The sequence below is a fragment of the Streptomyces sp. NPDC001513 genome (assembly GCF_042894695.1).
Lineage (GTDB): Bacteria > Actinomycetota > Actinomycetes > Streptomycetales > Streptomycetaceae > Streptomyces.
This window is the reverse complement of sequence record NZ_JBIAVU010000001.1, coordinates 729,266-786,936: the sequence shown is the minus strand read 5'-3', so window position 1 is coordinate 786,936 and position 57,671 is coordinate 729,266. Positions and strand designations below refer to the sequence as shown.

Genomic DNA, 57,671 nt, shown 5'->3' with positions numbered 1-57,671 from the left:
TCCACCGGTCCTGCCCGGACGGGATCCGCCCCGCGCTCTCGTCGATCTCCTCGGGGTTCCCGGTGTTCCCGGCGCCGTCGGCGAGCAGGCGGGCGGCGGGCAGTCCCACGATCTCGGCGGGCGCGTAGCCGAGCAGCCGATGGGCGTCCTCGCTCCACTCGGTCACGATGCCCTGCTCGCTGAGGGTGGCCGTGGCCGTGTAGGTCGATCCGTCGGAGGCGTTCGTCTCCGCCGGCCGCTCACCAGGAGAGGTGGGAAGTTGCTCCATCGCCGCTCATCTCGCCCTCGCTAGTTCCCTCGCCGTGCTTCCACGGCAACCCGCACGGCCAGGGGCTCCACTGACAAGCATCATCCGGCGGGCCAAGGAGCACCAACGCAGTGCTGCCAAGGGGGTGCGCTCAGCCCGCCGGACCCGGGGAGGGCGCGAGGACGAGGGCGAGGACCGCGTTCCCCTCCCGCCACACCCTCGCGCGGCGCCGTCCGCTGAGCACGGGCGGCCGGAGACCGAGGATTTCGACGCGGCGCGGGGCGGCGCCGAAGATGCTGCTCCGGTCGGCCTTGACCGCGGCCTCCTTGAGCGCCCAGGCGCCGGCCAGGTCATCGGGCCGGTCCGTCCCGATGCGGGAGAGCTCCCCGGGGGAGAAGACGTGGTCCGCGACACGGCGTACGGCGGCGGCCGAGGCGGTCTCGCACAGGTCCACGCCGACCGCTTCGGGTGCGAGGGCCGCGGCGACGTGGCGGGCGGTGTGGCTGAGGGAGACGTGCACGGCCGGCATCGGGCTGCCGTGGACGACGACGTACGGGCTGCAGTCGTCCCGGGGGAGGATCTCCACCTCGTCGGCCGGTGCGCCGAGGGCATCGCCGACCAGGCGCTTGGCGAGCAGCCGGCCGGCCGTCCACTCGGCCTGCCGGCGGGCCGGCAGCGCGTGGACCACCCGCCGCTCGGCCGGGGACAGGAACGGGGTCTCGTCGAGGTCGGCGAAGCGGGCCACGAGGAGGCGCGCTCCGCCCCATCGGTGGATGCGGCCCGGTGCGATCGGCCGGAAGGCGGTGTCCACGACGGAGTCCAAGGCGGTCAGGTTCATGGCCGCGGGGTCAGGCCGCGCGGGCCGTGGTCAGGTGCTGCAGCTCGTGCTCCAGCGAGGTCACCGCGTGCCGTATCTGGTCGGGCGTGTGCTCACAGGTGATGAAGAAGCGCAGCCGGGCCAGTTCCTCCGGCACGGCCGGATAGAGGATCGGGTTGACGCTGATGCCCTGCTGGAACAGGGCCTCCGCGAGCCGCAGGGCCTTCAGCGAGTCCCCGACGATGCACGGGACGACCGGCGTGTCGTGGCTGTCCCCGACGTCGATCCCCGCATCGCGGGCGAGGCTGACGAACAGCGCGGCGTTCTCCGCGAGGCGTGCCACGCGCTGCGGCTCGGCGCGCAGCAGGCGCAGTGCGGTCAGGGACGCGGCGGTGTCGGCCGGGGTCATACCGGCGCTGAAGACGAAGCCCGGCACGGTGTAGCGCAGGTACTCGACGACCGAGCGCTTCCCGGCGACGTAGCCGCCACAGCTCGCCAGCGCCTTGGACAGCGTGCCCGACCACAGTTCGACCGCCGAGCGGTCGATGTCGAAGTACTCGCCGATGCCGCGTCCCGTCGCGCCGATCGTCCCTATGCTGTGCGCCTCGTCGATCATCAGCAGCGCGCCGTGCCGGCGCTTGACCTCGACGAGGGCGGGCAGGTCGGCGATGTCGCCGTCCATGCTGTAGACGCCCTCGATGACGACGAGGACCCGCCGGTACTGGTGGCGGACCTGGGTGAGGATCGCGTCCAGGGCGGCCGCGTCGTTGTGCGGGAAGGGCCGCCGGGTCGCGCCGGAGAGCTTGCACCCCTGCAGGATGCTGTCGTGGGCCAGGGCGTCGTGGATGACGAGGTCCCCGGGGCCGACGAGGTGACCGATCACGGTGACGTTGGTGGCGTGCCCGTTGGCCAGGGTGACCGCGGCCTCGCACGAGAGCCGGCCGGCGAGCTCCGCCTCGAGTTCCAGGTGGAGCGGACGGCTGCCGGACAGCAGCCGGCTGGCCGACACCGAGGTGCCGCAGCGCTCGATCGCGTCCCGGGCAGCCTCGTTCACCTGGGGGTGTGTCGCCATGCCCAGGTAGTTGTAGCTGGAGAAGGAGAGGAGTTCCCGGCCGTCGACGACGGTCGTGTCCGTCATACCGCGTTCGTGGACGAGGAAGTACGGATTGGGCACCCCCAGCCCGGTGAGTGCGGAGATGCGCTCGCCGTGGGCGGTGACCTCCGGGAAGCACTCGATCCGCGTGTGCTCCTCGGGCAGCGGCGCGGTGGGCGGGTCGGCCGCCGGCGTCGGCGGGCTCTCCTCGCCGTGACCGGCCCGCTGTACGGGGAAGCCCTCGGGTGCGGTGGCGGGTGTGGCGGCGGGTGCGGGTGCGGGTGTGGCCGCCGGTGTGGCCGCCGGTGTCGCGTCCGCGCCGCAGCCGTTCGCGATCGACGCCGCGATCCTTCCGGCGGTCGGCCGGTCGGCGGCGCTCTCGTCAAACGTCCACTGCGGCCACTGCCGGGTGAGGGCGGTGAACAGGTCGGTCAGCATCAGCGAGTCGAAACCGAGCTCGTCGATCAGCAGCTGGTCGACGCGCAGGTGACTCACCGGGAAGGCACTGATCCGGGCCACGTGCGCGAGCACGCCCTCGGTGAACTCGTCGATGTCGCCGGCCGGTGAGGGCTCCTCCGCGGCCGGCGGGCGGGAAACCGGCGGGTCGGCCGGTGTGGCGGGGGCGACGGGCACCGGCGCCGGTCCGACCGGCTCGGCGGCCTCCGCGGCCCGGTTCCGTACGGGAAGTGCCTCGGTGAGCCCGGCGAGCAGCGTCACCTGCTGCCGGACCAGCCGGAGCAGCTCACCCATCGGGTCGTTCGCCGGGGCGGCCACGGGGGTGTCGATCGGGGTGTCGATCGGGGCGTTCATCGAGGTCTCCTCGGGGGATACGGGCCGGGGCGGCTGCGCGGTGGCGCCGGCGTCCGCCTTCTTGGCGGGGCGTCCGCGCGGCACCCAGTAGGACTGCGTGTCGAGCTTCGCCACCGGCAGGTCCAGCAGGCGGCGCTCCTCCTCGGGCACCAGGGCGCGCGGGTCGACCGGGACGCCCAGGACCGCGAGCCGGGCGAGGGCGCGTACGAAGCCGCGCCCGCCGTCCGGCGTCACCTCGCCGGCGGGTACGACGTGCACGTCGCCGTGGCCGGTGAGGTTGCGGCGGACCGAGGCGAGGAGCGAGCTCCCGCCGGTCACCTGGAGGAAGACCCGCGCCCCCTGCTCGTAGGCGGTCCGGACGGCGTCGCCGAAGTGGACCGGGGCGGATGCGTGCCGGGCCCACAGTTCGCGCAGCTCATCGGGGTCGGCGCAGACCTCGGCGTGCACGGACGAGACCAACGGCAGCACCGGGCCGGCGATGCGGAGGGCGGCGAGGTCCGCGCGCACGCTCTCCTCGGCGGAGGCCAGCCGCGGCGAGTGGAAGGCGTTGGACACGTCCAGCGCCACCGTGACCACCCCGGCCTCGGCGCAGGCCTGCCGCACCGCGGCGAGACCCTCCGGCGTACCGCTGACCACGACCTGTCGCGGCTGGTTGAAGCAGGCGAGCCACACGTCGTCGATGCCGGTCATGAGCCGGCGGCAGCTGTCCTTGTCGGTCTGTACGGCGAGCATCCCGCCCCCGAGGCCCGTCTCGGCCTCGCGGAGGGCCGCGCCCCGGTGGACCAGCAGCCGGACGGTGTCCTCGTCGGTGAGCGCGCCGGCCGCCGCGGCGGCCGCGAACTCCCCGACGCTGTGGCCGAGCGCGAGGTCGGGCGCGACGCCGCAGTGGGCGAGCAGCCGGGTCGCGGCGATCTGTACGGTGCCGAGCAGCGGCTGGCACACCTCGGTGCCGGCGAGCCGCCGACCGAGCTCCTCGTGGTCGCCGTGGGCGGTCGGGGCCTCGCCGTACAGCAGGTCCGCGAGATCGAAGCCGGCGTCGCGGCGGGCGACGGCGCTGAGGACGTTGACGTCCGTGCGGAAGCCCGAGAACCGTTCGTAGAGGTCCCGCATCATGTCCGGCCGCTGGCTGCCCTGGCCGGGGAAGAGGAACGCGATGCGGCGCGCGGCCTCCGGCAGGGGCGCGTCGGCGGCGTAGGCGCCGTCGCCGAGGTCGCCGCGGGAGCCTTCGGCGAGCTGCCCGCGGGCGTGGCGCAGCCGCCGGGTGAACTCCTCCGTGTCGGCGGCCACGATCGCGAGCCGCGTCCTGAGCGGCTCGCGCGCGCCCAGGGTGTGGGCCAGCGCGGCGATCGGCACGGGGGCAGTCTGCTCCAGCATGTCGAGCACCTCGTCGATGTGCCGTTCCAGCAGCTCGGGGCTGCCGGCCGACAGGAGGAGCAGCTGGGGCCGGGGGCCTTCGGCGCGTACCGGGACGTCGCCGCGGTCGGGGGCCGACTGCTCCTCGAGCACCACGTGCACGTTCGTGCCGCCGAAACCGAAGGAGCTGACGGCGGCCCGCCGCGGGGTGCCCGCGGCCGGCCAGGGCCGTGCGGTGTCGGCGAAGCGCAGGCCCGCGGCGGAGACACCCAGGTCGGGATGGGGCCTGGTGACCGGCTGCGGCACGATCGTGCGGTGGTGGACGACCAGGGCCGTCTTGATCAGCCCGGCGATGCCCGCCGCGGACAGGGCGTGCCCGATGAGGGCCTTGCCGGAGCCGAGGTAGCACAGCGAGGGGTCGTCGTCGGGGTACTCCGTGCGCAGCCGGCGCAGCGCCTCCACCTCGGCACGGTCGCCCGTGGTGGTGCCGGTGCCGTGGGCCTCGATGAAGCCCACGGAGGACGGGGCGACCCCGGCGTCGTCGTAGGCCCGGCGCATGGCGCGCAGCTGGCCTTCGGAGGTGGGGACCAGCGGGCCGGGGGACGCTCCGTCGTTGGCCGAGCCGATGCCCCTGATCACCGCGTAGACGCGGTCGCCGGCGGCGAGGGCGTCGGCGAGCGGCCGTACGACGACGGCGCCGGCGCCCTCGCCGAGGACGAAGCCGTCGGCCGCCTCGTCGAACGGACGGCACACCCCGGTGGCCGACAGCGCGCGGAGCCTGGAGAAGCCGACCAGGCTGTCCGGGGTGAGGTTGAGGTACACGCCGCCGACGACGGCGATCCGGCAACTGCCCTGGCGGAGCTGGGCGATCGCCTGGTCGAGGGCGACCAGCGAACCGGAGCAGGCGGCGTCGACGGCGAAGCTGGGGCCGCCGAGGCCGAAGTGCCGGCTGACGGTACCGGCCGCCATGTTGAGCAGGCTCCCGGGCAGGGTGAAGGAGTGGATGGTGCCGAGCTCGGCTGCCTGCTCCCGGATGGCGTCGACGCCGCCGGGGCGGTCCGCCGCCTGCGACTCCTCGGCCAGGGAGATGGCCCGCAGGGGAGCGGCCATGAGGTCCTTGTAGTCGGACACCGACACTCCGAAGAAGACCCCGGTGTTCTCGCGGTCGAAGTCGCCACGGCCCATCCCCGCGTCGTCGAGGGCCTCGCGGGCGATGTCGAGCATCAGCCGGTGCTGGGGGTCCATGGACCGGGCGCGTGCGGGCGGGACCCCGTAGTGCAGGGCGTCGAAGCGGTCCACGTCGTCCAGGAACGCGACCTGGTCGGTGTACGCGGCGTTGGGGGCCGACCGGTCGCCGGGCCGGTGGAAGGTCTCGTGGTTCCAGCGCTCGGCCGGGACGGCGGAGAACTGGCGTTCCCCGCTCAGCAGGAGCTTCCAGTAGGCGCGGATGTCGGGGGCGCCGGGGAAGCGGCAGCCGAGTCCGGTGATGGCGATGTCGGTCATGACGGGTCTTCCTTGTCGTGATCCCCCGGGCGGGGGTGGGGTGTGTCGGAACGGGGTGCGGGGGGTGCGGGACCGGGGTGTACGGGGACGAGGCCTGTGCCCCGGTCGGTCAGCGGCCCGCGGGTGCGCGCGCGTGGGGGCGGGCGGGCGTACGGGCCGCGGCGCGGCCGTGTGGGGGACACCGGCCCGGCGGGCACCTCCGGGGCGGGGGAGGAGCGGCCACCGGGCGCGGCGCCTTGGGTCTGAGCAGCCGTGGTGCCCACCAGTTCAGGCCGCCCGCCAGACGCATGAGCGCCGGTACGAGGACTCCGCGGACGAGCGTGGCGTCGAGCAGCACGCCGAGGCCCGCGCCGATCCCGAAGAACTGCAGGAGGGACACCTGGGAGGTGCCGAAGCTCAGCAGGGTGAAGGCGAGCAGGGCGCCGGCGGTCGTGACGATCCCGCCCGTGCGGGCGATGCCGGAGACGATCGCCGTGCGGTCGTCCTGCCCGGCGTCGTGCGCCTCCTTGATGCGTGCGAGGACGAACACCTCGTAGTCCACGGACAGGCCGAAGACGATGCAGAACAGCAGCACCGGCATGGTCGTGCTGAGCGGTCCGGGCGTGAAACCGAGCAGGTGGTGCAGATGGCCCGACTGGAAGATCCACACCATGGCACCGAGGACGGCCGCGAGGCTGAGGGCGTTCAGCGCGATCGCCTTGATCGGCAGGAGCAGACTGCGCGTGAAGCCGAACAGCAGCGCGAAGGTGGTCAGGGTGATCAAGGAGAGCGCCAGCGGGATCCGGTCCCCGACGGTGGCCTTGGCGTCGACCAGGACCGCGCTCGGTCCGCCGACGAGGACCTCGGCGCCCGCCGGGACGGGAGCGGAGCGGATGTCGCGCACGAGCTGCTGGGCCGCGCGCGACTGGGGGTCGGCCAGCGGCACCACGGTGAGCCGCGCCGGGCCTTCGCCGGCGGACCCGGCCGCGGTACCGGGGGACCCGGCCGCCGAGTCGGGCACCGCCGCCTTCTCGCCGTGCCGGAAGCTGCCCTCGGCACCCACGACCTGGGCGACCTGAGGGAGCGCGGACAGCCGGCGGGCGTAGTCCGCCCGCGCCGACGGGGACGCCGTACCCGTGACGACGACCGTGAGCGCGCTGGAGCCCTTCATGTCGAACGAGCCGCGCACCAGGTCCCCGGTCTGCCGGCTGGACGCGCTCACCGGCAGCGCCCGGTCGTCGGGAGTGGCGAAACCGGCGTGCGCGAACGGCGCCGCGAGCACCAGCAGCAGGCCGATCACCGGCAGCGCCGCGACCAGCGGGCGGCGTACGACGATCCGCGCCAGCCCCTCCCAGAGGCGGGACCGCGAGCCGCCGTGGACCCGGCGGCGCCACGGCACGGCCCAGGCGTTCACCCGCTTTCCGAGCAGCGCGAGCAGGGCCGGCAGTACGGTCAGGGCGCTCACCGCCGCGATCACCACCACGGCGATGCCCGCGTAGGCGAAGGAGCGCAGGAAGTACGGCGGGAACACCAGCAGCGTCGCGAGCGCGGCGGAGACCGTGGCGGCACTGAAGACGATGGTGTGGCCCGCGGTGCGCACGGTCCGGATGGCGGCGTTGCGCGGCCGGTATCCGTCGGCGAGCTCCTCACGGAAGCGGGAGACGATCAGCAGCCCGTAGTCGATGCCCAGCCCCAGGCCGAGCGCCGTGGTGAGGTTCAGCGCGAACACGGACACGTCGGTGACGGAGCCGAGGACGCTCAGGACCAGCAGCGTCCCGGCGATCGCCAGAACGCCGATCAGCAGCGGCAGCGCGGCGGCCACGACACTGCCGAAGACCAGGACCAGCAGGATCAGGGTTCCCGGCAGGACGACGGCCTCGGCCCGCTTGAGGTCGGATTCCGAGAGGTCCTGGAGCTCGGCGTCGACGAGCGCCGTCCCTCCCACGTGCAGGGTCAGGGCCGTCTCGGGGGCGCCCGGGCCGGTCAGTTCCCGCTTCAGCTCCTTGACCCGGGCTCCGAGCTCCTCCCCCTCGCCGTCGACGTGCGCGACCAGCATGGCCGCGTCGCCGTCGCGGCCGCGCAGCTCGGCCGCGCCGCCCGTCCAGTACGAGCTCACGGCGCTGACGTGCGGGAGGGAGGCGAGGCGGCTGGTCAGGGCCTCGCCCTCGCGCCGGGCCGCGGCGTCGTCGACGGACCCGCCGCGGGACTGCGCGACGACGACCAGGTTCGGAGACGCCCCCAGGCCCTCGGCCGCCACGTGGGCGGCGCGGCTGGACTCGGAGCGCGGGTCGTCGTACCCCTGCGACTTCAGCCGGCCGGTCGCCTCCGCGCCGAAAACGGCGGACAGGACGAGGAACACGAGCGCGGCGAAGAGCACGAGCCGGGGGCGACGGGTCACGAAGACCCCTGCGCGACGGGACACGGAAGGCTCCGATCCGGGTGGTGAATCGGTCCTGCACTGGCGCAGGACGGTCGATTTCCACCGTGCCCGGAGGAGGAGCGGGGGCGTAGCCCCGGTTGTTCGTACCTTGACAGGAGCCGACGGGCCCGCTCTCGCGGCCGACGGAGGCCGTCACCGCGGGCGGCCGCTCAGCCGGCGGCCGGCTCGGTGCCCGGCTCGGTGTCCGCGGGGAGGGGGGACCTACGGTTCGAAGCGGTAGCCCATGCCGGGTTCGGTGATCAGGTACCGGGGGTGCGAGGGGTCCGCCTCCAGCTTGCGGCGCAGCTGGGCCATGTAGACGCGCAGGTAGTCGGTGTGTTCCGAGTAGGTCGGTCCCCAGACCTCCAGCAGGAGCCTGCTCTGGGTGATCAGTCTGCCGGGGTTGGTGATGAGGATCTCCAGCAGGTGCCATTCGGTCGGGGTCAGCCGTACGGTGCGCTCGCCCCGCGTGACCTTCCGCGCCACCAGGTCCACGGAGAACTCGTCCGTCGTGATCAGCGTGACCTCCGAGGCGGCCTCGGACCCCGCCGGAACCTCCTGCCGGCGGGTCGCCGCCCGCAGGCGGGCCAGGAGCTCGTCCATGCCGAACGGCTTCGTCACGTAGTCGTCCGCGCCGGCGTCCAGGGCCCGGATCTTCTCCTCGGAGGTGTGCCGGGCGGAGAGGACCAGGATGGGGGTCCGGCTCCAGCCGCGGACCGCCTTGATCACGTCGATGCCGTCCATGTCCGGGAGGCGGAGGTCCAGCAGGATGACGTCCGGTTTGCGGGCCGCGGCGAGCCGCAGCGCCGAACCGCCGTCGGACGCCTCCTCGACTTCGAACCTGCGCGCCTGGAGGTCACGGCGTTAATGCGCTTTGGCGGGCTCCATACGGAGGCGCGGGATCTCTTGACGCCTCCCTGACGCGGTGGCCGGTGAAGCCGTCCCAGCCCTGGTGGGAGGCCTGCGGCGGCCAGGGCGGCGCCCCGCCCGGGCGGCCGGCGCGACGGCCGCCCGCCCGTCGCCGGGCCGACCGGTTGTCCACAGGTTCCGGTGAGCGGAGCAGGGGTGTCGGTGGGTGCCGCTAGGCTTCTCGAATGGCCGCTCCGGACACCTCCCACGAAATCTCCGATGCTCTGCAGGTGCTGCACCGCGTCTTCGGCTACAGCTCCTTCCGCGGCGAGCAGCAGGAGATCATCGACCAGGTCGTCGGTGGCGGTGACGCCCTCGTCCTGATGCCCACCGGCGGCGGCAAATCGCTCTGCTACCAGATCCCGGCGCTCGTCAGAGACGGCACGGGCATCGTGATCTCGCCGCTCATCGCGCTGATGCAGGACCAGGTGAACGCGCTCACCGCCCTCGGGGTGCGGGCCGGGTTCCTCAATTCCACGCAGGACCCCTACGAGCGGCAGGCCGTCGAGCAGGCCTTCCTCGCCGACGAGCTGGACCTCCTCTACCTGGCCCCCGAGCGGCTGCGCAACGAGGGCACCCAGCGGCTGCTCGACCGCGGCAAGGTGTCGCTCTTCGCGATCGACGAGGCGCACTGCGTCGCCCAGTGGGGCCACGACTTCCGGCCCGACTACCTCGCGCTGTCCATGCTGCACGAGCGCTGGCCGAAGGTGCCGCGGATCGCGCTGACCGCGACGGCTACCGAGGCCACCCACGCCGAGATCGTCGCCCGGCTCGGTCTGGAGGACGCCCGGCACTTCGTCGCGAGCTTCGACCGGCCGAACATCCAGTACCGGATCGTCCCGAAGAGCAACCCGCAGCGGCAGCTCCTGGACCTGATCCGTGCCGAGCACGACGGGGACGCCGGAGTCGTCTACTGCCTCTCGCGGGCCTCGGTGGAGAAGACCGCGGCCTTCCTGGCGGAGCAGGGCATCGACGCCGTGGCGTACCACGCCGGGATGGACGCCCGGACACGTGCGGCCAACCAGGCGCGCTTCCTGCGGGAGGACGGGGTCGTGGTCGTGGCCACGATCGCCTTCGGCATGGGCATCGACAAGCCGGACGTGCGCTTCGTCGCGCACCTGGACCTGCCGAAGTCGGTCGAGGGCTACTACCAGGAGACCGGCCGCGCCGGCCGTGACGGAGAGCCGGCCACGGCGTGGCTGGCCTACGGTCTGCAGGACGTGGTCCAGCAGCGCAAGCTCATCGAGGGCTCCGAGGGCGACGAGGCCCACCGCCGGTCCCTCGGCATGCACCTGGACGCCATGCTGGCGCTCTGCGAGACGGTCGACTGCCGCCGGACGCGGCTGCTGGAGTACTTCGGGCAGTCGGGCGAGCAGTGCGGCAACTGCGACACCTGCCTGACGCCGGCCGAGTCCTGGGACGGGACGGTCCCGGCGCAGAAACTGCTGTCCACCGTGTGGCGGCTCGCGCGGGAGCGGCGCCAGAAGTTCGGCGCCGGCCAGATCATCGACATCCTGCAGGGCAAGAAGACCGCCAAGGTCATCCAGTTCGACCACGACGCGCTGTCCGTGTTCGGCATCGGAGCCGATCTGAGCACCGCGGAGTGGCGCGGTGTCGTGCGCCAGCTGCTGGCGTCGCGGCTGCTGGCGGTGGAGGGCGACTACGGGACGCTCGTGCTGACGGACGACAGCGGCGAGGTGCTGGGCGGGCGCCGCAGCGTCCCGATGCGCAAGGAGAAGGCGCCGGCCGGTCCGGCGAAGAAGGAGTCCGGGTCGCGCTCCGGGAAGGGCGCCCGCGTCCCCGTCGACCTGCCGGCCGGAGCCGAGCCGTTCTTCCTGGCGCTGCGCGCCTGGCGGGCCGCGACGGCACGCGAGCAGGGCGTACCGGCGTACGTCGTCTTCCACGACGCGACGCTGCGGGAGATCGCCACGCGACTTCCCGCCACCGAGGCGGAGTTGGGCACCATCGGCGGAGTCGGCGAGGCCAAGCTCGCCAAGTACGCCCAGGGCGTCCTCGACACCCTGGCGGAGTGCAACGCCACCACCCCTGCCCCCGCTGCCGCCGCCGGGCCCGGGCCCGCCGCCGCAGTGCCGCCGGCCGGATCGGCCCGGCCGGCCCCCGACGGCCCGGCCGACGAAGAGCCGCCCTACGACCTGGACGAAGAACCGCCGTGGGAGGACTGGCAGTAGCCGGTCCCCGGCGCCCGGCCCGGGAGCCCGGCAGGCACGCCGCCTGCCGGGCTCCCGCGGTCAGGACCCGATCGGGTGGCGGGCCAGGAAGCGGGCCAGCTCTTCGGCGACGGGCCGGGACCGCTCGATGTGCAGCAGATGGCCCACCCCGTCGATGACGCACTCCTCGATGTCGGGCACGTTCGAGCGGAGGAACGCCGCCACCTCCACCCACAGAGGCCGGGTGGCGCTTCCCCGTACGGACAGCACCGGCCGGCGGATCGCCGCCGCGTCGTCCGGCCCGAACCGCCATGCGCCCAGGGCGGGCAGCTCGATCCCGAAGAACGTGTCGGCGTCCTTGACCGCCTGCTCGACGCTGCCCGGCACACGCGCGTCGAGCAGGGCTCGGCATTGTTCCGGTTCCATGCCGCTGACCAGGGTCAGGAACAGTCCGAGGGCGCGTTCGGCGTCCCCGTCGGCGTACGCCCGGAACGCCGGCGCAGCCTGGGCGAAGAACGCCTCGCCCGCGGGCACCGACAGCAGCGAGAGCTCCAGCAGGGTGACCGTGGCGATGCGGTCGGGGCGGTCCTGGGCGAGCTGCGCGGCGACCGCCGCGCCGCTGGAGTGTCCGGCCACGTGGACCCGCTCGATGCCGAGGTGGTCGAGCAGCGCGAGGGCGTCGGTGGCGTGATCGGCGACGGAGACCGGCCCGGGGGTGTGGGTGCTGCCGCTCCAGCCCCGCTTGTGATAGCGGATGAGCCGGTGGCTCCCGGCCAGTGCCGGTTCCGCGACGAGCGGGGCGAATCCGTCGGCGAGGACCGGGCTGATCAGCAGGACCGGCTCCCCGGTTCCGTGGATCTCGTGTTCCAGCCGGATGCCGTTCACCGTGATGGTGTCCATGATGTCCTCCACTGAGGTTGTGGCTCACCATGGAGGCGTAAGCGGGCCCGTTACCGCCGTAACCCGCCCGCCCCCCGGGACCACCGGCACGGCGAAGGAAGACCTCGATGACTCATGCCTCCGGCGACGGGACCGCGCTGGAGCGGGCACGGAACGCCGCCGCCGGCGGCGCGTGGGCGGAGGCGTACGAGGGCTATCTGGCAGCCCGGGAGGAGGCGGGCGGGCTGGGCCCCGCGGAGCTCGCCGAGTTCGCGGGCGTCGCCTACGCGGCAGGACACCTCGACGTGACGATCGAGACCTGGGAGCGGCTCCACGCGCAGCTGGCCGGCCTCGGCGAGGACAACGGGGCGGCCGGAGCCGCCGTACGGGTGGCCATGCACCTCCTGTTCGACACCGCGCTCATGGCACCGGTACGGGGGTGGCTGCGGCGTGCGGAACGCCTCCTCGACCCTGCCGCGGAGACCCCCGCCCACGCGTGGTTCGCGGTGGTGCGCACCTTCGAGCGTTTCCTCAGCGGCGACCTCGACGCGGCCCGGGACTGGGCCGGGCGGGCGATTGGCACCGGCTCGCGCACCGATCCGGCCGCAGCCGCGCTCGGGCGTGTGGCGCAGGCCCGGCTGGTGATCCTCGACGGAGACGTCGAGCGGGGCCTGGGGCTCCTCGACGACGCCGGGACGGCGGCGATGTCCGGGGACCTCGACGCGCTGTCGACCGGAGTCGTCTACTGCGAGGTGGTGTGCGCCCTGCAGGGCCTGGCCCAGTACGACCTGGCCGAGCAGTGGACCGAGGCGATGGAGCGCTGGGCGCGCACGAACGCGATCGGCAGCCTGCACGGCCGGTGCCGGGTGCACCGGGCCGAGATCCTTCGCCTGCGCGGCCAGTGCGCCGGCGCCGAGCAGCAGGTGCTGCTGGCCTGCGACGAGCTGCGCCCCTACCTGCGCCGCGAGCTGGGCTGGCCGCTGACCGAGCTGGGCCGGATCAGGCTGCGGCGCGGTGACCTGAGCGGGGCCGAGGAGGCGCTCCTCGCCGCGCACCGCCTCGGATGGGATCCCGAACCCGGGCTCTCGCTCGTCCGGCTCGCGGGCGGCGACATCGACACGGCGGCCGCCGCGATCCGGGAGGCGCTGGTCCGTCCGCTGCCGGTGCCGTCGAAGGAGCTGCCGCCCACCACCGGGCTGCGGCGGGCACCGCTGCTGGACGCCCAGGTGAGGATCGCCCTGGCCCGCGCCGACGTGGAGACGGCACGGGACGCGGCCCGCGAGCTCGCGGAGGTCGCCGTCCGCTTCGAAAGCAGCGCGCTCGCCGCCGCGGCCGTGCGGGCGCGGGGCGAAGTCCTGCTCGCCGAGGGCGACGCGAGCGGCGCGGCGGCGCTGTTCGCCGATGCCGTCCGCGCTTGGAGCGCGCTCGGCGCCCCCTACGAGACGGCCGAGTGCCGGCTGCGGCTCGCGGACGCCCACGGAGTCATGGGAAACCTCCCGGCCGAGACGCTGGAGCGGGAGACGGCACGTACCGAGCTGGACCGGATCGCCCGCGCGCCGGCACCCGACGAGCCGCCTCCGGCCCCGCCCGAGCCGAACACCTTCGTCCGGGAGGGCGACTACTGGAAGGTCGTCCTCGACGACCGGCGCGTGAGCGTCCGCGACAGCAAGGGCATGCACCACCTGGCCCGACTGCTCGCCGCACCGGGCCGCGAGTTCCACGTCCTCGACCTCGCGGCCGCCGACAGCGACGATCCCGAAGCGGCCGCCAGGCTCTCCCGGGCCGGCGACCTCGGCCCTCTCCTGGACGACCGGGCCAAGGACATGTACCGCCGAAGGCTCGCCGAGATCGAGGAGGACATCGAGGAGGCCCGCGCCGACCACGACATCGCCCGGCGCGAACAGACCGAACTCGAACGCGCCTTCCTGATCGACGAGCTCGCCCGCGCCGTCGGCCTCGGCGGACGCGACCGCCGCGCCGGCGCCGCCTCCGAACGGGCCCGGGCCGCCGTCACCCAGGCCGTGCGCAAGGCCATCGGCCACCTCCGCGAAGCCGCTCCGGAGCTCGCCGACCACCTCGACCGCACGATCCGCACGGGAACCTACTGCGCCTACGTCCCCGACCCGCGCGTTCCCTCTCCTTGGTCCGTCTGACCAGGGGCGGCGCCGGCGGGGTCACCGCAGGTTACCGCCCGGTCAGGTGCGGCGCGGGGCCAGGACGCAGAACTCGTTGCCCTCCGGATCGGCGAGCACGACCCACGTCACCTCGGATCCCTGCCCGACGTCGGCCGGGCGCGCGCCGTGCGCCAGCAGACGCCGTACCTCCGCCTCCTGGTCGTCGGGGCGGAAGTCGAGGTGGAGGCGGTTCTTCACCGTCTTGGTGTCCGGCACCGGCACGAACACCAGCCCCGGCAGCCGCTCGGGGGCCGGGCGGATCTCGTACTCGTCCGGATCGTCGTTCACGACGACCCATCCCAGGGCCTGCGCCCACCAGTGCCCCAGGGCGGCCGGGTCCCCGGCGTCGACGACCAGCTGCTCCCACTCCAGTGCCATGCGCCGAGCCTAGCCCCGTGACCGAGCCCGGCCCGGGCGCCACGCACCCGGTCGGATCGTGTGGTCCCGGCCGGCCGGTGAGGGGCCGGCCGGGACAGCGGGCTCAGCGGGCTCAGGCGAGGTCGAACCGGTCGAGGTTCATCACCTTGTCCCAGGCCGCCACGAAATCACGTACGAACTTCTCTCCCGCGTCCTTGGCCCCGTAGACCTCCGAGAGGGCCCGGAGCTGGGAGTGCGAACCGAACACGAGGTCGACGGCGGTCGCGGTCCACTTGGCCTTGCCCGTGGCGGCGTCCTGGCCTTCGAACACGTTCTCCGCCGTGGCCGACGCCTTCCACTCCGTACCCATGTCGAGCAGGTTGACGAAGAAGTCGTTGGTCAAGGTCTCCGGCCGCTGGGTGAGGACGCCGTGGGACGATCCCCCGAAGCCGGTGTTCAGGGCCCGCATACCGCCGATCAGGACCGTCATCTCGGGCGCGGTCAGCGTCAGCAGGTTGGCGCGGTCCAGCAGCAGGGTCTCCGGCGCGAGCTTCTCTCCCGCCGGGAGGTAATTGCGGAATCCGTCCGCCCGCGGTTCGAGTACGGCGAACGCCTCCACGTCGGTCTGCTCCTGCGAGGCGTCCGTGCGCCCCGGTGCGAACGGGACCGTGACGGCGTGACCGGCCTTCTTCGCGGCCTGCTCCACGGCCGCGCACCCGCCCAGGACGATCAGGTCGGCGAGCGACACCTTCGCCGCCCCGCCCTGCGAGCCGTTGAAGTCCTGCTGGATCCCCTCCAGGGCCCGCAGCGTCTCGGCCACCTCGGGCAGGGCGTTGACCTCCCAGTCCTTCTGCGGAGCGAGCCGGATCCGGGCCCCGTTGGCCCCGCCCCGCTTGTCGGTGCCGCGGAAGCTCGCGGCCGCCGCCCAGGCGGTGGTGACCAGCTGGGGGACCGACCGGCCGGAGGCGAGGATCCGGGCCTTGAGGTCGGCGATCTCCGCGTCCCCGACCAGCGCGTGATCGACCGCGGGAACGGGGTCCTGCCACAGCTGCGGCTCCGGGATCCACGGGCCGAGGTAACGCGAGAGGGGGCCCATGTCGCGGTGCAGCAGCTTGTACCAGGCCTTGCCGAACGCCTCCGCGAGCCGGTCCGGGTTCTCGTGGAAGGCCTTCGCGATCGGCGCGTAGACCGGATCCAGCTTCAGCGAGAGGTCCGTCGTCAGCATCATGGGAGCGTGCCGCTTCGACGGATCGTGGGCGTCGGGCACCGTGCCCTGGGCCGAGGGATCCTTCGGGGTCCACTGGTGCGCACCGGCCGGGCTCGTCGTCAGCTCCCAGTCGTAGCGGAACAGGTTGTCCAGGTACCCGTTGTCCCACTTCGTCGGCTCGGAGGTCCATGCCCCCTCCAGCCCGCTGGTGACCGAGTCGACGCCGCTGCCGCTGCCGTACGAGTTCTTCCAGCCGAGGCCCTGCTGCTCGATCGGGCAGGCCTCGGGTTCCGGACCGATGTACTCGGCCCCGACCGCGCCGTGGCACTTGCCGAACGTGTGGCCGCCGATGATGAGCGCGACCGTCTCCTCGTCGTTCATCGCCATGCGCGCGAACGTCTCGCGGATGTCCCTGGCGGCGGCGATCGGATCCGGATTGCCGTTCGGCCCCTCGGGATTGACGTAGATCAGTCCCATCTGCACGGCGCCGAAAGGACCGGAGAGTTCCCGGTCGCCGCTGTAGCGCTCGTCCCCGAGCCAGGTGTCCTCGGGCCCCCAGAAGATCTCGTCGGGTTCCCAGATGTCCTCTCGTCCGAATCCGAAACCGAACGTCTTGAACCCCATGGATTCCATCGCGCAATTACCGGCGAATACCAGAAGATCGGCCCACGAGATCGTCCGTCCGTACTTCTGCTTCACCGGCCAGAGCAGCCGGCGCGCCTTGTCGAGGCTCGCATTGTCCGGCCAGCTGTTGAGGGGGGCGAAGCGCTGGGCGCCGGAGCCGCCGCCACCCCGGCCGTCCTCGATGCGGTAGGTGCCCGCGGCATGCCAGCTCATCCGGATGAAGAGCGGCCCGTAGTGGCCGTAGTCGGCGGGCCACCAGTCCTGCGAGGCCGTCATCACCTCGAAGACGTCCCGCTTCAGCGCGTCGAGGTCCAGGGAGGCGAATGCTTCCGCGTAGGTGAATCCCTCGTCCATCGGATTGGAAAGGGGCGAGTGCTGGTGGAGAACCTGAAGGTCCAGCTGATTCGGCCACCAGTCCCGGTTCGCCCGGGGGCGGGTCGACGCGGGGGCCGGGGCGGGGATGACTGGGTTCTCGCTTTCGCTGCCGGACACGTCAGTCCTTCTTCCTGTCTCGGTGTTTCCCTCTGCTCACGAACGGCGCCGATAATCGAGCGCGTATCGGCGTCCGTATGGTCGCGCACCGCAGACCGCGCAGCCACGAGAACACGCAGAGGGTGACGGAAGCGGAAGCGGTGCACGCCCGCGCGGCGGAGCGGCTGCCGGCCGGTCCTGCGCCTCAGGTCCGCCGCACGCGTGAGCTCAGAGTCCGGCGACCTTGGAGCTCGCCGAAAGCTCGTAGACCAGGGTGACCGTGCGCCGGCCGCCGGGCGGGAGGGCGACGTCCCAGCGGGCGATCCCGTCGGCGTCGACCACCTCGGGCGGCGGGGAACAGGCCTCCTTGCGCAGCCGCACCTCCACCGCCGAGACCTCGGAGACCGGGATCCGCTCCCGGAGCACGACCACCCGGTCACCGCGCTCGCCGGGGGCGGAGAACCGGGACAGGTGCAGCCGGACCGTGCGGGTCACCACGGTCCGCTGCATGATCCCGGCGGACTCGCGGGCCTCCTCGGTCTGCCGGACCACCCCGTGGTCGTCGCAGCTGCCGAAGGCCAGCTCGACGGGGGTGCCCGGGGCGGCGAAGTCCAGCGTGCCGCGGCCGCTGAACCCGCTGCCGCGGACCAGGTCCACCGGCCCGGCGAGCAGCGCGTGGCCGGACACGTTGTCGAACCGCACCACCTGGGTGACCAGCGGCGAGACCTCCGGTGAGCAGGCGTACTCGCTGCTCGCGGCCGTGGTGAAGACGGACAGCGGCACCCGGTGGGCGCGACCGTCCCCGGGCACCGAGACCGGCGCGGGGGAGTGCAGTACGCGCGCCTCGCCGCCGTCGTCCACCCCGGGCAGGCCGAGCACCGGGGCCGGGCCGAGGGCCCCGATCTCCTCCTCGCGCAGCTCGACGTCGACCGTCCGGCGCTCCGCCGCGGAGCGGTCCCCCAGCGTCAGCCGGTCCTCGCCGAGCCGCGGCGGGTCGGTGGCCAGCGCCGAGCGCGCCGTCGACAGGGTCAGCCGTACGTCCGACCAGTCCTCCCCGGTGCGCTGCCAGACGACCGCGTCCGTCTCCAGCGTGAGGGCGTCCCCGTCGAGCACGGCCCGGTAGGCGGGCCGCCACAGCGCGCACGGGGTGAGGTGGCTCAGACGCAGCCCCACCGGCCCGGCGACCGCGGTCTCCACCGTCAGCTCGACATGGGCGAGCAGCTCGGCGGGCTCCTCCTCCGAAAGGTCCATGGCGCGCTGAACGGACCCGAGTTCGGCGCCGAGGGCGGTCAGCCGGGCCTCGACGGTGCGCAGTTGCTCGCCGCACGTGTCGCGCTCGGCGTCCAGCCGGTCCAGTTCGCGCGCCCAGCGGGGCCGTTCGGCCTCTCCCGCACCGGCGCCTTCGCCGATGTCCCGCAGCAGGTCGGCGGTGAGACGGCCGAGCAGGTCGAGGCGGGCGCGCAGCCTCTCGTGCCGCTGCCCGGTGGCCAGCCGCTCCGCTTCGAGGGCGTGTGCGCGCCGGCGCAGCGCGGAGTCCTCGTCGGCGGACGGCAGCGGCCCGCGCGGGGTCCAGCCGCGGACGATCCGCACGTCGAGCACGGTCGCCGGGTGTTCGGCGGTCAGCTCGGCATGGAGGGTGCGGTCGACGGCCAGCGCGCTGACCGGGCCGAGCCGCAGCCGCTGGACCCCGGCCTCCAGGTCGAGCACGGCGGTGCGCTCGACATGGGCGCGGTCCTCGAGACAGGTGACGGCGGTGACGGGGAGGGCGATCGGCTTCGGGGCCGTGGACATGGGGTGCGTCAGCTCCTGCGGTTGCCGCCGACCAGGGCCTTGCCGGTCGGGATGCGGATCTCGTAGCCGCCGTCGAGGGCGGCGGTGGCGCCTGCGGGCAGGTCCAGCCGCCAGACACGGGTGCCCGGGGCGTGGTGTTCGGGTCCCACGCCCTCCTCGGGCGCCGTCCAGTCGGCCCGTTCCTCGATGCGGACGTCCGGATCGGAGGTGACCGGAACCCGCTCGCGGACTTCGACGGTGACGGGCCGCGCCAGCCCGTTGGCCAGCTCCACGTGCACGCGGTGGTCGAGGACGGTGTTGTTGTTGCGCAGGCCCGAGGTCGACTCGCGCAGGTTCGTACGGCGGGTGACCCGGATGCCCTCGGCGGACCCGAGACCGACCCGGCGGACCCCGCCGGGGGCGAGCGTGGGCAGCGCGGCGGTCAGCAGGAACTCGTCGTCGACGACGACCTCCACCGGGCCGGCCAGCAGTGCCTGGTCGGTGGCGTTGGAGAGGACCAGCGTGGCGTACACAGTCTGCTCCACGGACGGCACGCAGAGGTACTCGGTGCGCAGGCCGACCGGGACCTCGGCGACGGTGACGGTGTGCCAGGTGCCGTCCGACGGGACGTCGGCGCGCGCGGTGGCGTCGAAGCGGTGGTCGAAGGACCCCGCCGACTCGCGGGGCCGCACGGCCTGTCCGGGCAGCGGCAGCGAGGCCACGGTCTCGGCGCGGCGCCGGCACTCGGCTGCCCCCGGATCTACGGGCGAGCCGGGGAAGAGCCGGCCCCGGCGGCCGCCCTGCTCGTCGGGGCCGCACAGGACGAGGGCGGCGTAGTCGAGTTCGGCGCCGCTCGGCTGCGGCGGACCGGCCACCGGTTCCGGAGGGGGCGGCGGCGCCCCGCCCGGAGCCGCGGGTGCCGGGGGCGCCATGGCGGCGGACGGCATCGCGCCGGGGGCCCCTGCGAAGGACCGGGCGGCGGAACGCGGCCGGGAACCCGGCCGCGAGGCGGCGGGCTGCGCGGGGGCCGGCAGCGCGAAGTCGGGCATCGCGCCGCCGTAGCCCTGCGGTGCGGGCGGCGGCGGGGGAGGCGGCGGTGGCGGAACGGGACCGTACCCGGAGCCGCCCACGGAAGTCACCGAGGTCACCGAAGTCACGTAGGCCGCGGCAGCCATGGGAGCCGAGCCGGCCCCGACAGCCGCGGGGGCGGCGGCCGTGACGGGGCGCGGGCCGGCCGCCTCGTACCCGGCGAACAGGCCGGCGAGCCCCGCCGGCGGCTCGCGCCAGCCGGAGGGCGCGGGCGCGGGCTGACGGCGCCCGATCCGGACCGAGCGGAGCTTCGGCAGGCCGGTGCGGCGCCGGAGATCGGCGGTGGCCAGGGCGATGCGCACCCCGGTCCAGTCCTCGCCGGTCCGCTGGGCGACCGAGGCACGAAGCACGAGGCGGCCGCTGTCGTCACCCTGACGGTGGGTGAGCCGGTAGGCCGGCGCCCAGACGGCGCCCGGCACCCCGTACTCCAGCTCCAGTTCCACTTCGTCCTCACCGGCGCCCACGAGGGTCAGGGCCGCGCAGACCGTGGTCTCCACGTGCGAGGAGGGCGCGTCGGTGGAGGCGCGGGCGAGCCGGTCGGCGGCGACGGAGAACTCGTGCTCGGCGACGCGCAGTTCCTCCTCCAGCTCGACGAGGCGGGTGTGCAGCGTCGCCAGCCGCTCGTCGACGAAGTCGGCCAGTTCCAGCCACGCGTCGACGGGGGTGCGGCGGTGCGGGTCGTCGCGCTTGCGGGGAGGCGGCACCGGGTGGAGGGACCGGGCCTCCTCGATCAGGCCGACCTGCCGGTTCCGGCGTCCCTGCGCCGCCGCGTACGCGTCGCTCAGCCGCTCGGCCTCGCGCCGCAGGGCGTCGGGCGTGCCCGAGCCGAGCGGTTCGGCCTCGACCTCCACCCGGGCCTCGGTGACGCGCACCCCGGGAGCGCCCAGGACACGGGCCCGCAGCGAGCCCGGGTCCAGCGAGCGGGGCAGCCCCGGCACCCGCACCCGGCCGTCGGGCGGCACGCTGCCCCGGGCCAGGCGGCGGCAGAGGGCCCCCTGCGCGTACACCACGACCGAATCGAGGGTCGCCCCCCAGACTCCTGCCGTTCCTGCCGTGTCTGCCGTTTCCGTCGTCATGTGCTCCGCCCCCGCCGTGCCGTTGGGCGAAGCCTACGCCCGAGCCCGCGCGAGCGTGCGGCTCAGGCGATGCCGTAGCGCGCCTCGATGCCCGCGATGAGCAGGCGGACGCCCTCCTCGAACCCCGCGGCGAAGTCCTGGAAGAGTTCGGCTCCCGCGGCTGCCGCCAGCGGGAAGTCCGCCATGCGCGCGGCGCGTTCGTCGACGTCGAAGCCGTCGCGGCGGTCACCGGGCAGGGGTTCGACCCCTTGTTCCTCGGTGACGAAGCCGAGCGTGAAGTAGTAGGCCGTGGTGAGGGCCCGTACGGCCTGGGTGGGCTCGAAGCCGGCTGCGACGAAGGCGCGGAGGTTCTCCTCCAGCTGGACCGCGTGCTCGGTGCCGGTGAAGCGGGAGCCGCTGTAGACCTTGGCGCCGTCGCGGTAGCCGAGCAGGGCGGCCCGCAGCCCCGTGTTGAAGACCATCAGCTGTTCCTGCCAGGTGGCGCCGGAGGGGATCCGCTGCCCGGCGACCATCCGGCGGTACATCTCGGTGGCCATCTCGTCGAGGAGTTCCTGCTTGTTCTTGAAGTGCCAGTAGAGGGCGGGCGCCTGGACGTCCAGCTCCTTGGCGATCGCGCGCAGGGTCAGTCCGTCGAGGCCGACCTCGTTCAACAGCCGCAGCGCGGTGTCGACGGCCTGCTTCTTGTCCAGCTTGGGGGGTTTCCGGGTTGCCACGCTTGACAGCTTAACACCGTTAAATGCATGCTGGTGAGCGCAGCACTTAACAACGTTAAGGAGAATGCCGTGAACACGCACGACCATGCCCATGCACCCGCACCCGCCTCCGCACTGCAGACCGAGGTGCTCATCGTCGGAGCCGGCCCCACCGGGCTCGCGCTGGCCATCGACCTCGCCCGGCGCGGAGTCGGCGCCCTCGTCGTCGAGCGGGCCGGTGCCCTCTTCCCGGGATCGCGCGGCAAGGGGCTGCAGCCCCGCACCCTGGAGGTGCTCGACGACCTCGGCGTGCACGACGCGATCCGCGCGGCCGGAGGCTCGTACCCGGTCGGCGTGATCTGGCAGGACGGAGTCCGCACCGGCGAGCACCGGATGTTCGACGCGGCCGTGCCGACCGAGGGCGCCCCGTACGCCGAGCCCTGGATGGTGCCGCAGTGGCGGACGCAGGAGATCCTCGCCGCGCGGCTCGCGGAACTGGGCGGGGAGATCGCCTTCGGCCGGGAGGTGGCCGGCATCGAGCAGGACCCGGAAGGGGTGACGGCCACCTTCGTCTCCGGGCCGCCCGTCCGGGCGCGGTACGCCGTGGCCGCGGACGGCGGCCGGTCCACCGTGCGGCGGGCGCTGGGCATCGGCATGACCGGCGAGACCGTGGACCCGAGCCCGATGCTGGTCGCCGACGTCCGTGTCGACGGCCTCGACCGCGACCACCTGCACGTCTTCCCGCCGGCCGAGGGCGGGGGCTACCTCGCCATCTGGCCGCTGGCCGGGACCGACGAGTTCCAGGTGGTGGCGGCGTTCCCGGAGGGCGTCGAGCCGGACCTCTCGCTCGACGGGATCCGCAAGGTGGTCGGCGCCCGCTCGCACCTCGCTCCCGGCGATGTGACGGAGGTGCGCTGGGCCTCGGACTTCCGGCCGCGGGCCGCGATGGCCGACCGCTTCCGCGACGACCGGGTGTTCCTCGCCGGAGACAGCGCGCACGTGCACTCGCCCGCCGGCGGACAGGGCCTCAACACCAGCGTCCAGGACGCGTACAACCTGGGCTGGAAGCTGGCCGCCGTGCTGAGCGGGGGAAGCCCGCGCGTCGCTGCTCGACTCCTACGAGGAGGAGCGGCTGCCGGTCGCCGCCGAGATGCTCGGCCTGTCCACCCGCATCCACCGCGGCGAGGCCCGGCGCGGCGAGGCCACCCGGCAGCTCGGCATCGGCTACCGGGCTTCGGCCCTCGCGGTGGAGACCCGCGACGGCCTGGCCGAGGAGGCCCTGCAGGCGGGTGACCGTGCACCGGACGGGGTGCGCGGCGGCCTCCGGCTCTTCGACGCGTTCCGGGGAACGCACTGGACGCTGCTGACGGTCGGTGCCGGGCCCGACGTGCCCCTGGACCCGTCCGCACTCCCCGGGCTCGCGGACGTCCGCACCGTCCGGATCCCCTCGTACGAGGCGTACGGCGACGGGGTGTTCCTGATCCGCCCCGACGGCTACGTCGGCTGGGCCGGGACCACCGCGGAGGGCCTGGCCGCCTACGCGGCCGGAATCGGAGGCCCGGACAGGGCCTAGGGTCGCGATGGGCCCGGGCATCGACAGCCTGTCGGGTCGAGGCCTGCCAGTCGCCGGCGGGCGGTCGTCAGCGGTCGTCGCGCATGTCGTCCAGGTCGCCCTCACGCAGCTCGTGCATCACGTCACGCATCGTCGCGTCCTCGCGGCCGCGCTCGTGCGCAATCTCGTCGGGGCTGCGCGGCCGGCCGCCCGTCTTCATCCGGTCCGGTTCCGGAGACCGCCCGCGGGTCCGCTCCCCGCGGTCCGTGTCCGGCGTCCGGTGCTTGTCTGCGCCCATGACGGTTCACACTCCTCACGGGATTTTCCGGCAACGGGCACCTAACCCGTCAGGCCCCCGCCAAACATGCGCCCCGGGCTTCCGCCGCCGAAACGATCATGTGTTCATTCCGTGAAGGGGTTCGAGGGAACGCGTGTGCGAGGTGGAGGCGGTGCGGAGGGTCTATTAAGAAACCTTGTTGAAGAAGCTCTTACCCCGGGTTCGCCCTTGATTTGCTCCTGTCAATCGGAACAGGGTTCTCCAGAACGTTTGACGCCCCACACGTCAACACGAGGAGAACCATCTACATGGCAACTCACAAGCGATCCAAAGCCCTTCGCAACGCGGGCATAGCGGCGGGCGCAGCAACTGCGTTTGCGGCGGCCCTGTTTGCGAGCCCCCTCGCGGGGGCGGCCACACCGGCCGAAGGCACGGTGCACGGACTCGACGCCCCGGACGCCGTGGACGGCAGCTTCGTCGTCATCCTCGACGCATCCGCGAACAAGGAGGACTTGGCGAAGAAGTACGGCGGCAAGCTGGAGCGCTCCTACGGCTCCCAGGTCAACGGATTCTCCGCGTCCGGCATGACGCCGAAGGAGGCGAAGCGGCTCGCCGCGGACCCCGCCGTCGGCACGGTCGTGCAGAACAAGCGGTTCCGCATCAATGAGACCCAGGAGAAGCCCCCGTCCTGGGGCCTGGACCGGATCGACCAGGCGGCCACGGCCGGCGACCAGAAGTACACGTATCCGGACGGCGGCGGCGAGGGGGTGACGGCGTACGTCATCGACACCGGCGTCAGGATCTCGCACAAGGACTTCGGCGGCCGCGCCGAGCACGGTTTCGACGCGGTCGACAACGACGAGACCGCTGACGACGGCAACGGCCACGGCACGCACGTGGCGGGCACCATCGCCGGTACCTCGCACGGCGTCGCCAAGAAGGCCAAGGTCGTCGCGGTGCGGGTGCTGGACGACAACGGATCCGGTACGACCGAGCAGGTCGTGGCGGGCATCGACTGGGTGACGAAGAACCACTCCGGGCCGTCGGTCGCCAACATGAGCCTCGGCGGCGGCGCCGACGAGGCGCTGGACGCGGCCGTCAAGCGGGCCGTCGCCTCCGGCGTGACCTTCGCGGTGGCGGCCGGCAACGAGTCCTCCGACGCCGGTCAGGGCTCGCCCTCCCGGGTGCCCGAGGCCCTCACGGTGGCGTCGAGCACCGAGGACGACCAGCAGTCGGACTTCTCGAACTTCGGCTCGGTGGTGGACCTGTACGCGCCCGGCTCGGAGATCACGTCGGCCTGGAAGGACAGCGACACGGCCGTCAAGACGATCTCCGGGACGTCGATGGCCTCCCCGCACGTGGCGGGAGCCGCAGCCCTCTACCTGGCGGCCCACCCGTCGGCGACACCCGCCGACACGGCCGCCGCGCTGACCGGGGCCGCGACGAAGGGTGCCATCAAGAACCCGTCCTCCGGCACCGCGAACAAGCTGCTGAAGGTAGCGCCGTAACGCCGCAACGAAGTAATGCGGTAGCGCGGTGACCGGGAGCGGCCCTCCAGATCGTGGAGGGCCGCTTCGGCGTGCGTGCGTGTGTGCGCCGGTCAGGGGCGTGCGTTGAGCTCCGCCACGATCGAGGCGGGGGTGTGGCCGCTGCCGTCCGACAGCCGGTGGAAGTCGACGGAGACGAAGTTCGGATCGCGGCCCCCGGTGGCCGTCCGGCACTGCCCGGCGATGCGGTCCCTGAGTTTGGCGCCGTTGTCCAGGGCCGCCGTCATGACGGTGGGCACGTTGCGGTGGTGGCTCATGGTGAACAGCCTCCGGAATCCCGTCTCCTGACGGTCCAGGGGCACGTCGGACCAGCGGCTGACGCAGCCGAGGTCGTTGCCCAGGTCGCCGAGGCTCCAGTAGTTGCTCACCGTCCAGGACTTGTCGTACATGACGCCCAGGTGCTCGCGGTCGGAGCGGTCGGAGAAGATCAGCAGCCGTTTGTTGGCGGTGACGAGGTCGGCCACCTTCGGCCAGCCGTGCCCGCGCACGTCCCACTGGTCGGCCCGGAACACCATCTCGGGCAGCCCCCTGACCCTGCCGAGGGACTGCGCCAGCTGCTCGGCGCTGACGTAGTCCTCGAGGAAGACGGTCACGACCTCCTGCGGATGGGAGGCGAGGAAGTCCACCACGCTCTGCATCGTGCCGTGGAAGGACTGCCGGGGGAGCGCGTACGTGGCTCCGGCGAAGGTCTTGCAGTCACCGTGGCAGAGGTAGACGTCGCTGGGGTAGCAGTCGCTGCCGAAGCTGATGACGCACAGCCAGGTGCTGCGCTCGTACCAGTGCGTGTCCAGGCTCAGACCGCGTACGCCGTTGTCGAGCTGGGCGCGGACCGACTCGGCCTGGTTCACCGAACTCCACCGGGAGTCCTCGTAGTTGGTGAAGGCGTTGTGGGTGGTCAGGAAGGTGGCCTCGTCCAGGCGCCGGTCGCCCCAGCGGGCGGCCGCGGCAGCGGCCGCGCTCGGGCCCGCCGCAGCGGCGACGGGGGAGGGGGCGCGGGCCGGGGCCGCGGCGGTCGCGGCGCTCGCCGTGCCGAGGAGGGCCAGCAGCAGGAGGCCGACGAAGGCGTGCCGGCCGGTACGCCCTCGTCGGCGCCCGCGCACCCGGAGATTTAACATGCCCATGTCAATCATGGAGCGGAGGGTAGCGCGCCGGCCCCCGAATGCGGAGTACCCGTACGCACCTGGCTCGCGCGGGGCCACGGGAGGGTGGCGCTCACGCCGGGCCCTCCCGTGCGCCCCGGCCGGATCAGGCGGGCGACGTGGTGAGCGCGCCCTTGCGCACGGCCGGTGTGACGAACCGCAGTTCCCGGTCCGGGAGCGGGTGCGGGTGCTCCCGGACGGGCGCGGACGGAGCGGTGCCCGTCAGTAGTTCGATGAGGGAGGTGCGGGCCCGGGCGACGCGGGAGCGGACGGTGCCGATGGGGCAGCCGATGGCTTCGGCCGCGTCGGCGTACGGCAGGCCCAGGAGCTGGGTGAGGACGAAGGCCTCCCGGCGTTCGGACGGGATCGTGGCCAGGAGTTCGGCCAGCGCGACGCCCTCGTCGAAGCCCGGTACGTCGTACGGCTGGGCCTGCTCGGCGGCGGTCTGCCAGTCGTACCGGTCCGAGAGCCTGGGCCGGGCCGCGGCGTGGCGGAGGCTGTCGACGACGGTGCGGCGGGCGATGGACAGCAGCCAGGTGCGCGCCGAGGAGCGGCCCTCGAAGCGGGGAAGGGCGGCGAGGGCCCGCAGGAACACGTCCTGGGTGAGGTCGTCGGCGGCCTGGGTGTCGGCGCTGAGGTAGGCGACGTAGCGCCAGACGTCGCGGTGCAGTGCGCGGACGAAGCGGTCGGCCTTCGCGGGGTCACCGTCGCGGGCGTCCAGGGCCAGTCGGGTCACCGCCGCGTCGGCGGTGTGCCGGTCCGGCTGCTCGACGGCGGGACAGTTCTGGGTGGGCAGGGCAGGAGTCATCGCCACAGGTCCTTCGGTGAAGGGGTGACCGGCGCCGCGCGGGGGCGGGGCCGGTGAAGGGTGTACGGCCTGCCGGAGGCAGGGCCGATGCCCGAGGCGCGGAGGGCGGGCGCGAACGCGGATGCCGACGCGTGCTCGGGGAGCCGGCTGTCAGACGACAGCGGCTCCCGTCGGGGGACCCCGAGAGGTGATGGCGTGGACGAGGAGGAGCCGGCGCAGCGCGTGGCGCCGGCGGGCGCGGTGTACGAGGAGGCGCGGCGGGTGCGCCGTCGCGGCCGGCCGAAGCAGCAGGCGCAGCGGAGTCCAGAGCCATCCGGCGACGGCCCGCAGGATGCGGAAGGCGGCTCGCTCTCCGTAGGCGAGCCACAGGCCGCAGAGCACCGCGGCCACGAGGTGGGCGGCGAGCATCGCCGTCGGCGACATGCCGCCCATGTCGTGGCCCCCGCCCGGCATCGGAGTCCCCGCGGACACCGCGCCGGCCATCTCGTGCACGGCGTGGTGGCCATGGGCGGTGGCATCGGAGAGCACGGTGCCGGGCGGCGGCCGGAAGACCAGCCCGCCGACCCCTGCCTCGTTGACCACCCTCAGCGCCTCGCGCGGGGAGACGGCCGAGGTCGCCCCGTCTCCGCAGGTCAGGTACTCCGCCCACTGGCGGGCGAACGAGGTGCCGGTGGGCAGGGAGGGATGGACCAGGGACTGGGCGAGGGAGAAGCCCGCGTGGAGCCCGGCCTGGACGGTGACGGTCGCGGCGGTGACGGCGAGCAGCCCGCGCTCACGGCCCGCGAAGGCCCAGGCCGCTCCCGCCGTGCCGGCGAACGCGGCGGACAGGGCCCACCAGGGCACCGCCGTACCCGACATGAGGATGTGGCCGGTGGCTGCGAGCAGCACGCAGAGGGCTGCGAACATCGCAGCCCGTACGACTCGTGAACATCGGCCCGGGTTCATGGCGGGGCTCATCCTCGCACCAGCGTCCGGGACTTCGAAGAATGCTGCGCACTTCTGGACAAGTTCTGGTGGCCGACCCGGCCACACCTTGAGCGCCCGCCCCATGTGACCCGGACCACACAACCCGCGGGGAACCGGAAGCCCTTGCCGGCCGACTGACTGGCCGGTCGGAACGATGTGCGCGCAGCGTGGGGAAGGAGCCATCAGTGGCGGTGGAGGAACCCGGGACCGTGCCGGCGCGCACCGACGACGGCACGGGGAGGTCGCTGACGGCGCTGCTCACGTGCGCCATGGCGTTCTCGATGCTCCAGCTGTTCCTCCTCGGGGCCCTGGGCCCGCGACTGGTGGACGAACTCGGAGTCTCGCCCGCGGTCCTCGGGCTGACGACGACGCTCGGCTTCGGGACGGCCGCCCTGCTGTCCCCGGCCGGCGGCCGGATCGTGGACCGGATCGGTCCGCGCCGCTCGCTGGTCGTCCTGCTGCTGGTGTCGGCCGCGGCGCTCGCCCTGATCGGCGCCGCGCCCGGCACCGCCGCGCTGCTGGGCGCCGTCGCACTGGGCGGCGTACCGCAGGCGCTGGCCAACCCCGCCACCAACAAGGCCATCATGCGCGTCGTCCCGCCGGCCCGGCGCGGTGCGGTGACCGGACTCAAGCAGTCCGGCGTCCAGCTGGGCGCCTTCGTGGCCGGGCTGCCCCTCGTGCTGCTGGCGGGCGGGATCGGCTGGCGGGGCGCGGTGTGGACGGCGGCGGGCGCGGCCCTGCTCGCCGGGGGGTGGGCGATGCGGGCGCTGCCCGACGATCCCGCGCCGCCCCCGACCGGCGCGCGGAGCTCACTCGTTCCCCGCGGGATGGTCGCCTGGCTGGCGGCCTTCTCCCTGTTCCTCGGGGCCGGGATCGCCTCGGTCAACACCTACCTGGCCCTCTTCGGGGCGCAGCGCCTGGGGATGGGTCCCACCGCGGCCGGCGCCCTGGTCGCCGTACTGGGCGTGGCCGGGATCGCCGGCCGGATCGGCTGGTCGAAGGCGGCCCGGCCCGGGCGGGCCGAGTGGCTGCCGGGCTGGCTCGCCTGTGGCGCGCTCGGGGCGGCCCTCCTGCTGGGTGCCGCGCTCGTCGCGAGCCCGTTGGTGTGGCTCGGGGCCGTCGCCGTCGGTGTGTTCGCCGTGTCCGGGAACGCCGTGTCCATGGTGCTGGTCATGCAGCGGGCCGCTCCGGGCCGGGCCGGACAGGACTCGGCGCTCGTCGCGGCCGGGTTCTTCGGCGGATTCGCCCTGGGACCGCCCCTGTTCGGGCTGCTGGCCGGAAGCGGCCGGTACGGCCACGGGTGGCTGCTGGTCGCCGTGGAGTTCGCGGCGGCGGGAGCGGTGGCCTTCGTGTGGGCCGCACGGGACCGGCGGAAGGCCGCCTCGTGAACGGCGCGGTGCCCACGGATTGGGCCGAGAACGCCCTCGCGGCGGTCATCGGGCGCGTGAGCGTGACCGAGGCCCAGGTCGGCGAACGCTTCCCGCTCTACGCGCAGCCCGACGACGGGCGGTGGACGAGCACCGGCCGCGGTTCCTGGACCGGAGGCTTCTGGGCGGGGCTGCTGTGGCTGCGCGCCCGCTACACCGGTACCGACGCCGACCGGCGGGCCGCCGCCGCGTGCACGGCCCGGCTCGCCCCGTGGGCGGACGCCGACACCGCCACCCGGGGACTGATCTTCTGGTACGGGACCTCGCTCGCCGGGGCCGACGGCGAAGCCGCCCGGCTGCGGGAACGGGCCGCCCGGGCCTGCCTGTCGGCCTACGACCCCGCACTCGGTCTGGTTCCCTGGGGCGAGGCGCTGGGCGGGCCCCGCCTGCTGGCCCGCGTGGACGGCGTACCGGGGATGGTGCCCCTGCTGGCGGGCGCCGACGCGCGGGGGACGGCCGCCGCGGCCGCCCACCTCCACCGGCACCTCGACCTCTGCCTCGGCTCGGGCGCCGAGCGGCATCCCTGGCTGTGGCCCGCGCGGCTGTTCGACGAGAGCACCGGATGGCAGCCCTGCGACGATCCCGCGCCGGGCTGGAGCCGCGGCCAGGCCTGGCTGCTCCTGGCCGTCGCCGACGCCCTGGTACGGCCCGACCTCGTGGGCGATGCCCGCGCCCGGCTCGACGAGGCGGTCGGACAGCTGCTGGCCCAGGGGGAGGTGCTGGCCGGGCGGCTGGTCCCGCCGGCCGACGCCTCCCGGCCCGCCGGCCCGCTGGACACGTCGGCCGCCGCGATCACCGCGGTGGCCCTGCTGAAGCTCGCACGGGTCCCGGGCCCCCGGGCGCAGGCGTGCGCGGACCGGGCCGTCGCCATCCTGAACCGCCTGGCGCAGGCCCACCTGACCGGCGCGTGCTCCGGCCGCCCGCCCGGGATGCTCCTGGACGGCTGCTACGACGCCGCGAAGGGCCTGGCCGTCCGGCACGAGCTGATCTGGGGCGACTTCTTCCTCGCGCTCGGCCTGGCCGCCCTGGACGGCCTCGTCGACATCACCCGCGTGTAGCGGTCCCCGCGCCGTAGTCGCGCAGGACGCGGCGGGCCACGGTGGTGATGTGGAGTTCGTCGGGGCCGTCGAGGATGCGGGCGGCGCGGCCCGTACGGAAGAGAGCGGGCAGGGGGGTGTCCGGGCCGAGCCCGGCGGCGCCGTGGACCTGGATGGCCGAGTCCGTGACCTGCTGGAGCATCCGCGCGGCGGCGACCTTGGCGAGCCCGACCTCCGTCCGGGCGTCCTGACCGGACGCGATCAGCTCCACCGCCTCGTGGACGAGGGGCCGCGTGGTGCGCAGCGCGAGCAGCGCGTCGAAGACGTGCTGCTGGACCAGCTGTTGCTCGGCGAGGGGCCCACGGGATCCGCTGCGGGTGGCGGCCCGTTCACACATGAGGTCGAAGGCGCGCCGGGCCTGGCCCAGCCAGCGCAGGCAGCGCAGCGTACGCCCGAGGAGCAGCCGCTCACCCGCGATGGCGAGGGCGTCGCCGGGCTCGCCGAGGAGGTGGTCGGCGGGCACCCGGACCCGGTCGAGCGCGATCTCGTACTGGCCCGCCCCACCGAGCACGGGAAGTTCGCGCACCACCCGGAAGCCGGGCGAGGAGGTCGGCACCAGGAGCAGGGAGAGCCCCGCGCGGTCCCCGGCGGCGCCGCTGGTGCGGGCCATGACGGTCACCAGGTCGGCGCCCGCGGCGCCGGAGGTGAACCACTTGCGGCCGGTCACGCGCCAGCTGCCGTCGGCCAGGCGCTCGGCGCCGGTGGCGGTCGAGAACGGGTCGGTGCCGGGCACGTCCGGCTCCGTCATCGCGTAGCAGGTGCGCATCTCCCCGGCGACCAGCCGTTTCAGGTACTCCTCGCGGACCCGGGGCGTGCCGTGGCGGGCCAGCATCGTGACGTCGAGCAGGGGAGCGGAGCCGAGCGCGGCGGGCCCGTGGTCACTGGCGCCCTCGTCCTCCGCCAGTGCGGCGTACGCGGCGAAGGACAGGCCGCCGCCGCCCAGTTCGGCCGGGAGCGGGAGCGCCCAGAGCCCCTCCTCGCGGGCCTGGCGCCGCAACTCGGCGAGTGCCGCGGCCGCCGCCGGGCCGCCAGCGTCCAGTACGCCCTCCTGAGGGATCACCCGGCCGCGGACGAATGTGGCGATCCTGTCTCTCAACTCGGCTCCCTGGAGCACGTGTTGGGTGGTCGTGTCTGGATCCGTCACTGTTTTCCTCCTCATTCCCGGGAACTCGTGGGAACGGTTGTCCGACTGTCTGTCCGTGGAACTGGTCGGGCGCGGACGCCCCCCGGTTCCCCGCGTATCGCACGAACCGGGCGACGGCCACCGCCGCGCCGGGAGAGGAGAGGCATGGCGTCACCAGCCACCACGCAGACGGTCCGGCCGCTCGACACACTGCGCTTCGACACCTCGGGGCCGCCGCAGATCACCGGGGTGGTCGCCGACCACCTGCGCATGCTCGGCGCGAGCGGGGATCATCCCCGCCAGGACGCTCCGCCGGACCGCATCACGCTCACCGGCGGCGGCTTCGCACCGGCCCGCGCGCTCGCCACGTGGGCGGGGCCCGCGAGCGGGCTCGTCGACGAGGCGACCGTGCAGGCCGCCACCGGCATCATGGCCGTCCACGGCCGCCGGGACGGCTCCCCGCGGGGACTGGCCGCCGACTACGCGGCCACGGCCACCGCCGTCCTGACCGTGCAGGGGCTGCTCGCCGGCCTCATAGGCCAGGCCCGCGGAGGGGCCGCCGCCCAGGTCGCCACCCGCGCGGACCGGGCGGGCCTGCTGACGGTGTCCCAGTACCTCGCAGCCGCCGGAGCCGACGAGGGCGAAGCGGCCGAACTCGACGCCGGCGGGCCGCCCTTCCGCTCCGCCGAGGGCGTCCTCTTCGAACTGGAGACCCTCGACCCGGGTGCCTGGGCCGCCTTCTGGCGGGCGCTGGAGGCGCCTGCCGACGCGATGCGGGCGGGCTGGCGGCCCTTCCAGTTCCGGTACGCCACCGCCTGCGCGCCCTTCCCGGAAGCCCTCCACGAGATCACCCGGGCCACCCCCATGACGGGCATCCGGCGGGCCGCCGCCCTCTCCGGCGCCGAGGTGTGCGTCCTGCGCACGCTCGGGGAAAGGGCGTTGGAGGACGACGGCGCCGCCCCGTGGGCACTCCGGCTCCTCGGGCCGGAAGCGGGCCGCCCGGGGACGGCGGCCGGACGTGGAGACCAACGGGGCTCCGGGCGCGGGGACCGGCCCTCCGTGGGCCGGCCGCTGGCCGGACTGACCGTCCTGGAGGCCGGCCGGCGCATCCAGGCCCCGCTCGCCGCACACCTGTTGGGCCTGCTGGGCGCCGAGGTGATCCGGATCGAGCCGCCGGGCGGCGACCCGCTGCGCGGTATGCCGCCCGCCTGCTCCGGGATCTCCGCGCGCTGGCTCGCCCTCAACCGGGGCAAGCGGGCCGTGGAGATCGACATCAAGGCCGACGCGGACCGGCGCCGCCTGCGCGAGATGGCCGCGGAGGCCGACGTCTTCCTGCACAACTGGGCCCCGGGCAAGGCCGCCGAACTCGGCCTGGACCACGACGACCTCGCGGCGGTGAACCCCGCACTGGTCTACGCGTACACCAGCGGCTGGGCCGACCGGCTCGACGACGCCCCCATGGGCACCGACTTCATGGTCCAGGCCCGCACCGCGGTCGGCGAGGCCGTCCGCCCCCAGGACGAGGCCCCCGCCCCGTCACTGATGACCCTGCTCGACGTCCTCGGCGGACTGCACGGCACCGAGGCGGTCCTCGCCGGACTCCTCCTGCGCGAACGCACCGGCCACGGCGTCCGCGTGGACTCCTCCCTGCTCGGCGCCGCCGACACCCTGACCGCCCCCGCCCTGCGACGCGCGGCACGCGGCGAGAACCCCCGTCGGCCGGCCGGATTCCGGCGGCCCCTGCCCACGGCCGACGGCTGGATCGCCCCGAGCGACGCGGCCGCCACCGCCGCCGGAGCGTACGACCTGCGCGAACTCCCCACCGCGGACGCCCTCGGGCAGCTGCGGGAGCACGGCCTGACGGCCACCGCCGTCACCACCGAACTGGCCGACCTGCACCACGACCAGCGCTTCACCGGCTCGATCAGTCGCGACGCGCACGGCGCCCCTGCCGTTCCCGACCCCTGGAGCTTCTCATGACCGCCAACAGGCTCGAACTGCACGACCTGCTGCCCGCCGAACTCCGCCGCTCCTGGGTGGTCGACGGCACCTGCCCCGACCTCGACCTCTACAGCCTCTTCCGGGCCCGGCAGATCGCCGACCTGCACGCCACCGCCGTCATCGACGCCAAGGGCCCGCTCTGTTACACCGCCCTCGACCGCAAGGTGCGATGTCTGGCCAGCGGCCTGCGCGACCTCGGCATAGGCCCCGGCGACGTGGTCGCCGTCCAGCTCCCGAACAACCGGAACGCCGTCATCGCCGACCTGGCCCTCGCCGCCCTCGGCGCGGTGGCCCTGCCCTTCCCCGTCGGCCGCGGCAGCCTGGAAGCGGAATGCCTGCTGCGCCGCGCCGAGGCCGTCGCCGTCATCGCCGCGACCGAGCACCGCGGCAGCCGGCACGCCGCCGACCTGCACACCCTGGCACCGGCCCTGCCCGCGCTCCGGCACGTGATCGCCGCCGGACCCGGGCCGGCCCCCGAGGGAACGGTCTCCTTCTCCGCCCTGCTGCGCTCCGACGCGAGCGCCTTCGTACCGGCCCGGCCCGACCCGGACAGCGCGGCCCGCATCCTGGTCTCCTCCGGCTCCGAGGCCGAGCCGAAGATGGTCGCGTACTCGCACAACGCCCTCGCGGGCGGTCGCGGCAACTTCCTCGCCTCGCTGATGCCCGACGGGACCGCGCCGCGCTGCCTGTTCCTGGTGCCGCTCGGCTCCGCCTTCGGCTCCAACGGGACGGCCGTCACCCTGGCCCGGCACGGCGGCACGCTCGTCCTCCTCGACCACTTCACCCCGGAGGCGGCCCTCGCGGCGGTGCGCGAGCACGCGCCGACGCACATCCTCGGCGTACCGACCATGGTGCGGATGATGCTGGACCGGCTCGAAGGCGACGCCGCTCCGCTGCCCGCCCCCACCGCCCTCGTCCTGGGCGGGTCCGCGCTCGACGAGCGCACGGCCAAGGAGGCCGCCCGCGCCTTCGGCTGCCCGGTCGTCAACCTCTACGGCTCCGCCGACGGCGTCAACTGCCACACCGGCCTGGACCACGACACCCCGCCCGCGGACGGCCAGGGGGTCGTGGCCGGGCGCCCCGACCCCCGGGTCGCCGACATCCGCATCGCCGACACCGAGACGCACGAGCCGCTGCCGGACGGCCGGGTCGGGGAGATCATCGCGCGCGGCCCGATGACCCCGCTGTGCTACGTCGCCTCCCCGGACCTCGACGCCCGCTACCGCACGCCCGACGGCTGGGTCCGCACCGGAGACCTGGGCTTCCTCGACGAGGCCGGCACCCTCCACATCGTCGGACGGCTCAAGGACATCGTCATCCGGGGCGGCGCCAACATCAGCCCCGCCGAGGTCGAACGCCAGCTGGCCTCCCACCCGCTGGTGCGCGACGTGGTGTGCGTGGGCGTTCCGGACGCGGTCATGGGGGAGAGGCTGGCGGCCTGCGTCGTACCCCGCACGGCGCAGGCGCCCTCCCTGGAGGAGCTCGGCGCGCACCTCACGGAGCGCGGGCTCGAACCGCGCAAGTTCCCCGAGCGGCTCCTGATCGTCGCCGAACTCCCGCTGACCCCGGCGGGCAAGCCCGACCGGGCGGCCCTGCGCGCATGCCTGACAGACGTCCGTCCGCTGCCGGAGATCGGAAGCGTTCCGCTCGCCCAGGCGGGATGAGAGAGCGGGGCCCGGCGGCGCTTCCGCCGCCGGGCCCCGTACACCGCAACAGGGGAGGGCACGCGTTCCACGCGTGCCCTCCCGTGTGCGTCATGCCTTCCGGCGCCCGGTCAGGGGGCGCCCATGGCCTTCTTCAGCTCGGCCGCCGCGTTGCGGTAGACCGGCAGCAGGTCGAGGTCCTCGCCCGGGTAGTTGACGATCTTGACCTGCTTCGCGCCGGAGTCGGGCAGGACCGTGCCGGTGGACATGTGCGCGTTGTCCAGGACGAGCGCCGGCTTCTTCGCGGACAGCTCCGCGAGCTGCGACGGGGTGACGGCCTCCGGCCCGAACGTGCCGACGGGCGTGGCCCCGGCGAGCTTCGCGGCCCAGGCGGTGAAGACCTGGGTGACCACGGAGGGGCTCTTGCCGCCGGGCCAGGCCGCCTGGACGTCCTTGTTCAGCTTCGCGTACTCGGTGTCGAAGCCGCTCTTCCACTGCGTGGCGGCGTCCGCCGTGCCGAAGAGGGCGCCCAGCTTGTCGACCTCGGCCTTGACCTTGTCGGGGTCGTTGTCGAGGTTGACCTCGACCAGCTTCGCCTTGGAGCCCGCCGCCTCCTTGATCTTCGCCGCGTACGGCTCGAAGGGCGCGTAGAGCACGAAGTCGGCCCTGGCGACGGCGGCGAGGTCCGAGGGCTTCGGGTCGTAGTCGGGGGCGTGGTGCACGGACTGCGGGACGATGACCTTGACGTCCTGGGCGCCCGCGGCCCGGGCGAAGGCGCCCTCCCAGGTGGTGGTCACGACCACCACGGGCTTGGTCTTGGCGGCCGGGGCGCCGGCCGGCGCCGGGCTGTCGGCCGCTGCGCCGGTGCCGGTGTCGTCTCCGCAGCCGGCCGTGGTGAGGAGGACCGCCGCGCTCAGTGCGAGGAGGGAAGGGATACGGCCGCGGGTGCGCGCCATGTGCTGATTCTCCGTTCGGGTATGAAGTGCACGGCGAGGACGAGTGCCCCCGCGGTCAGGACGAGGACCGGGCCGGGAGGCCAGTCCAGCCACAGGGCCAGCAGGAACCCCGTCAGGTTGACGACGATGCCGATGCCGACCGCCCAGAGGGTGATCGACCGCAGCGAGCTGCCGAGGCGGCGGGCCGCGAGCGCGGGCAGCAGGGTCAGCGCGTCGACGAGCAGGGCGCCGGTGAGTTTGATGGCGCCGGCGACCGCGACGGCGACGAGGACCAGGAGGACCGCGGTCAGCGCCCGCACGGGCACGCCGGAACACTGGGCGAGTTCGCGGTCGTAGAGGAGCAGGCCGATCTCGCGGCGCCGCCACCAGAACAGGCCGGGGACCACGACGGCGAGCACCCCGAGGACCACGAGATCGGCCGTGCCCACCGACAGGATCGACCCCCAGAGCAGGGCGAAGGCGCCGGAGGCGTTGACGCCCGACACGGCGAGCAGGAGGAGGGCCGCCGCGATGGCCAGACTCATCAGCAGCCCCATCGCCCCCGACAGCCCGTCCGGGGTACGGGCGAGCGGTGCGACGCCCGCGCCGGCCAGGGCGCAGGCCACCAGCGCGCACAGCATGGGGTCGAGGCCGGTGAGCAGGCCGACCGCGATGCCGAGCAGGGCCACGTGCATCATCGCGAACCGGACCGGCATGATGTCGAGCCCGACGATGACCACCCCGATCACGGGCAGCCCGACGGCGGCCAGCAGCAGGGCGATGCCCGCCCGCTGCACGGGCAGGAGTTGCAGGAGTGCGCCGAGGTCGGCGGTGGCGAGTGTCACCGGACCTCCCGCAGCCGGCCCGCGGCCATCTCCAGCACCCGGTCGCAGCGCTCCGCCAGCGCGCGGTCGTGCGTCACCACGACGAGGGTCACCGGCAGGGAGGTGAGGACGTCCGCCGCCTCCTCCTGCCCGTCGAAGTCGAGGGCCGCGGTGGGTTCGTCGGCCAGGAGCACCTGGGCCCCGGCGGCGACACAGCCGATCGCCCGGGCCAGGTACATGCGTTGCAACTGCCCGCCGGAGAGGGTGTGCAGCGGCCGCCCGGTCAGCGGACCCACCCCCAGCCGGTCCGCGGCCTCGGCCGCGTCCTCCGCGGCGCCGCTGCTCGCCAGCAACTCGGCGCCGAGCAGCGGGAAGCGCCCCGCGGCCGGCTTCTGCGGGATCCAGGCGCAGGCGCGGCGCCGCCAGGCCCACTCCGCGGCCGAACCGGTGCCGCGTCCGCCGACCGTGATCGCGCCCGACACCTGCCGGTGGAGGCCGAGCACGGCACGCAGCAGCGTGGTCTTGCCCGAACCGTTCGTTCCGGTCAGGGCCACCCGCTCACCGGCCGCGATCTCCAGATCCACATCGGCGACGGCCTCCACCCGGCCGTGCCGGCAGGCCACTTCGCGCATGTGGACGTCCAGCCCGCCCATCTCTCGTCCCTCGATCCTCTGCAGCAGGATGACTTCGGCGCAGTGTCCGCCTCGTACGTGGCAGTAGTCGGCCGGCGCGGGCTCCGGGTTCCCGCGATCGGCGAAATGGACGAGATCGACGAGATTCGACGAGATCCGTGCCGCATTCCGTGACGGGAGGCGGCTCAGCTGCCCGGCCGTACGACGAACGCCACGGCCTGCACGGGCCCGCTCTCGCGGAAGTGCAGGACGAAGGGCACGGCGTCCCCCACCTGCCAGCGGCCCTTGACCGTCATCATCACGTCCAGCGTGCTCGGGGTCATCTGCAGCGTCGAACCGGCGGGGATCTCCGTCGAGCCGACCATGCGCATGGAATCCGCTCCCGCGGCGCTCACGTGCCGGCTCAGCATCACCGCCTCGACGACCGGAGAGGTCACGGAGACCAACTGGTCCCCGGACCCACCGGTGTTCGTGATCCGGAAGAACGCCGCGGTGCGCTCCTTGTCGGCGTACGGCAGGAAGACCCGCCCGATGCCGACCTCGATCCGGGCCGGAGTGCCCGCGGCCCCCGCCGTGGTCCACGCGGTCAGCCCGACCAGGGCCGTGAGACACGCGGTCACCGGTGCCAGTACGGCGATCAGTCCTTCGCGCAGCCGGCGGCCGCCGGGCGACTGCTCGGCCGAGGAGGTGGGGGAGAGAGGATCGGTCATCGCTGAAAACCCTTTCGGCGGGGACGGGGTGACATACCGCCGTGGCGCTTCGGCACGGGCTGCCAGGCCCGCAGGCGCAGACTGTTGCCGACCACCAGCAGCGAACTGGCCGACATCGCGGCGGCGGCGACCATCGGGTTGAGCCAGCCGACCGCGGCCAGGGGCACGGTGACCGCGTTGTAGCCGAACGCCCAGACGAGGTTGGCGCGGATCGTCCCCAGGGTGCGACGGGCCAGCCGGACCGCGTCGGCCACCGCCTCGATGTCACCGCGCACCAGCGTCACGTCGGCGGCGCCGATCGCCACGTCCGTACCGCTGCCCATCGCGATGCCGAGATCGGCGCGGGCCAGGGCGGCGGCGTCGTTCACCCCGTCGCCGATCACCGCCACCCGGCGGCCCTCCTCCTTCAGGCGCGTGACCAGCTCGGCCTTCCCCTCCGGAGTGCAGCGGGCGTGGACCGCGGAGATGCCGAGCTGCGCGGCGACCGCCAGGGCCGTGGCATCGCGGTCACCGGTGGCCAGCACCGGTTCCACTCCCAGCCGGCGCATCCGGTCCACGGCGCGGTAGCTCCCGGGCCGCAGCACGTCCCCGAGGGTGATCAGGGCCTCGTCGAAGCCGTCCACCCGGACCAGGACGGGAGTGAGCACGGCCGCCTCCGCCTCGGCCAGCGCCTGCGCCAACGACTTCGGCAGGCCGTCGTCCGGAGAGAGCAGGTCGATGCGCCGGCCCTCCACGAGCCCCGTGACCCCCACCCCGGCCGTCGCCAGGAAGTCGGTGACCGGGGGCAGCGTGCCCCCGGGCAGCGCGCGCTGCGCGTACGCGGCGAGGGCGCGGCCCAGCGGATGCTCCGAGCCCTGCTCCACGGCCCCGGCCAGGCGCAGGACCGCCTCGCGCCCGATGCCGCCGCTGACCGCGGTGACCTGGACGACGCTCATGTGTCCGGTGGTGAGCGTGCCGGTCTTGTCCAGGACCACGGTGTCGACGTGCCGCAGTGCCTCCAGCGCCTGCGGACCGCTGACCAGCACGCCCAGCTGCGCGCCCCGGCCGGTCGCGGCCAGCAGCGCGGTGGGCGTCGCCAGCCCCAGCGCGCACGGACAGGCGACGACGAGGATCGCCACCGCCGCGGTCACGGCCGCCTGCGGATCCGCCCCGGCGCCGAGCCAGAAACCGAGCACGGTGACCGCAAGGGCCAGGATGACCGGGACGAAGACCCCCGCCACGCGGTCGGCGAGCCGCTGGGCCCGCGCCTTGCCCGCCTGCGCTTCGGTGACCATGCGGGTGATCCGGGCGAGCTGGGTGTCCGCACCGACCGCGGTGGCCCGTACGAGGAGCAGTCCACCGGCGTTGACGGCGGCGCCCACCACCTTCCGGTCGGGCCCCACTTCCACGGGATCGCTCTCACCGGTGACCAGGGACAGGTCCAGGGCCGAGCTGCCGGAGACCACCACACCGTCGGTGGCGACCCGTTCGCCCGGCCGTACGAGGAACTCCTGCCCCACCCGCAGTTCTTCCACGGGGATCAGCCGCTCCCGGCCGTCCTCGCGCACGGTCACGTCCTTGACGGCGAGCCCGGCCAGTGAGCGCAGGGCCGCGCCGGTGCTCCGCCGGGCCCTGCCCTCCAGATGGCGGCCCGCCAGGACGAACAGGGGAACTCCGACGGCGGCTTCCAGGTAGACGTGCGCGACCTCCCCGCCCGCCGAGGGGAGGAAGGTGAACGGCATCCGCATGTCCGGATCGCCGGCGCCGCCGAGGAACAGCGCGTACAGGGACCAGGAGAACGAGGCGAGGACCCCCAGGGAGACCAGGGTGTCCATGGTGGCCGCCGCGTGCCGCAGCCCGCGTGCTGCCCGCAGGTGGAACGGCAGGGCGCTCCACACGACGACCGGAGCGGCCAGGGTGAGGCACAGCCACTGCCAGTTGCGGAACTGCAGGGCGGGCACCATCGACAGCACGAGGACCGGCAGGCAGAGCAGCGCGGTGATCAACAGCCGTTCGCGCTCCGCGCGTTCACCGTCCGCCGGCGGCTCCGCGGGCGGCACGGCCGGCTCACGCGGCGCGGCGGCCGGCGGGGGCGGGGGCGGTTCGGCGGTGTAGCCGGCGCGTTCCACCGCTGCGACCAGGTCCTGGACGCTCACGGCCGGCGGATGGCTCACCCGTGCCTTCCCGGTGGCGAGGTTCACCGTCGCGCTCACCCCGTCGATCCGGGCCAGCCGCTTCTCCACCCGGTTCACACAGGCGGCGCACGTCATGCCGCCGACGGTCAGATCGGTCGTCGTCAGGGTGCCGCCCGCCGTGTCCGCGGTCATCGGGCGCTCCCCGGATGCGTGCCGCCCATGCCGCCCGTGCCGCCGCCACTGTGCGAACCGCCGGTGGATCCCGTCCCGGTGCCGGTGCGGTGCAGGCCGGGGGCGACCGGCCCGGCGGCCGAACCCACCCCGTAGGAGAGGGCGAACAGCGCGGCCAGGAGCACGACGAAGCCGGCCAGGGCCGGTGGCGGCGCCCCACGCGGCCAGGCGCGGTCGGGGCGGGTCTCGGGTTGCCTTCCGGTCATCGGCTCTCCAGATCCTGGTACGTGTACGGCGCTGCGCCCGTCGTGGTCGTCCGCGCGGGAGCCGCCGGGGAGGTAGTCGTACGCGGTGCGGTCCGAGTTCCCGTCCGCCGCCGGTACGCGGTGGATCCGTTCGGCGGCGTACCTTATTGCGAGTAGTTTGCAATTGATCTGGATGTGCGAAAGAGGTTCCGGTGGGCTCTCCTGTGGTGCTGGGCATCGAGTCGTCGTGTGACGAGACCGGTGCCGGGATCGTGTCCGACGGGCGGCTGCTCGCCCACGTGGTGGCGTCGAGCATGGACGAACACGCGCGGTTCGGCGGGGTGGTGCCCGAGATCGCCGCCCGCGCCCACCTGCACGCCTTCAACCCCGTGGTACGGGAGGCCCTCGACCAGGCGGGGCTGCGGATCTCCGACATCGACGCCGTCGCGGTCACCACCGGACCGGGCCTCTCGGGCGCCCTGCAGGTCGGCCTGGCCGGGGCGAAGACCCTGGCCTACGCGGCCGGCGTGCCCCTCTACGGGGTGCACCACCTGGCCGGACACGTCGCCGCCGACACCTTGGAACACGGGCCGCTCCCCAACCCGTGCATGGTGCTGATCGTGTCGGGCGGGCACACCTCGCTCCTGTTCGTACGGGACCTCGTACGCGATCCGATCCTGCACCTCGGCGACACCGTGGACGACGCGGCCGGGGAGTGCTTCGACAAGGCGGCCCGGGTCTTCGGCCTGCCCTATCCGGGCGGGCCGGCCATCGACCGCGCCGCCCGCGGCGGCAACGGCTGCGCGGTGGCCTTCCCGCGCCCGCTGACGCGCCCCGGAGACGCCCCGTACGCCTTCTCCTTCTCCGGGCTGAAGACCGCCGCCGCGCGCTGGGCCGAGCAGCACCGCCTGCGCGGCGAGGAGATCCCGCTGGCCGACGGCGCCGCCTCCCTCCAGGAGGCCGTGGCGGACGTGCTCACCCGCAAGGCCCTGGCCGCCTGCCGGGAGTACGGAGTGCGCACGCTCGTCGTGGTGGGCGGGGTCGCCGCCAACTCCAGGGTGCGCGCGCTGGCGGAGGAACGGTGCGCGGCGGCCGGGGTCGAACTGCGGGTGCCCCCGCTCACCCTGTGCACCGACAACGGGGCGATGATCGCCGCCGTCGGTGACCTCCTGGTGCGGGCGGGCTCGGCTCCGGCGCAGCTCGACGTCTCGATCGACCCGTCGGCTCCGCTGGAGCACGCGGCCCTGCACCCCGTGGCCCGCACCGCGGCGAAGGTCGCCTGAACGGCGTGCCGGTCAGTCCCGGCGAACGGGCGGTTCCGGTCCCTCTCCTTCCGGTTCAACGCCGGCCAGCCGTTCCCAGCCGGGCAGGACGCTGACGAACGGCACCCCGGTGCGCGGATGTTCGATGACCTCCGCCTCGACCTCGTACACCTCGGACAGCAGCCGCGCCGTCAGCACCTCCTCGGGCGTTCCGGTGGCGACGACGCGGCCGCCCGTCATGACGCAGATCCGGTCACAGAACGCCGCGGCGAGGTTCAGGTCGTGCAGTGCGACGACGGCGGTGACGCCGAGCCCGCGCACGAGCCGGAGCGCGTCGAGCTGGTGACGCAGGTCCAAGTGGTTGGTCGGCTCGTCCAGCACCATGGTTCCCGTGCGCTGGGCGAGCGCGCGGGCGATCAGCACCCGCTGCTTCTCCCCGCCCGACAGCCGGTCGAACGGCGCGTGCGCGAGGGCGTCCACACGGAGTTCCGCCAGGGACCGCGTGATGATGTCGCGGTCGTCCGCGTCATCGCCGGCGAAGGCCCGCTTGTGCGGGGTACGGCCCATCGCCACCACGTCGTAGACGGTCAGTTCGAAGTCCCCGGCGGTCTCCTGGAGCACGGCCGCGAGCCGCTGGGCGAGCCGCTTGCCCGGCATCCGCCAGACGTCCTCGCCGTCGAGGAGGACCCGGCCCGAGGTGGGGCGCACCGCCCGGTACAAGGTGCGCAGCAGGGTCGACTTGCCGGCGCCGTTGGGGCCGACCAGGCCCACGACCTCGCCGGGCGCCGCGTGCAGCGACGCCCGGTGGACCAGCGCCCTGCCGTTCACCACGACGCCGACCTCCTCGACGCGCAGGGATCCGGGCTCTCCGATCGGTCGGTTGCTCACCCGGCCGCCTTTCGTCGCATCAGCCAGAGGAAGAAGGGACCGCCGACCAGGGCGGTGAGGATGCCGACGGGTATCTCCTCCGGGCTCATGAACGTCCGCGCGGCCAGATCGGCGGAGATCAGGAACGCCGCCCCCAGGAGGACCGCGGCGGGCAGCGCGCGACGGTGGTCGGCGCCCACGAGCAGCCGCACCACGTGCGGCATGATCAGCCCGACGAACCCGATCTGCCCGCTCACCGCCACGATCGTGCCGATCATCAGGGCCACCAGCGTGAACAGGGCGCCGCGGAACCGGTGCACGTCCAGACCGAGGGCCGCGGCCGCCTCCTCCCCGGCCAGCAGCAGGTTCAGCGGACGGCAGACACCCAGGAGGACGGCCGTCCCCAGCAGGACCGCCCCCACCGGGATCCACACCGTCGTCCAGGTGGTGCCGGCCAGCCCGCCGAGCATCCAGCGCAGCGCGGACTGCGTCTTGTGCGGATCGTTCGAGGTGACGATCAGGAAGCTGGCCAGCGCCGACAGCACCTCGGCCGTGGCCACACCCGCGAGGACCAGACGTACCGTCGTCATCCGCCCGCCGGAGCGGGCCAGGAAGTAGACGGCGACCAGAGCGGCCAGGGCCCCGCAGAACGCCGCCACCGGCAGGGTGAACAGCCCGAACATCGACAGGTTCAGGACCAGGACGAGCACCGCGCCGACCGACGCGCCCGAGGACACGCCCAGCAGCATCGGATCGGCCAGCGGATTGCGGACCAGCGCCTGCAGTGCCATACCGGCCACCGACAGACCCGCGCCGACCACCCCGGCCAGCAGCACCCGGGGGAGGCGGACGTCCACGACGATCGTCTCGCGCACCGGGGTCCACGTCGGCTCGGCGAGGGACGGGTGCACCCGGTGCAGCAGGATGCCCCACACCTGGTCGGCCGGGACACTGATCGAACCGGCCGCGATCCCGGCCGTGGCGGCGCAGACCACCAGGGCGCCCAGGAGGGCCAGCACCACGGAGTACGGGATCCCGGGGCGCCGCGCGGGCCGGCCCTCCTCGCGAAGGGCGGCCCCCACGTCCCCCGTGGCCTCCGGGACCGCCGGGGCTCCCGCCCCCGCCCGCGCCCCCGCCCCGGTCACTGGACGCGGCCCGGGTGGAGCTGACGCGCCAGCGACTCGACGGCCGCCGGCACCCGCACGCCGACCACCGTGGAGGACAGCGGCAGGACCGCGAACCGCTGGTTCCTGATCGCGGGCACGTCCTTCAGCGCCGGGTGGGCGAGCAGGAACTTCTTCTTGTCCTCGACGGACTGGTCGCCGTAGTCGTAGATGACGATGGCCTCGGGGGCGCGCTGCGCCACCTGCTCGAACGAGACGTCGCCGAAGGCCTTGTCCAGGTCGGCGAAGAGGTTCACCCCGCCGGCCCGCCGGATCATCTCGTTGCCGATGCCCTTGCCGCCGGCGGTGAAGGCCGTCTTGTCGCCGCTGTCGTAGACGAAGAGCTTGACCGGAGTGACCCCCGTGAGCTGGGACTCGACCTTGTCGAGGGTGGCGTGCAGCTTCCCCAGCCGCTCCTCGGCCCGCTCGGGTACCCCGAAGATCCTGGCGACCGTACGGATCTCCTCGTCCATGGTGGCCACGTCCACCGGACCGGTGGGGCACTCCTCGGCGTTGAGGCGGGTGTTGATCCCGGCCTTGGTGAAGGCGGCCCGGCTTCGGCCTTCCTTCTCGTCGAAGGTGGAGGTCCACCCGCCGTAGACGAAGTCGGGCTCGGCCTCCAGGAGCGCCTCGAAGGACGGGTACTCCTTGGAGAGGACCTTCACGCTGTCGTAGGCGGCCTGGTACTCGGGGAGGATCTTGTCGTCGAGATAGCCCGTCCCCACCATCGACTTCTCCAGTCCGAGGGACAGCATCACCTCGGTCGCGTGCTGGTTGAGCGATACGGCGCGCTGTGGTGGGCGCCGATAGGTGTTCGTCACCCCGCAGTTGTCCAGGGTGACCGGAAAGCCGGTCGCGTCCGCGGGTGTGGTGGCGGAGGGCGCGGCGGGTGCGGCGGGCGCGGCGGTGCCGCCGCAGCCGGATATCAGCAGAGCCACGGCCAGCGCGGACAGCACGGCTTTCGGGTGGTGGTTGCGGGGCATGGGTGGTCCTCTCACCGCGGATGGATCGAATGGTTCGGGGGGTACGGGGCGCCGGTTGGCTGCGCCGCTCGGGCCGGGTGCAGGGGGGCCGGTTGGGTCGGGGCCGGGCGCGCGCCGGGGTGTCTCCTCGGACGCCGAACGTTTCGAGGAGTCGGAGTACGGAGCCTTGTTGTGTTCGGCGCCCTGCGGGGATCACCCCGACACACACCCGACCCCGCCCCAACCGGCCCGGCTGCGCCGATCCTTCAGCCTCGCCGCGCAAATTCAGCCTCGCCGGCGTTTGAGGCGCGGGGTCCGGGGCGGAGCCCCGATCTTTGGGCCGCACCATCCGGCTGTGCCGCACCACTTCGGCCTCCGCCGCACAATCCAGCCCCTCCGGCGTTTGAGGAGCGGGGTGCGGGGCGGAGCCCGGCAGGGCAGCCGCACCGGCGGCCTAGGTGGGGATCGGTCCCGGCGGCAGGCCACCGGCGCGCACCGGCACCAGGCGGCACATCGGGTCCACGGCCAAAGTCTGATCGGCCACGTCAACTCTCCTTCGCGAGTCGCGGCAGAAAGGTCCCGGCACCGGGACCCCGCACGACACTTCGCCGCGCGGACAGTGGCAGGTCTTCGGACTCGCGGGCGCGCCTGTCGGTCTCCCAACAGTCACCTACTGGCCGTCGCTTCCCAGGACCGGCTCCGGTCCCAGTGCGTATGACGGCGGTCGTTCCCGCTCACCGCTGCGGGGCAGTCCCGGATTCCCACCGGGTTCCCTCTTACGACGCGTCCCGCCTGGCGGACGGGGGCGAACCAGCTGCACTCACACCCTACCCGCGGGCATGCCGGGGGCAGTCATGGCTGCGGGCGGGCGGGACCGTCGGCGGAAGGCCGGCGCCCGAGCCGTCCGTGAGCCGCCACGCGGTGCGGATGGTGCCGATCAGCTGTCGTGCGCTGTACGGGGACACCTCCAGCTCCTGACGGGCCTGGCCCAGGAGGTCCAGGTCCCCTTCCGGGCCTCGTGATGCCGCCTCGTCCCGCCGGCGGGCCAGATCGCCCTCGCCGAAGATGTCGAGCAGGGTCAGGGAGAACAGGACGTACGCCGATGCCTCGTCGATGAGGTTCCGGGCCGCCTCCGCGATCTCGGCGGCCGCTTCTTCTCCCAGGTGCCGGTGGAGATCGTGGAAGGCCACGTGTTCCAGGGCTTGTCTGAGCTCGGGGGAGACACAGGGGCAGCCGGCCCGCAGATGGCCCGTCAGGTTCCGGAAGGCGATGAGGAGCGCGCTGGTCCGCGGCGTCCACCGCTGCTTGCTCAGGAGCGTGCGGAACCCCGCGAGCGTGTCGGCGAGCTCCTCCAGGATCAACTGACGCGCGATGTCGGTGAGTTCGATGAGCCGGGTCTTGGACGTGATCTCGTCCAGGCGCAGGCCGTAGCGGATGAGATCCCTGGGTATTCCGCCCGAGAGGGCGTGCGTGAGCACCTTGTACGGCTCGGAGAGACCTGACGCCCGGCGCCCGAGGATCTTCTTGGACTCCTCCAGCGTGCACGGCAGGACGTGCACGATGTCGTCCAGCGAGCTGTCGGTGACGCCGCGGTGCGGAAGCCCCCGCCGTACGAAGGAAGCGCCGACGTCCTCGGCGACGGAGATCAGGTAGTGGACGTGGGGTACGCCCAGGATGGCCTTGATCTCGTTCAGGAACGCGAGCGCCTCGGTGTCGGAGCCCAGCCGGTCCAGCTCGTCGATCGCGATCACGACCCGCTCCTCCCGCCGGTGCTGCTCGGCGGCGATCCTCGTCAGCAGGTCACGGAAGTCGGAAACCAGCTCGGGGAAGTTCGGCGGCAGGGTGGACAGTGAGGAGGTGTGCGTGGTGAGGAGCTGTGCGGCCCCGGCGGTGACCGCGGAGGACGCCGTCTGTATGGTCTGCAGGCGGTACAGCTCGTCGCGGCAGGCCGTCACGAGGTACGGCACCGGGTCCGGAGGGGTCCAGGAGCCGGCTCTGACCAGCAGGAGTCCCGCGAGGAGACAGGCGAGCCGGAGGGGGTTCTCGGGGTCGGTCACGATCGCCTGTGCCACGGGCCTGGTGAGGAACAGCGCGAGCGACACCAGGAGCAACCCGGCCGCGATCCGGCCGCGGGCGACCGTGCCGAGGAGCAACCACCCCCGGAATTCCAACGGCCGATCAGGCATCAGATTCGCCATCGCGGTCGACACCAGGGTCAGCAGCAGGAGAGTCGGCAGGTCTTCGTCGAAGCCCGTCATGGCGCTGCGGACACCACGGTCGACGAGCAGCGAGCCGAGCGCGGCCAGGCTCAGCAGCGCGCCGATCGCGACGACCGCGTACCGGGCACCCCGGCGGAGGTCCGCCCACCGGCTCCACCGCCGAAGGCTCCACAGGGCGACGCCGACCATGACGGCGAGAACGGCCGTCCCGATCCGCTCGCCCCGCCAGACGTCCGCCACCACGTCGGCCGCCCGGTGCCCGTACTCCGCCGCGTGCGCGCGCACGGGACGTTCGTACCGGGTCGCGAGGGAGCGCGCGCTCGCGGCGAGGCCGAGGACGACGAGCGCGCCCGCCGCGAGTCCGAAGGCAAGCAGGGTGAGCGTCTTCCGGAGGGCGGGGAACAGGCGGCGCGCCGCCCTGCGCAGGGTCGAGAGCCGGACGAAGGCGGGCGGGTCGTAGCCCTGGTGGACGAGGTGGCTCTCGCACGTCCTGACGTAGAGGGACAGCAGGAAGTCGTACGGGGAGTAGGTGGCCGGTGCCTGTACGACGACCGCGAACCCGGCCTCGTTCGCGCAGGTTTCCAGGAGCGTCGACTTGCCCACGCCCCGGGAACCGCTGACCGCGATGGTGCCGCCGCTCTCCAGCTGGGTGATCTTCCGGGCGAGGCTCCGGGCCGCCGGACTGTCGATCACGTACTGCGGGCTGCGCGGGGAGCGCAGGCCGTCGTAGCTGTCGGCGAGGAGCAGCGAGTCGTGGTCCTCACCGAGCAGTGCTTCCACCACGCGGGCGACGAGCGGGCGCACTCCGTTCTCTTCGAGGTCCCGGCGCCAGGCGGCGGCGGCCCATGCGGTTCTCCTGCTCAAGAGGAGGGCGGCCGGCCGCAGTCGCCATTCCCGGAGGTTCAGCAGGACGCTCATGCGCCACACCGGGTGCCGCCACACCGCGGCGGCGGTCAGGAGCGGGACCACGGCGGCGGCCAGCGCCGTGGCCCAGGACGCGAAGGCGAGGAACAGGAGCGTCAGCAGCGTGGTCGAGCCGAGCAACACGGTGGCCGGATGCGTGCCGTTGCGCAGGTAGTCCAGCCGTCGGCCCAGCCGTTGATCCCGTTCGAGCAGGGAACGGAAGCGCGCCTGGGTTTCCCGGCAGGGTTCCACGGCACGTGAGACGTTGGCCTCGGTGAGCATGGCCGCACGGGTGCTTTCGGCGGTCGCCTGCGGACGCACGCCGAGGCGCCGCGCGGTGGCCGGTTCGGCTACGCAGGCGTCCACCGCCGCGAGGTACACCGCCGCTTCCCCCTCCGAGGCGAAGAAGTCGGCGACCTGCCATGCGGGGCGCGGGCGGTGTCGGGGCATGGACGCAGAGCCTTTCGGGAGGGGCGACGGTCGGCACGGCCGGGCGGGCCGGTCAGGACGAGGTGCGCACGCGTATGAGTTGCCGCCGCGAGATGCGCGTGCCCCGCTCGTGCCTGATCCGGAAGAACGCGCGGAGTCCTGGTTCGTCCTTCGAGCCGTCGTCGTCGTACGTCACGGCGGGGCTGCCCCCGTCGTCGAGCAGCCGGCCGACGTACTCGGCGAGCGTCGTGGGCCCCGAGCCGCCGTATCCCCAGGACAGCCCCGGGGCGTCCATGACGGGAGCCGGGTACAGCATGCCGTCGCCGGTGCGCACCCAGATCGGCTCGTCGAGGACGACCTCCTTGAGGACGGAGCCGGCGGGAAGACGCTTGGGCGCCCGTCCGATGTAGGTGATCTCCCGGGCGGCACGGAAGCGGAACTTTCCCTTGACGGCGACCACGGGGCTGCCGGTCGCCGGATCGACGAAGGTCCCGACGGTGTCGTGGTCCTCCTCCCAGACCCGATGGAGCGCGGTGGGCGGCACGGCCCGCAGCCGGTTGATCCACTCGGCCGCGGCCCGGGTGACCTCCGTCCGCATCACGTGGAACGTGCCGCCGTACGGAAGGTCTTCGGCGCCGCTCCACCCGCTGACCTGTTCCAGGCACTCCACCGCCAGGTCGTCGGTGCGTGCGCAGAGCTCGGCGAGTCCGGCGCCGACGACGTCCTCTGTCGCGACCTGCGCGAGACCGGGGTCGGCCGGGTCCGGTACGGCCGGGAACACCATGGAGGCCGTCGCGGACCGCTTCCAGGCGCGGAGGTGCTCCATCTCCGTGGCGGCGCTCTCCGCTGCTTCGGCCCGGATCCGGTGACCGATGGTGAAACAGGCGTGCCGGAGCGGGGAACCTTCGGGCTCCTGATCCGCCAGCGCGTAGAGCGGCTCCCAGGAGGGGCGGGTGATCACCTCCACCGGCCGGGGTTCGTCCCCGGGCCGCCATCCGGTCAGGTGCTCCTCGCGGCGCAGCGAGTCGGGCCACCACGGGACGGGGGTCCCCAGTCGGGCGGCCAGTTGTGCCCAGGAGGGGGCGTAGACGAGTTCGGGCCGGTCCCGGTCCACCGCTCGCAGCCCGGGTCCGTCGAGGTCGTAGGCGTACTCGACGACGACGAAGGTGTCGGCGTCGTCATGGACGTCGAGGAGCTCGCTCTCCGCGTCGAGCCCGCCGTGCAGGGGATAGACGACGGCGATGACGCCCGCGGGCGTTCGCCACAGCCCGGCGAAGAGCTCGGTGTCGACGGCCGTGTCGTCCTCGGGGGTCCGGTACGCACCGCCGAGGTAGCGGGCCGGGGCGGGAGGCGCCGGGCGCAGCAGGAGGGGGCCCTTGCCCGCCAGGCCGGGATGCGCGGTGGCGAGCCAGGCGCCGAAGGCGCGCCCTGACCACACCGTCTCGCCTTCGGTGTGGGCGGGATCGATCGGGGCGATCATGCCGGTGGTGATGCGTGACCACGCGGCCTCCGAGAGGCGGAACACATCCCTCAGCTCCGCCTCGGTGAGCTTCTCCAACTCTCCCCTCCTCCATGTCCCCTTGAAGCTCTCCATCATGGGGGAGGGGTCTGACAACGCGCTCCGCGGACTGTCGTTCGTATCGGCCGGGTGGTCAGGCCGCGGGCTTGCCGGGCTGGTCGTGGGTCGAGCAGTGGATGCCGCCGCCGCCCGACGCGATCGTGTCGATCGCGACCGGCACGACGTCCCGCTTCGGGAAGTGCTCCTGGAGGATGCCGCGGGCCTTGTCGTCGGCCTTGCGGTCCCCGAACTTGGGCATGAAGACGGCGTCGTTGGCGATGTAGAAGTTGGCGTACGTCGACACGAAGTCGTCGCCCTGGCCCGTGATCCTGTTCAGGTCGGGCTGGGGCAGGTCGATGACCTCGAAGCTCCGGCCGCGCGCGTCCGTCGTCTTCGACAGGACGGACTTGGCCTGGTCGGCGGAGCGGGACCAGGAGTCCGGCGGGGTGCTGGGGTGCGCGCGGTCCAGCAGCACCACACCCGGCGCGGTGAAGCGGACGAGGCTGTCCACGTGGGCGTCGGTGATGTCCTCACCGCGTACGCCGGCCAGCCACACCACCTTCTCGACGCCCAGGGTCTGCTTGAGCTCGGCCTCGATCGTGTCCCGGTTCTTGCCCCGGTTGCGGTTGTCGTTGACGATCGAGCTCTCGGTGATCAGCAGGGTGCCCTCGCCGTCGGGCTCGAAGGATCCGCCCTCGGCGACGAGCGGGGCCTGGGTCCGGGGGATCCCGTACTTCTGGAGCAGGGTGCGGCCGACCGCCCCGTCGTTCTTGTGCTCCTGCTTGTTGCCCCAGCCGTTGAAGTTGAAGTCGACACCGACGACCTTCCCGCCCTCCTCGACGAAGACGGGAACGGTGTCACGCGCCCACAGGTCGTCGACCGCCAGCGGGATCACCTCGACCTGCGATCCACAGGCCCGCTGGGCCGCGTCCACCTGATCGGGCCGGGCCATCATGACGACCGCCTCGTACTCCCCGACGGCCCGGGCGATCCGCGCGATGTCCTCGCGTACGTAGGGCAGGTCCTCCTCCCAGACCGATGCCAGGGCCGGCCAGGACATGAAGGTGCGGGTGTGGCTCTCCCACTCGGCGCCGAGGCGACGCTTGCCGCCCGCGGCGGCGGGCTGAGAGGAGCCGGCGGTGGCTCCGTTGGCGGAGGGGCCGCAGGCCGAGGCGCCCGCGACGATGGCGCCGATTCCGGCGAGGGTGCGAAGGACGGTCCGACGGGTGGGGGGCAGGAAGGACACGGGGGACTCCGATCGTGGGCTGGCGGAAGGGGTGCATCCGGCCAGGGCGGGCGCGAAGGTGTGGCGTAGGCGGACAAACCGGGCCCTACGAACAAGACTGCGCGCTCCGCGCCGCGAACGGCCGCTCTACATGGAGAGTGATGCGGCCTCGTGTCGTCACTGTCGCACTGACTGGAAATTCAGTCAATTCGTGGAGGCGAGGGAACCCAAACGCCCTATTTCCACTCCGATCGCCTCGCGCAGCAGGCCGCGGGCGTGTTCGAGGGGGAGTAGTCCGCTGAGCCAGCGGACGCTCAGCCCCTCCAGTAGGGCGGTCAGCCGCTCGGCGGCGGCCGTGGCCGCGCCGGCCGGCGCGGCCGGGCACAGCTCGGCGAGGTGGCCGGCGACCTCCGCCACCCAGACCGCCCCCGCCGTGGCGAGGTCCTCCCGCAGCTCCGGGTCGAAGACCGAGTGGGCCCGCAGCTCTCCCCAGGCCGTACTGTTCTCGCGGACCTCGGGTAGGTCCTGGAACTCCAGCAGCAGGGTCTGTTCCAGGAGCAGCCGCGGATCGGACGGCCGGGCCGCGACCTGGCCCTCTCCCGTCGCGGTGTAGCGGTCCGCCCGGTCCCCGATGAACGCCAGCGCGTGCCGCAGGATGCCGGGCCGGTCCTTGAAGTGGTAGTAGATCAGGGCGGTGGACACGCCGGCCTCGGCCGCCAGGTCCGCCACCCGCAGCCCGCGGACGCCGCGGCGCGCGATGACCCGCGCGGCGCCCTTGAGGATTGCTCGTCTGCGGTCGGTCACTGTGTGATCCCTCCTGGCCGTGTGCGTCTCGCATTGTCACACATTGACTGAAAGTTTAGTTAGCGGCACGATGCGCCCAGATCATTGCCGCAACGTTGAAAGAGCCACCGCATGCCCGAGCAGCCCCCCGGCGTACCGCCCACCCCCACGGCGCTGTCCGCCGACGACCCCTACGAGATCGGCGGCTACCGCCTCCACGCCCGTCTCGGCTCCGGCGGAATGGGGGTGGTCTACCTCGCGTACACGCCCGGGGGCCGCCCCATCGCACTGAAGGCCGTCCGCGGGGAGTTCGCCGCGGATCCCGAGTTCCGCGAGCGGTTCGCCCAGGAGGTGGCCAGCGCCCGCCGGATCCACGGCCTCTTCACGGCCCAGGTGGTCGACTCCGGGGTCGACGACCGCACGCCGTGGCTGGCCACGGCCTATGTGCCCGGCCCGTCCCTGCACGAGGTGGTGCGCAGACACGGACCGCTGCCGGTGCGCACGGTCCTGCTGCTGGTCGCGGGCATCGCCGAGGCGCTCCAGGCCATCCACCGGGCGGGCGTCGTCCACCGCGACCTCAAGCCGGCCAACGTGCTGCTCGCCGGGGACGGCCCCCGAGTGATCGACTTCGGCATCGCGCGCGCGGCGGACGCGGCCGCCCTCACCGGGACGGGGCTGCGGATCGGCACCGCCGCCTTCATGGCGCCCGAGCAGGCGCTGGGGCAACAGGTGACACCGGCGACCGATGTCTTCGCCCTCGGAACGCTGGCCGCGTACGTGGCGGGAGGGGTTCCGCCCTTCGGGAACGGGCCGGAGTCCGGCGCCCTCTACCGGGTGGTCCATGAGCTTCCCGACCTCACCCGCGTACCACCTGACCTGCACGAACTGATCTCGTGGTGCCTGGCCAAGCGTCCCGGGGACCGCCCCACCACCGTCGAGCTGATGGCGTCCGTGCACGCGCACCCCGAGGTGGGGCCGCGGCCGGAGTTCACGGACGGCTGGCTCCCCCGTCCGGTCCGGGAGGAGGTCGCGGGGCCGGGCGACGCCGCCCCGCCGGCTCCACGCGTCGACTCCTTCGCCCCGACGGCCACGGCCGCCCACCCGGCGGCCCCCGGCGCCCCGGCCCCGGCCCCCACCCGGGCCGCCCCGCCCGCGCCCGCCTCCGTACCCACCCCGATACCCGCTCCGGTGGGGGCCCCTGCGCCGGGTACCCGTCGCCGTCCCGCTCGGCGCGGGCGGCTGCCGGCGGTCGCTCTGGCGGTGGCCGCGACCCTGCTGGCCTGCGGCGGAGCCGTGTACTACTTCGACGACCCCGTGGCCGGGGGAGAAGACCCGGACGCGGGACCGGCCGTCGGATCGACACCGTCGGTCGGCGACGGGTCGACGCCGTCGGGGGGCGGCGGGTCGGCACCGTCGGGCGGCGGATCGACACCGCCCACCGGCCCCGCCTACCTGCCCGGCTATACGAAGTCCCAGCTCACCGCCCCCGACTCCGGCTACGAGTTCGATCTGGGGGCGGGCCGGGTGGTGCCCGCCGAGACGGCCGCCTGGTACCTGGCCCGCGACGGCCGGGCCTTCCTGCCGTCCGAGGAGTCGGACGCCTTCGTCGCCGACGGCGCCGCGCTGACCCCGGCCGACTGCGTACGGGGCATCGAGTCGCGTCCCGCCGGCGCACTGCCCTTCGGCACGCTCGGCCCGGCGCGGCCGTTCTGCGTGCGCAGTCCGGACCGGAGCGAGATCGCCATCGTGCGGCTGGTCGCCGCGCCCGCCGACGGCTCGGTCACGATCGCGGTCGACCAGTACCGACGGAGCTGACACCCCTGACAAGGCTTGACTGAATTTTCAGTTAACGCAAGGATGCCGAGTCATCCCGCCCGTTCACCCCTCAGGGAGACCCATGGACATGCCCAGCACCACCCGCCGCCAACTGCTCCGGTTCGGAGCGGCGGCAGTGCCGCTCGCCGCCCTCGGCCCGGTCCTGCCCACCGCCGCGCACGCGGCCCCCGCCTCCGCCGCCGCCCCCGAAGGAGGTTCCGCGACCCTGCGGATGCCCGACGAGGGCGAGCGCCACGTCCGTACCTACATGTCCTGGCCCGCGCTCTCCTCGGTGTGGGGCAACAAGCTGGAGGCGGTGCGCGGCGACATCGCCGACGTCGCGTACGAGATATCGCGCTTCGAGCCGGTCGTGATGCTGGCCCGCCCCGGGCAGGCCGCCGAAGCCCGCTACCGCTGCGGGCGCGGTGCCCGCCACGCCGTCGACGTCATCGAGATCCCCAACGACGACCTGTGGATCCGCGACTTCGGCCCCAGCTTCGTCGTGGGCCCGGGAGCCGTCGCCGGTGTGGACACCAACTTCAACGGCTGGGGCAAGACGGGCACGCCGTACGCCCAGCCGTTCGCCAACGACGCGGCGGCCGCGGGCATCCTCCTCGACGAGTACGGGGTGCGCCGGATCCGCGCCGGCTTCGTCGGCGAGGGCGGCTCGCTGGAGACCGACGGTGAGGGAACCCTGCTGGCCACGGTCAGTTCGCTGGTGAACGCCAACCGCAACCCGGGCATGAGTCAGGAACAGGTCGAGCAGGCCCTGAAATCGGCGCTCGGCATCGACAAGGTCATCTGGGTCCCGGGGCTAGCCGGGCAGGACATCACCGACTGCCACATCGACTGCCTGGCCCGCTTCACCGCCCCGGGGCGGGTCATCCTGGACAAGCCCGGAGCCGGCGCGGACCGCAAGTGGATCGCCGTCTACGAGGAGACCAAGCGGGCCCTGGAGAGCGCCACCGACGCCCGCGGCCGCCGTCTCACCGTCACGGAACTCCCCGGCCCCGACCGCCGCCTCATCCGCGGCGGGGGAGCGGAGTTCCTGTCCAGCTACACCAACTACTACACCGCGAACGGCGCGGTCATCGCCCCGCAGTTCGGCGACGGCCACGCCGACGGCCTGGCGTACGCCATCCTGCAGGCCGCGTACCCGGGCCGGCAGGTGGTCCAGGTCGGCATCGACCACATCGCCGGCGGGGGCGGTGGCATCCACTGCGCCACCCAGTCGCACCCCGCCGTCCCGCCGGCGGCCTGATGCCCGCCGCCGCCCGAACTCCCGGTGACGGCCCGTGTGCACCTGTTCGGGAGGGCCCCGGTAAGGTGCGGGGCATGGCGTCTCGCAGCACTCAGATCCTCGAAGCGGCCGCACGGGTGATCGCCCGGCGCGGGGTCCGCGGGCTGCGCGTGGAGGAACTCGCGGCCGAGGCCGGGGTCTCCACCGCCCTGATCTACTACCACTTCAAGGACCGTACGGGGGTCCTGCGCCAGACCCTCGAATTCATCAACGACCGCGCCGAGCGCTACACCACCGACCGCGACCCGGACGACCCTCCGCTCACCCCTCGGGAGGAGCTGGAGGAAACCTTGCTCCTGGAGCTTCAGGACACCGCGGAGGTACGGGAGAACAGCTCGGCCTGGGGCGAACTGCGGGCCAGCGCCGTCTTCGACGAAGTGCTGCGTGAGGATCTCGCCCGGGCGACCCTGGTGTGGGTCCAGGAGGTCGCCGCGCTGCTGGGCCAGGTCCAGCCGATGGCGCCCGCCTCCTCGCTCGCGGCCGCGGCCGAACGGCTCACCGCCCTCCTGGAGGGGCTCAGCATGCGCTGGCTCAGCGGTGGCATCCAGATCGGTCACGCGCGGGAACTCATGCGCGGGGCCGTCTACGCCGAACTGGCCGGGCTCCGGCACAGCTGACGTACCCGGGTCGCCCCGCCCCGCGGGGGCCCTGGACCTTTCGTTGTCCCATCTATTGACTGAATTTTCAGTCAATGTCAAAGTGAGGACCAGCCGCCGCCGGCCCGCAGAGCCCCGCTCCCGCCCTCCCGTGGGCCCAGGTGTCCACGCCGGCCATGACCCGCCCCCGCTCTCCGTCCCGCCGCCACGGTCCCGGCGCTCCGCGCACCTCTGAGGGCTTCCTCCGGCCCGCCGTCATCTCGCACGGATCGACCCTTGACTGAATTTTCAGTCGGATGAAAGACTCCACCGAAAGAAATGAGACAGTCGATGTCCGAATATCGTATGCCTGCCGAGTGGTCCGAGCACGAGGGCTGCCTGATGGCCTGGCCCACCCGCGAGGACCTGTGGGGAAGCGTGCTGGCCGACGTGAAGGAGGAGTACGCCGACGTCGCCCGTGCCATCGCGGCCTTCGAGCACGTGACGATGGTCGCCCCGCCCGGCCACGGCGAGGACGCCCGCGCCCACTGCGGCCAGGACACCCCCGGCATCACCGTCATCGAGCTGCCGCTCGACGACTCCTGGTTCCGCGACTGCGCCCCGCTCTTCGTCCTCGACGCCGACGGCAACCGCGCCGGCGTGGACTTCCGCTTCAACGCCTGGGGCGGCAAGCACCACCCGTTCGACGCCGACGACCGCGTCAGCGCCCTGCTGCTGGAGCACGTCGGAGTCGACCGCATCGCCTCCGACATGATCCTCGAAGGCGGCGCGATCACCGTCGACGGCGAGGGCACCCTCATCACCACCGAGCAGTGCCTGCTGCACCCGAACCGCAACCCCGGCATGAGCCGCGACGAGATCGAGGCCGAGCTGAAGGCCCGGCTCGGCGTCACCAAGGTCATCTGGCTTCCGTACGGCGGCCTGCTCGACACCGAGACCGACGGCCACGTCGACGGCGTCTGCGCCTTCGCCGCGCCCGGCACGGTCGTCGTCTCCCTGCCCGACAACCCCAACCACCCCGACTACGCCCGGATGCGCGCCAACCGTGCGGTGCTCGAAGCCGCCACCGACGCCCGGGGCCGCCGGCTGGAGATCGTCGACGTACCGCAGACGGCCTTCGCCGACGTAGCCGACGGCGAGATCGAGGTGTCCTACCTGAACTACTACGTGGCCAACGGCGGCGTCGTCGTCCCGGTGGCCGGCCTCGCCCAGGACGAGGACGCCCTCGCCGTCATCGCCTCCGCCCACCCCGGCCGCAAGGTCGTCGGCGTACGGGCGCTCGCCATCGCGTTCGGCGGCGGCGGGGTCCACTGCATCACCCAGCAGATCCCCGCCGCACGCACCGGCGCGAACGCCGCCGGCTGACCCGGGCTCCCGCCGTTCCCGGCGGACCGACCCGGAGCCACCCGGCGGTCCGCTCGCTCCTCCCCCGCCCCCCTCACGGAAAAGAGAGCGCGACGATGACCACCTCCCCACCCCGCACGGCAAGACGTCCCCACCGTCGCCGCCGCAACGCGGTCCTCACCAGTGCCGTCCTGACCGCCCTCGCCCTGCTCGCGGCCTGTGCCGGCCCGCCCAAGGGCGACGCGGGCGACGTCACCGACGTCCACCTCTCCGCCGCCACGCCCCCGGCCCGCGGCGAGATCGACTCCTTCAGCTGGGCCGTCTACGCCGAACCGCCGACCCTCGACTACACGGTGGCGTTCGACTACCCGCAGAACACCATCCTGTCCAACGTGTG

Annotated in this window: 41 protein-coding genes, 2 pseudogenes and 1 riboswitch (2 of these 44 running past the window's edge); of the genes and pseudogenes, 14 read left to right on the top strand and 29 right to left on the bottom strand. The window is 73.6% G+C overall.

Features of this window, described 5'->3' with window-relative positions; all coding sequences use genetic code 11:
- The 5 genes and pseudogenes from ACFYZ4_RS03530 to ACFYZ4_RS03510 form a co-directional block, all read right to left on the bottom strand.
- Nucleotides 1–268 carry the 5' portion of a SpoIIE family protein phosphatase gene (locus ACFYZ4_RS03530; RefSeq protein WP_390782873.1) on the bottom strand. 2,192 nt of this gene lie to the left of the window's left edge, so the window shows 268 of its 2,460 coding nt (coding positions 1–268); it begins with the start codon at nt 266–268; the stop codon falls past the left edge of the window.
- A gap of 130 nt (nt 269–398) precedes the next feature.
- Complete coding sequence (locus tag ACFYZ4_RS03525) at nt 399–1,085, bottom strand: 4'-phosphopantetheinyl transferase superfamily protein (protein WP_390782872.1); 687 nt, start codon at nt 1,083–1,085, stop codon at nt 399–401.
- A gap of 10 nt (nt 1,086–1,095) precedes the next feature.
- Nucleotides 1,096–5,823, bottom strand: a complete 4,728-nt coding sequence (locus ACFYZ4_RS03520; RefSeq protein ID WP_390782871.1) for a type I polyketide synthase — start codon at nt 5,821–5,823, stop codon at nt 1,096–1,098.
- A 109-nt stretch (nt 5,824–5,932) separates the two neighbouring features.
- Nucleotides 5,933–8,200 carry an MMPL family transporter gene (locus tag ACFYZ4_RS03515; protein ID WP_390782870.1) on the bottom strand — a complete coding sequence of 756 codons (2,268 nt, stop codon included), beginning with the start codon at nt 8,198–8,200 and terminating at the stop codon, nt 5,933–5,935.
- A 243-nt stretch (nt 8,201–8,443) separates the two neighbouring features.
- Nucleotides 8,444–9,079: pseudogene (locus tag ACFYZ4_RS03510) on the bottom strand (response regulator); the annotation flags it as partial.
- 236 nt (nt 9,080–9,315) lie between these two features.
- Here ACFYZ4_RS03510 and recQ point away from each other — a divergent pair.
- Nucleotides 9,316–11,319: a DNA helicase RecQ gene (gene recQ, locus ACFYZ4_RS03505; RefSeq protein WP_390782869.1), complete on the top strand. Its 2,004-nt coding sequence runs from the start codon at nt 9,316–9,318 to the stop codon at nt 11,317–11,319.
- A 60-nt stretch (nt 11,320–11,379) separates the two neighbouring features.
- Here the strand turns inward: recQ and ACFYZ4_RS03500 are convergent, their stop codons facing one another.
- Nucleotides 11,380–12,198 (bottom strand): alpha/beta fold hydrolase, encoded by an 819-nt coding sequence (locus ACFYZ4_RS03500; protein WP_390782868.1) that lies wholly within the window; start codon nt 12,196–12,198, stop codon nt 11,380–11,382.
- Between the two features lie 107 nt (nt 12,199–12,305).
- Between ACFYZ4_RS03500 and ACFYZ4_RS03495 the strand changes: the two genes are divergently transcribed.
- Nucleotides 12,306–14,330, top strand: coding sequence for a transcriptional regulator (locus tag ACFYZ4_RS03495; protein WP_390782867.1), 2,025 nt, complete (start codon nt 12,306–12,308; stop codon nt 14,328–14,330).
- Nucleotides 14,331–14,372: 42 nt separating this feature from the next.
- On the opposite strand, the gene ACFYZ4_RS03490 is transcribed toward ACFYZ4_RS03495, so the two are convergent.
- From ACFYZ4_RS03490 to ACFYZ4_RS03470, 5 genes are all read right to left on the bottom strand, one after another.
- On the bottom strand, nt 14,373–14,729 hold the full coding sequence (locus ACFYZ4_RS03490; RefSeq protein WP_390782866.1) for a VOC family protein: 357 nt from the start codon (nt 14,727–14,729) through the stop codon (nt 14,373–14,375).
- A 112-nt stretch (nt 14,730–14,841) separates the two neighbouring features.
- Nucleotides 14,842–17,031 (bottom strand): catalase/peroxidase HPI, encoded by a 2,190-nt coding sequence (katG, locus tag ACFYZ4_RS03485; protein ID WP_390782865.1) that lies wholly within the window; start codon nt 17,029–17,031, stop codon nt 14,842–14,844.
- A gap of 207 nt (nt 17,032–17,238) precedes the next feature.
- Nucleotides 17,239–18,801 (bottom strand): DUF4139 domain-containing protein, encoded by a 1,563-nt coding sequence (locus ACFYZ4_RS03480; protein WP_351298708.1) that lies wholly within the window; start codon nt 18,799–18,801, stop codon nt 17,239–17,241.
- A gap of 8 nt (nt 18,802–18,809) precedes the next feature.
- Entirely contained in the window at nt 18,810–20,945 is a 2,136-nt protein-coding gene (locus tag ACFYZ4_RS03475) for a DUF4139 domain-containing protein (RefSeq protein WP_390782864.1), read from the bottom strand.
- 62 nt (nt 20,946–21,007) lie between these two features.
- A complete protein-coding gene (locus tag ACFYZ4_RS03470; protein WP_351590224.1) occupies nt 21,008–21,658 on the bottom strand; it encodes a TetR/AcrR family transcriptional regulator C-terminal domain-containing protein in 651 nt (216 codons plus the stop codon).
- 114 nt (nt 21,659–21,772) lie between these two features.
- On the opposite strand from ACFYZ4_RS03470, the pseudogene ACFYZ4_RS03465 reads away from it, so the two are divergent.
- Nucleotides 21,773–23,210: pseudogene (locus tag ACFYZ4_RS03465) on the top strand (FAD-dependent oxidoreductase).
- 67 nt (nt 23,211–23,277) lie between these two features.
- On the opposite strand, the gene ACFYZ4_RS03460 reads toward ACFYZ4_RS03465, so the two are convergent.
- Nucleotides 23,278–23,487, bottom strand: a complete 210-nt coding sequence (locus ACFYZ4_RS03460) for a hypothetical protein (RefSeq protein ID WP_351298719.1) — start codon at nt 23,485–23,487, stop codon at nt 23,278–23,280.
- Between the two features lie 287 nt (nt 23,488–23,774).
- Between ACFYZ4_RS03460 and ACFYZ4_RS03455 the strand changes: the two genes are divergently transcribed.
- The gene (locus tag ACFYZ4_RS03455; RefSeq protein ID WP_351298721.1) at nt 23,775–24,974 is read left to right on the top strand and encodes a S8 family serine peptidase; all 1,200 of its coding nucleotides are present in this window, start codon (nt 23,775–23,777) and stop codon (nt 24,972–24,974) included.
- 92 nt (nt 24,975–25,066) lie between these two features.
- On the opposite strand, the gene ACFYZ4_RS03450 is transcribed toward ACFYZ4_RS03455, so the two are convergent.
- The 3 genes from ACFYZ4_RS03450 to ACFYZ4_RS03440 form a co-directional block, all read right to left on the bottom strand.
- Nucleotides 25,067–26,143 (bottom strand): PI-PLC domain-containing protein, encoded by a 1,077-nt coding sequence (locus ACFYZ4_RS03450; RefSeq protein WP_390782863.1) that lies wholly within the window; start codon nt 26,141–26,143, stop codon nt 25,067–25,069.
- Nucleotides 26,144–26,258: 115 nt separating this feature from the next.
- Entirely contained in the window at nt 26,259–26,960 is a 702-nt protein-coding gene (locus ACFYZ4_RS03445; RefSeq protein WP_390782862.1) for a sigma-70 family RNA polymerase sigma factor, read from the bottom strand.
- A 150-nt stretch (nt 26,961–27,110) separates the two neighbouring features.
- Nucleotides 27,111–27,866 (bottom strand): hypothetical protein, encoded by a 756-nt coding sequence (locus ACFYZ4_RS03440; protein WP_390782861.1) that lies wholly within the window; start codon nt 27,864–27,866, stop codon nt 27,111–27,113.
- A 245-nt stretch (nt 27,867–28,111) separates the two neighbouring features.
- On the opposite strand from ACFYZ4_RS03440, the gene ACFYZ4_RS03435 reads away from it, so the two are divergent.
- On the top strand, nt 28,112–29,314 hold the full coding sequence (locus tag ACFYZ4_RS03435; RefSeq protein WP_384350026.1) for an MFS transporter: 1,203 nt from the start codon (nt 28,112–28,114) through the stop codon (nt 29,312–29,314).
- 8 nt (nt 29,315–29,322) lie between these two features.
- Entirely contained in the window at nt 29,323–30,411 is a 1,089-nt protein-coding gene (locus ACFYZ4_RS03430; protein ID WP_390782860.1) for a sugar ABC transporter permease, read from the top strand.
- On the opposite strand, the gene ACFYZ4_RS03425 is transcribed toward ACFYZ4_RS03430, so the two are convergent.
- Nucleotides 30,398–31,594 carry an acyl-CoA dehydrogenase family protein gene (locus ACFYZ4_RS03425; protein WP_351298736.1) on the bottom strand — a complete coding sequence of 399 codons (1,197 nt, stop codon included), beginning with the start codon at nt 31,592–31,594 and terminating at the stop codon, nt 30,398–30,400. The genes ACFYZ4_RS03430 and ACFYZ4_RS03425 overlap by 14 nt on opposite strands.
- A gap of 144 nt (nt 31,595–31,738) precedes the next feature.
- Here ACFYZ4_RS03425 and ACFYZ4_RS03420 point away from each other — a divergent pair, with 144 nt between their 5' ends.
- Nucleotides 31,739–33,553, top strand: a complete 1,815-nt coding sequence (locus tag ACFYZ4_RS03420; RefSeq protein ID WP_390782859.1) for a CoA transferase — start codon at nt 31,739–31,741, stop codon at nt 33,551–33,553.
- Complete coding sequence (locus tag ACFYZ4_RS03415) at nt 33,550–35,238, top strand: class I adenylate-forming enzyme family protein (protein ID WP_390782858.1); 1,689 nt, start codon at nt 33,550–33,552, stop codon at nt 35,236–35,238. The genes ACFYZ4_RS03420 and ACFYZ4_RS03415 overlap by 4 nt, the downstream gene beginning before the upstream one ends.
- Before the next feature lie 110 nt (nt 35,239–35,348).
- Here ACFYZ4_RS03415 and ACFYZ4_RS03410 read toward each other — a convergent pair whose 3' ends face one another.
- The 6 genes from ACFYZ4_RS03410 to ACFYZ4_RS03385 all read right to left on the bottom strand — a co-directional run bounded on the left by ACFYZ4_RS03410 (nt 35,349) and on the right by ACFYZ4_RS03385 (nt 40,869).
- Nucleotides 35,349–36,173, bottom strand: coding sequence for a metal ABC transporter solute-binding protein, Zn/Mn family (locus tag ACFYZ4_RS03410; protein WP_390782857.1), 825 nt, complete (start codon nt 36,171–36,173; stop codon nt 35,349–35,351).
- Entirely contained in the window at nt 36,131–36,997 is an 867-nt protein-coding gene (locus ACFYZ4_RS03405; protein ID WP_030719115.1) for a metal ABC transporter permease, read from the bottom strand. Before ACFYZ4_RS03405 ends, ACFYZ4_RS03410 begins: the two co-directional genes overlap by 43 nt.
- The gene (locus ACFYZ4_RS03400) at nt 36,994–37,629 is read right to left on the bottom strand and encodes an ABC transporter ATP-binding protein (protein ID WP_351303437.1); all 636 of its coding nucleotides are present in this window, start codon (nt 37,627–37,629) and stop codon (nt 36,994–36,996) included. Before ACFYZ4_RS03400 ends, ACFYZ4_RS03405 begins: the two co-directional genes overlap by 4 nt.
- 164 nt (nt 37,630–37,793) lie before the next feature.
- A complete protein-coding gene (locus tag ACFYZ4_RS03395) occupies nt 37,794–38,318 on the bottom strand; it encodes a copper chaperone PCu(A)C (RefSeq protein WP_351303434.1) in 525 nt (174 codons plus the stop codon).
- Nucleotides 38,315–40,624, bottom strand: coding sequence for a heavy metal translocating P-type ATPase (locus ACFYZ4_RS03390; protein WP_351303432.1), 2,310 nt, complete (start codon nt 40,622–40,624; stop codon nt 38,315–38,317). Before ACFYZ4_RS03390 ends, ACFYZ4_RS03395 begins: the two co-directional genes overlap by 4 nt.
- On the bottom strand, nt 40,621–40,869 hold the full coding sequence (locus ACFYZ4_RS03385; RefSeq protein ID WP_351303429.1) for a hypothetical protein: 249 nt from the start codon (nt 40,867–40,869) through the stop codon (nt 40,621–40,623). Before ACFYZ4_RS03385 ends, ACFYZ4_RS03390 begins: the two co-directional genes overlap by 4 nt.
- 203 nt (nt 40,870–41,072) lie before the next feature.
- On the opposite strand from ACFYZ4_RS03385, the gene tsaD reads away from it, so the two are divergent.
- Nucleotides 41,073–42,131, top strand: a complete 1,059-nt coding sequence (gene tsaD / locus ACFYZ4_RS03380) for a tRNA (adenosine(37)-N6)-threonylcarbamoyltransferase complex transferase subunit TsaD (protein WP_351303446.1) — start codon at nt 41,073–41,075, stop codon at nt 42,129–42,131.
- 12 nt (nt 42,132–42,143) lie between these two features.
- Here tsaD and ACFYZ4_RS03375 read toward each other — a convergent pair whose 3' ends face one another.
- From ACFYZ4_RS03375 to ACFYZ4_RS03345, 7 genes are all read right to left on the bottom strand, one after another.
- Nucleotides 42,144–43,025: an ABC transporter ATP-binding protein gene (locus ACFYZ4_RS03375; RefSeq protein ID WP_390782917.1), complete on the bottom strand. Its 882-nt coding sequence runs from the start codon at nt 43,023–43,025 to the stop codon at nt 42,144–42,146.
- On the bottom strand, nt 42,995–44,059 hold the full coding sequence (locus tag ACFYZ4_RS03370) for a FecCD family ABC transporter permease (RefSeq protein WP_390782856.1): 1,065 nt from the start codon (nt 44,057–44,059) through the stop codon (nt 42,995–42,997). The genes ACFYZ4_RS03375 and ACFYZ4_RS03370 overlap by 31 nt, the downstream gene beginning before the upstream one ends.
- Nucleotides 44,060–44,118: 59 nt before the next feature.
- Entirely contained in the window at nt 44,119–45,123 is a 1,005-nt protein-coding gene (locus ACFYZ4_RS03365; RefSeq protein ID WP_390782855.1) for an ABC transporter substrate-binding protein, read from the bottom strand.
- 582 nt (nt 45,124–45,705) lie between these two features.
- Nucleotides 45,706–45,932: riboswitch (cobalamin riboswitch) on the bottom strand.
- A complete protein-coding gene (locus tag ACFYZ4_RS03360) occupies nt 45,930–48,674 on the bottom strand; it encodes a P-loop NTPase fold protein (protein ID WP_390782854.1) in 2,745 nt (914 codons plus the stop codon). It overlaps the preceding riboswitch by 3 nt.
- Nucleotides 48,675–48,726: 52 nt before the next feature.
- Nucleotides 48,727–50,211, bottom strand: coding sequence for a hypothetical protein (locus ACFYZ4_RS03355; protein WP_390782853.1), 1,485 nt, complete (start codon nt 50,209–50,211; stop codon nt 48,727–48,729).
- A gap of 94 nt (nt 50,212–50,305) precedes the next feature.
- On the bottom strand, nt 50,306–51,457 hold the full coding sequence (locus tag ACFYZ4_RS03350; protein WP_351292514.1) for an agmatine deiminase family protein: 1,152 nt from the start codon (nt 51,455–51,457) through the stop codon (nt 50,306–50,308).
- 183 nt (nt 51,458–51,640) lie between these two features.
- Nucleotides 51,641–52,240 carry a TetR/AcrR family transcriptional regulator gene (locus ACFYZ4_RS03345; protein WP_384346125.1) on the bottom strand — a complete coding sequence of 200 codons (600 nt, stop codon included), beginning with the start codon at nt 52,238–52,240 and terminating at the stop codon, nt 51,641–51,643.
- A gap of 111 nt (nt 52,241–52,351) precedes the next feature.
- Here ACFYZ4_RS03345 and ACFYZ4_RS03340 point away from each other — a divergent pair, with 111 nt between their 5' ends.
- From ACFYZ4_RS03340 to ACFYZ4_RS03320, 5 genes are all read left to right on the top strand, one after another.
- Nucleotides 52,352–54,034, top strand: a complete 1,683-nt coding sequence (locus ACFYZ4_RS03340) for a serine/threonine-protein kinase (protein ID WP_390782852.1) — start codon at nt 52,352–52,354, stop codon at nt 54,032–54,034.
- 88 nt (nt 54,035–54,122) lie between these two features.
- Nucleotides 54,123–55,295 (top strand): agmatine deiminase family protein, encoded by a 1,173-nt coding sequence (locus ACFYZ4_RS03335; RefSeq protein WP_390782851.1) that lies wholly within the window; start codon nt 54,123–54,125, stop codon nt 55,293–55,295.
- Between the two features lie 74 nt (nt 55,296–55,369).
- Nucleotides 55,370–55,951 (top strand): TetR/AcrR family transcriptional regulator, encoded by a 582-nt coding sequence (locus ACFYZ4_RS03330; protein WP_390782850.1) that lies wholly within the window; start codon nt 55,370–55,372, stop codon nt 55,949–55,951.
- Between the two features lie 309 nt (nt 55,952–56,260).
- Nucleotides 56,261–57,295, top strand: coding sequence for an agmatine/peptidylarginine deiminase (locus ACFYZ4_RS03325; RefSeq protein ID WP_390782849.1), 1,035 nt, complete (start codon nt 56,261–56,263; stop codon nt 57,293–57,295).
- A 95-nt stretch (nt 57,296–57,390) separates the two neighbouring features.
- Nucleotides 57,391–57,671, top strand: the 5' portion of a protein-coding gene (locus ACFYZ4_RS03320; protein ID WP_351292502.1) for an ABC transporter substrate-binding protein. The gene runs 1,381 nt beyond the window's last position; 281 of the gene's 1,662 nt are visible here — the first part of the coding sequence; it begins with the start codon at nt 57,391–57,393; the stop codon falls past the right edge of the window.

Bases quoted from the DNA above. Each gene is read 5' to 3' on its own strand.
- ACFYZ4_RS03525 (WP_390782872.1), bottom strand. From the start codon at position 1,085: ATGAACCTGACCGCCTTGGACTCCGTCGTGGACACCGCCTTCCGGCCG.
- ACFYZ4_RS03520 (WP_390782871.1), bottom strand. From the start codon at position 5,823: ATGACCGACATCGCCATCACCGGACTCGGCTGCCGCTTCCCCGGCGCC.
- recQ (WP_390782869.1), top strand. From the start codon at position 9,316: ATGGCCGCTCCGGACACCTCCCACGAAATCTCCGATGCTCTGCAGGTG.
- ACFYZ4_RS03500 (WP_390782868.1), bottom strand. From the start codon at position 12,198: ATGGACACCATCACGGTGAACGGCATCCGGCTGGAACACGAGATCCAC.
- ACFYZ4_RS03495 (WP_390782867.1), top strand. From the start codon at position 12,306: ATGACTCATGCCTCCGGCGACGGGACCGCGCTGGAGCGGGCACGGAAC.
- ACFYZ4_RS03490 (WP_390782866.1), bottom strand. From the start codon at position 14,729: ATGGCACTGGAGTGGGAGCAGCTGGTCGTCGACGCCGGGGACCCGGCC.
- ACFYZ4_RS03480 (WP_351298708.1), bottom strand. From the start codon at position 18,801: ATGTCCACGGCCCCGAAGCCGATCGCCCTCCCCGTCACCGCCGTCACC.
- ACFYZ4_RS03475 (WP_390782864.1), bottom strand. From the start codon at position 20,945: ATGACGACGGAAACGGCAGACACGGCAGGAACGGCAGGAGTCTGGGGG.
- ACFYZ4_RS03460 (WP_351298719.1), bottom strand. From the start codon at position 23,487: ATGGGCGCAGACAAGCACCGGACGCCGGACACGGACCGCGGGGAGCGG.
- ACFYZ4_RS03455 (WP_351298721.1), top strand. From the start codon at position 23,775: ATGGCAACTCACAAGCGATCCAAAGCCCTTCGCAACGCGGGCATAGCG.
- ACFYZ4_RS03450 (WP_390782863.1), bottom strand. From the start codon at position 26,143: ATGATTGACATGGGCATGTTAAATCTCCGGGTGCGCGGGCGCCGACGA.
- ACFYZ4_RS03445 (WP_390782862.1), bottom strand. From the start codon at position 26,960: ATGACTCCTGCCCTGCCCACCCAGAACTGTCCCGCCGTCGAGCAGCCG.
- ACFYZ4_RS03440 (WP_390782861.1), bottom strand. From the start codon at position 27,866: ATGTTCGCAGCCCTCTGCGTGCTGCTCGCAGCCACCGGCCACATCCTC.
- ACFYZ4_RS03420 (WP_390782859.1), top strand. From the start codon at position 31,739: ATGGCGTCACCAGCCACCACGCAGACGGTCCGGCCGCTCGACACACTG.
- ACFYZ4_RS03415 (WP_390782858.1), top strand. From the start codon at position 33,550: ATGACCGCCAACAGGCTCGAACTGCACGACCTGCTGCCCGCCGAACTC.
- ACFYZ4_RS03410 (WP_390782857.1), bottom strand. From the start codon at position 36,173: ATGGCGCGCACCCGCGGCCGTATCCCTTCCCTCCTCGCACTGAGCGCG.
- ACFYZ4_RS03400 (WP_351303437.1), bottom strand. From the start codon at position 37,629: ATGGGCGGGCTGGACGTCCACATGCGCGAAGTGGCCTGCCGGCACGGC.
- ACFYZ4_RS03395 (WP_351303434.1), bottom strand. From the start codon at position 38,318: ATGACCGATCCTCTCTCCCCCACCTCCTCGGCCGAGCAGTCGCCCGGC.
- ACFYZ4_RS03390 (WP_351303432.1), bottom strand. From the start codon at position 40,624: ATGACCGCGGACACGGCGGGCGGCACCCTGACGACGACCGATCTGACC.
- ACFYZ4_RS03385 (WP_351303429.1), bottom strand. From the start codon at position 40,869: ATGACCGGAAGGCAACCCGAGACCCGCCCCGACCGCGCCTGGCCGCGT.
- ACFYZ4_RS03365 (WP_390782855.1), bottom strand. From the start codon at position 45,123: ATGCCCCGCAACCACCACCCGAAAGCCGTGCTGTCCGCGCTGGCCGTG.
- ACFYZ4_RS03360 (WP_390782854.1), bottom strand. From the start codon at position 48,674: ATGCCCCGACACCGCCCGCGCCCCGCATGGCAGGTCGCCGACTTCTTC.
- ACFYZ4_RS03340 (WP_390782852.1), top strand. From the start codon at position 52,352: ATGCCCGAGCAGCCCCCCGGCGTACCGCCCACCCCCACGGCGCTGTCC.
- ACFYZ4_RS03335 (WP_390782851.1), top strand. From the start codon at position 54,123: ATGCCCAGCACCACCCGCCGCCAACTGCTCCGGTTCGGAGCGGCGGCA.
- ACFYZ4_RS03330 (WP_390782850.1), top strand. From the start codon at position 55,370: ATGGCGTCTCGCAGCACTCAGATCCTCGAAGCGGCCGCACGGGTGATC.
- ACFYZ4_RS03325 (WP_390782849.1), top strand. From the start codon at position 56,261: ATGTCCGAATATCGTATGCCTGCCGAGTGGTCCGAGCACGAGGGCTGC.